The sequence below is a fragment of the Bacteroides sp. MSB163 genome (assembly GCF_036416795.1).
In the GTDB taxonomy this organism is placed as follows: domain Bacteria; phylum Bacteroidota; class Bacteroidia; order Bacteroidales; family Bacteroidaceae; genus Bacteroides; species Bacteroides maternus.
In genome coordinates this window covers 3,044,383-3,102,053 of record NZ_CP143867.1, presented here as the reverse complement: position 1 = coordinate 3,102,053, position 57,671 = coordinate 3,044,383, and the positions used below count along the sequence as shown (strand labels likewise).

The window sequence follows — 57,671 nt, the reverse complement described above, 5'->3', positions numbered from 1 at the left end:
TGCTTACTTTGAAGCTTCCGAAGGAGCTGAAACAGCACCGCAGGTACAGTTCTAAATAAGTATATTCCTACCGTAACAAACGGTTCTATAAAAAACAAGTCCCCCTTCCACCCATCGTAAACTCCGGTCTATTCGAGTTTCCAGGGCGGAAGGGGGACTTGCTTTTTTTAAGCTGACTACTGCAAATCCGTTATTGCCTCTTTCAATTCCTTTATCCCGCTCCATGCTTTGAGGAACAAACGAATTCCTATCAGCACCCCTACAACAAGCCCAGTCCAGGCACCTATCAATATATAACGATCCCCCATTTGGGACATATCCCATATCATACTTACCAGTAAAGGTACGGCACACAACACACTCACAGCTATCCCCACTTTGAAAGACATCCGGAAACGACTCTCCGCCAGACACACTTCACGCACAGTCATCTTCAGGCAATCAATCTTCCTTAACAGCAACATCCATGTGAATTGCCGGGCTACTATCACAGCTACAAACAGAAACAACAGCACCCACGTTGACAGGCTAAAATCACACATCTGATTATGAACAATATACCAGCAAAAGAAAGGTAAACAGATCACTACAATCGTAAATCGACGCAACACACGATCCTGTACCTGCTTTACTTTACTGACCACCTTATTATTCAGTTGCTGGCGATGCTCCATTTCCAGGCGTCCGAGCCTTTCTTCCATTATATTCCAATTTTGTTTTAATTCTTCCAGTTCCATAATCTGTTTTATTTTAGCTATTCGCTTGTTTTGTAAGTTTATCCTTAATTCGTTTCAATTTTGAAGCTACAGTATTGCGCGGCACACCGACAATTTCCGCAATCTCTTCGTAAGAATTTTCATCCAGCCACAGCAAGATGACGGCACGTTCAAACTTGTCCAGTCCGGCAATGAGGCGATACATCTCTTTCAAGCGTTTGGTCGTTTCACTATCTTCTGCTTCCAAACCGTAGAGGGAATCCAAGGAAGTATGTTCGCCCCGGCGTTGCTGCTGGCGGTAGAAGGAGATACAGGTATTCAATCCCACGCGGTAAATCCACGAAGAAGGTTTACCCTTTCCTTCATAACCCTCGAAGCCTTTCCAAAGGTTTATTACTACATCCTGGTAGAGATCTTTAAAATTATCTCCATCCGTTGCATACATGTAGCAGATTTTATAGATCACTCGCTTGTATTCCTCGATGAGGGAAGTGAACTGTTTTTCTTTCGTATTCTGTTCCATCTTAAGATAGTCTTTTATACATAAGACGCCCGGTTAGGGAATTAGTTGCAAGAGGGAAGAAAAAAGTAAGTTAAAGCTGTTTCACGCTCGAAGTACATCTGCCATCTTGCCACCACATTGGCAAAGTTGTGCCACCGCATTGGCAAAAGCTTGCCAGTACGATGGCAAAACATTGGCAATATAATAGCAACAATTACTTCACTTAGAGATCACTGTTCAGTGAGGTTAACTATAAAGATTTATAGTTCATTTTCATCTCACTCTATGCATACTTTTTCAAAAAAACTTGTATCTTTGTTGCGTATTTCTTTCGTTGGAAAAGAGATATATTTTGTGATTTGGAGATATCATTTTATTATTCGTAACTTCTAAAGTCTGGTAAATTTTTGCAAGAGCGAATAATAAGTGGAAGTCTCCACGTTTGGGTCGCATATAACTTTGTTATATACACTCTGGCGTGGGGCTATTGCTTATTGTTTTCTTGACGGGTTTACCAGAGCCTTGGAGTTGAATAATAATGCCAATAGTTCCCACGTCTTTTTTTTACATTAGAGAAGTAGGAACACACGACTAACCCTTTAAAACTTATAACACGATGGATGAACTTCTTACCTGCTCCTGCCAGATGAAAACCGACTTAGAAAACTCAGCCGACGTATTCGCCTTTTTCAAAGAAAACTATCCCTTATCCTGTATTACGAATAAGCTGAATACACTTTCAAAAGAAGAATTGCGTTGCGCTTGTTGCCTGATGGGGGTTGCTTTAATAAAAATGTCTCAAAAGAAAACGATTTGGGAGAGATTGAAAGTAAAACAGTAGAATGCAATCTATGATTTACGAGGATTACTTTCTGTTGAATATCAGATCAAACCCTTGATTTCTGTAGAATTCAAAGCGGGTATCGCTGGAGATGAGCGGTAAATGCTCGGTGATGGCATGGGCAATGATTACATGGTCGGAAGGGTCTTTGTGTCCCTGGGCTTCATTTATTTCCATTTTTGCGTAAGTTTTCATGTGCTCCTTCTTTAGTATCTATAAGGTATCTCATGCTTAAAGCAAAAATTTAGAATCGTTCACGATAAGACTACCCTTAAGTCTTCTTGCAGCTTCAAGCGTCTTGCTCACAGTTCTTCTCCTCTTCTTAGCCACACCTCAGTCGTAGCTTTTTCTTCTATTTGTTTTTCCTTCTTCTCTTCCATAAAGTTTATTATTAGTTTTTATTCTACAAAGATAGCGTATTTCTTTTAATTGACGGAACAATAACAGTTAAAGAATAAGCAGGTATCTGAAGAATAATCACTATCTTTGCGCCATCAATATTGAACAAACTTATTAATCTCATGAGTAACCAAAGATACATGATGCGCGGTGTCAGCGCTTCTAAAGAAGATGTGCACAATGCCATCAAGAACATCGACAAAGGTATTTTCCCGCAGGCTTTCTGCAAAATTATCCCTGACATTTTGGGCGGTGACCCGGAGTATTGCAATATTATGCACGCCGACGGTGCAGGCACGAAGTCCTCATTGGCTTATATGTACTGGAAAGAAACAGGTGATCTTTCTGTTTGGAAAGGCATTGCACAAGATGCACTGATTATGAATATCGACGACCTGCTCTGCGTAGGTGCAGTAGATAATATCCTGGTTTCTTCTACCATCGGACGCAACAAACTCCTTATTCCGGGAGAAGTAATCTCCGCCATCATCAACGGTACGGACGAATTGCTCGCTGAGCTCCGCGAAATGGGTGTAGGCGTATATGCTACAGGCGGTGAAACTGCCGATGTAGGCGATTTGGTACGTACCATCATCGTAGACAGTACCGTAACTTGTCGCATGAAGCGCAGCGATGTGATTGATAATGCCAATATCCGTCCGGGTGATGTAATTGTAGGCTTGGCTTCTTATGGACAGGCTACTTACGAAAAAGAATATAACGGTGGCATGGGCAGCAACGGACTAACCAGCGCCCGTCACGACGTATTCTCCAAATATCTGGCAGAGAAATATCCCGAAAGTTATGACAAGGCAGTGCCCGAAGAACTGGTTTACTCCGGTGGTCTGAAACTGACGGATGCCGTAGAAGACAGCCCGCTGGATGCTGGTAAATTGGTACTCTCCCCTACCCGCACGTATGCACCGGTAGTGAAGAAGTTGCTGGATGCACTCCGTCCTGAAATCCACGGTATGGTACACTGCTCGGGTGGCGCACAGACAAAAGTGCTGCACTTTATAGGTGATTATTGCCGCGTGATTAAGGATAATCTGTTCCCTGTTCCTCCTTTGTTCAAAACGATTAAAGAGCAGAGCAATACGGACTGGGCAGAGATGTACAAGGTATTCAATATGGGACACCGCCTTGAAGTATATCTGTCGCCCGAACATGCCGAGGAAGTAATTGCCATCAGCAAGAGCTTCGGTATCGATGCGCAGATTGTGGGACGCATTGAGGAAAGTGATAAGAAGGAGCTGATTATTAAGAGCGAGTTCGGAGAATTCAAATACTAATTCAATGGCAGACAACAATACCATATTAGAGAAACTCGAAGGGCTTGTTGCCCGCTTCGAAGAAGTATCGACGCTGATTACAGACCCGGCAGTGATTGCCGACCAAAAGCGTTACGTAAAACTCACCAAAGAGTACAAAGAACTGGGTGACCTGATGGATGCCCGCAAAGAATATATTCAGGTGCTGAACGGCATCGAGGAAGCCAAAGAGATCATCACTAACGAAGCCGATCCGGAAATGCGGGATATGGCACGCGAAGAACTGGATGCCTGTCAGGCACGCCAGCCGGAACTGGAAGAACATATCAAACTCCTCCTCGTGCCTGCCGACCCACAGGACAGCAAGAACGCCATCCTCGAAATCCGTGGCGGTACAGGTGGCGACGAAGCCGCAATCTTTGCCGGAGACCTCTTCCGCATGTACACCAAATTCTGCGAAACAAAAGGTTGGAAGATGGAAATATCCAGCGTCAACGAAGGCGCAGCAGGAGGATTCAAGGAAATCATTTGCAGCGTGACGGGCGATAATGTGTACGGAACGTTGAAGTATGAATCGGGTGTACACCGCGTGCAGCGCGTTCCGGCCACTGAAACTCAGGGGCGTGTGCACACTTCCGCCGCCAGCGTGGCAGTGCTTCCCGAAGCCGAAGAATTTGACGTAGTCATTAACGAAGGCGAAATCAAGTGGGATACCTTCCGAAGCGGCGGTGCCGGCGGACAGAATGTAAATAAGGTGGAATCCGGTGTGCGTCTGCGCTATGTCTGGAAGAACCCCAATACGGGTGTTTCTGAGGAAATCCTGATAGAATGTACCGAAACGCGCGACCAACCGAAGAATAAGGAACGCGCCCTCTCACGCCTGCGTACATTTATTTACGACAAAGAACACCAGAAATATCTGGACGATATTGCCTCCAAGCGTAAGACAATGGTATCCACCGGAGACCGTTCCGCTAAAATCCGTACCTACAACTATCCGCAAGGACGTATCACCGATCATCGTATCAACTATACCATTTATAACCTTGCCGCCTTCATGGATGGCGATATCCAGGACTGCATAGACCACCTGATTGTAGCGGAAAATGCAGAACGTCTGAAAGAAAGCGAACTGTAACCCTAAAAGAAAGACGTAGCCCCGGAAACTTCAACGGCAGAACAAGATGAAAGGACAGTTTTTTAATAAAGCATTTCATACTCTGACGGAAGCATTTCAGAATTGCCTGAAACGTTTTCCAACCACAGTATGCTTTGTCCTTGCACTTACCGCCTATCTGACTTATCTAGTATCTACCGAAATGGATAACGAAGAGAAGCTGACACTGGTTTTGGGTTATTACTTCTCTGTCGGTACTCTGCTCTCACTCACTCTCCATCTGTGGAGCGAAGAGATAAAGAACCGGATTAAAGGAATCAGCGTGCATATCGTGATGCATATACTGCTTATTGCCGACGCAGTGTATCTCTACAGCCTCTCTCCAGAGCGGTCGCTCACAGAAATAAGCATAGCTCACGGAGCGGCTATCCTCGCCTTGTGGCTTTCAGTCTTTTTCCTCTCATTCACCAAAGAGAAGAATGACATTCCGAGCTGGAACTTTGCTTCCTACACCGTAGGGGCTTTTGTCACGGCAAACGTGGTGGGACTGATTATGAGTGGCGGAATAAGCCTGCTCGTCTTTTCACTCCATCAACTTTTCGATGTGGATGTAAGCTGGAAATGTTACCTGTATATCCTTGTTGTATGCAGTGTATTGCTTCCGATGCTGCTCTTCCTCGGTATGTTACCCAAAGATGAGCTAAAGCACAACCAAGAACCGCAACCGTCGGAGTTCCTGAACGGAACGATACATTTCCTCTTTCTCCCGCTCATGGCAGGGTATCTGCTTGTACTCTATATCTATGCCACCCGCATCCTTATCAGTTGGGAACTACCTACAGGCTGGGTATCCTGGCTCGTAGTGGCGCTCATGGCGGGATGTATCGCCATTGAATTCGGACTGTATCCGGCACGGGTCAGTGAATCAAAGCGCATAAACGAACGGATTGCACGCTGGCTGCCTGCCCTGGTATTGCCGTTACTGATATTAATGACAGTCGGCATCATCCGCCGCTTCAACGATTATGGTGTCACAATCAACCGGCTTTATCTGATCACACTCAATATCTGGTGTTATATCGTTTGCTTCGGACTGGTCCTCACCCGGGCACGCCGCATCAGTTGGATTCCCATTTCATTTTCCATCATCTTCCTACTGACTTCCGTATTGCCGGTGAACTATGCAAGTATCACCCGGAACGTCATGCGCCGTAGCATAGAGAAGGAACTAGCACGCAGTGGTGAAACAAACTTGCCCCTCTCACGCAACCAGTACGACAACTGGCTGGATTCACTTCCGGCAAAGACCGCATTGCAAGTAAACGACCGACTCCGTTATCTGCACTACTGGTTCGGACGAAAAAGCATAGCCGACCTTGTGGACAAAGACGCATCATTCTATTATGCCCAAAACCGTTTCGGTCAGAACAGTGATGAAACGGCCGACAACGATAAAGCTACTGGCAATAACCGGGCTATATCATACAATGCTCAGGCATCCTCACTGACAAGCATCGAGATTCCTAAGGGATACAGCCGTTTCGTAATCATACCGGAATCAAGCAGGCAACTCAAAATTCCACGCAAGTATAAAGAAACAGGAATATTGCCCGCCTCTCTCGGTACCCGGACAGATAAAATGAACGATACGGTATACATTGACCTCAAAAACATTGAAGCACTTCAACGCTATAAATATGGTGAAATGCCTCCTGCACAATTCAAATGTAACTCCGATAAAAGCCTCTTCATACTGACAGGCTTCTCCTTAGATTATCAAGAGGAAGGAAACGAGGCTCTTTTACTGAATATAAACGGCTATTTATTCAGGAAATAATAAAGCGAATCATAAACAGACTAAATATATCCAATATGAACAAACAACAACTTTTTGAAAATATCAAGCGTAAGAAATCATTCCTCTGCGTAGGTCTGGATACAGACATCAAGAAAATCCCGGAACACTTATTGAAAGAAGAAGATCCGATCTTCGCCTTCAATAAAGCCATCATCGACGCAACGGCTGACCTTTGCATCGCCTACAAACCGAACCTCGCTTTCTATGAGAGCATGGGCGTGAAAGGCTGGATCGCTTTTGAAAAGACTGTGAAATATATCAAGGAAAACTATCCCGATCAATTCATCATTGCCGATGCAAAGCGTGGTGACATTGGAAACACCTCTGCCATGTACGCCCGCACCTTCTTCGACGAACTGGACATCGACTCTGTAACCGTAGCCCCTTACATGGGTGAGGACAGTGTTACTCCATTTCTGACTTACGAAGGCAAATGGGTAATCCTTCTGGCACTGACAAGCAACAAAGGTTCACACGACTTCCAGTTGACGGAAGATCCCAACGGAGAACGCCTTTTCGAAAAAGTACTGCGCAAGTCTCAGGAATGGGCCAACGACGGACAGATGATGTACGTGGTAGGTGCTACACAAGGCCGCGCTTTCGAAGATATCCGCAAGATTGTTCCCAACCACTTCCTGCTTGTACCGGGCATAGGTGCGCAGGGTGGCTCACTGGAAGAAGTTTGTAAGTACGGCATGAACTCCACTTGCGGACTGATTGTAAACTCCAGCCGTGGCATCATCTATGTGGATAAGACTGAAAAATTTGCAGAAGCCGCACGCAACGCCGCAAAGGAAGTGCAACAGCAGATGGCGGAACAGTTGAAGGGAGTGATTAACGCCTAATCACTTATCACTTACCCTTAATCACTAACAACGTGTTCGAACGAAAGATCATTAACGACCCGGTGTTCGGGTTCATCAATATCCCGAAGGGGTTGTTGTACGACATCGTGCGGCATCCCCTTTTGCAGCGTTTAAACCGCATCAAGCAACTGGGTTTGTCGTCTGTGGTTTATCCCGGTGCGCAGCACACTCGCTTTCAACATTCGTTGGGGGCTTTCCATTTGACGAGTGAAGCTGTCCAGCAGCTCGCCAGCAAGGGAAACTTCATTTTCGACAGTGAAGCCGAAGCAGTACAGGCAGCCATTCTGATGCATGACATCGGACACGGTCCTTTCTCTCATGTACTGGAAGACACCATCGTACAGGGCGTATCCCACGAGGATATCTCCCTCATGCTGATGGAACGTATCAACAAAGAAATGAACGGGCAACTCACACTTGCCATCCAGATATTCAAGGACGAATACCCCAAGAAGTTCCTGCACCAACTGGTCAGCGGACAACTCGACATGGACCGTATGGACTACCTTCGCCGCGACAGTTTCTATACCGGCGTAACGGAAGGTAACATCGGCTCGGCACGCATCATCAAGATGCTCGATGTGAAAGAAGACCATCTCGTGATAGAATCCAAAGGCATCTATTCCATTGAGAACTTCCTCACAGCCCGCCGCTTGATGTACTGGCAGGTATATCTGCACAAAACGTCCGTGGCATACGAGAAAATGCTCATCAGCGCCCTACTCCGTGCCAAAGAATTAGCAAGTAAAGGTGTAGAATTATTTGCTTCACCGGCATTGCGTTTTTTCCTTTACAATGACATCAACAAGGAAACTTTCTATAACAATCCGGAGTGTCTGGAGAACTTCATCCAACTGGACGACAATGATATATGGACCGCATTAAAGGTGTGGAGCACCCACAACGACAAGGTTTTGTCCACGCTGAGCCTCGGTATGATCAACCGTAATATCTTTAAAGTGGAAATTTCTACCGAACCAATATGTGAAGAAAGAAAAAAAGAGTTAACTTTGCAAATCAGTCAGCAACTGGACATACCCCTCTCTGAAGCGAGCTATTTCGTCTCTACCCCCAGCATCGAGAAGAATATGTACGACCCGGCAGACGATAGTATTGATATCCTTTATAAAGACGGAAGTATTAAGAATATTGCTGAAGCATCGGACATGCTCAATATTTCCCTATTGTCTAAGAAGGTAAAAAAATACTATCTTTGCTACCAACGTTTGCATAGGTAAGTATAAAATATTCACCCAAGGACAAGGAAATATAAAAAAAAAGTCCGTTATTTGTGATTTGAAACCATCTAACAAGAATAAGACAATGGAGTTCTCTGCTAAACAAATTGCAACATTTATCCAAGGAGAAATCGTTGGAGATGAGAATGCAACTGTACATACTTTTGCCAAGATAGAAGAAGGCATCCCCGGTGCTATATCGTTTCTGTCAAACCCCAAATATACATCTTATATCTACGAGACCCAAGCCAGTATTGTATTGGTAAACAAAGACTTTGTTCCTGAGCAGGAAATAAAAGCTACTTTAATAAAAGTAGATAACGCCTACGAAAGTTTGGCTAAACTGCTCAATCTTTACGAACAGAGTAAGCCCAAGCGCGTGGGTATCGATCCGTTGGCTTTCGTTGCTGAGACCGCAAAAATCGGCAAGGATGTTTACATTGCACCCTTCGCTTGCATTGGTGAATACGCGGAAGTAGGAGACAATACAATGATACATCCGCATGCTACTGTCGGCAGTGGCGCCAAAGTGGGCAGTAATTGTATCCTATATGCCAATACAACCATTTATCATGACTGCCGGATAGGCAATCATTGCATCCTGCATTCCGGCTGTGTGATCGGTGCGGACGGTTTTGGTTTCGCTCCAACTCCCGAAGGTTACGAAAAAATACCTCAAATCGGTATCGTAATATTGGAAGACAATGTAGAGATTGGTGCAAACACTTGCGTAGACCGTGCTACAATGGGCGCAACCATCGTACACAAAGGTGTGAAACTGGACAACCTGATACAAGTAGCCCACAATGACGAAATTGGTGCAAATACCGTTATGGCGGCACAAGTGGGTATTGCAGGATCTACCAAGGTAGGTGAATGGTGCATGTTCGGCGGTCAAGTAGGCATTGCAGGACATATTCATATCGGAAACAAAGTGAACCTCGGAGCACAGTCCGGTGTTCCCAGTAATATTAAGGATGGCAGCCAGTTAATCGGTACTCCTCCCATGGAGCTGAAACAATACTTCAAAGCCTCCGTTGCCCAACGGAACCTGCCGGATATGCTAACAGAACTCCGCCAGCTCCGTAAAGAACTGAATGAATTAAAACAACAAATAAATAAGTAACAAATGTTGAAACAAAAGACTCTGAAAGACAGTTTTTCCCTCAGTGGTAAAGGCCTTCATACGGGACTTGACCTGACCGTTACTTTCAATCCTGCTCCGGACAACCACGGATATAAGATCCAGCGTATCGACGTGGAGGGACAACCTACCATTGATGCGGTTGCGGACAACGTGACTGAAACCACTCGCGGCACCGTTCTTTCCAAGAATGGTGTGAAGGTTAGCACTGTAGAGCACGGCATGGCAGCCCTTTATGCCTTAGGCATAGACAACTGCCTGATACAAGTCAACGGTCCTGAGTTTCCCATTCTGGACGGTAGCGCCCAATATTATGCACAAGAAATAGAGCGCGTAGGTACAGAAGAACAAAATGCCGTTAAAGATTTCTATATCATCAAGTCAAAAATCGAGTTTCGCGATGAAAAGACCGGTTCTTCCATTATCGTGTTGCCCGACGAGAACTTTAGTCTGAATGTACTGGTATCTTACGACTCGACCATCATTCCCAATCAGTTTGCAACGCTGGAGGATATGTCGAAATTCCAAGATGAAGTAGCCGGCAGCCGTACATTCGTATTCGTACGCGAGATCGAACCACTGTTGCAGGCAGGTCTTATCAAAGGAGGCGATTTGGACAATGCCATCGTTATTTACGAACGGGAAATGTCTCAGGAAGACTTCGATAAGTTGGCCGACGTGATGGGAGTTCCCCACATGGATGCCAAGCAACTGGGTTACATCAATCACAAACCTTTGGTATGGGCCAATGAATGTGCCCGTCACAAATTGCTCGATGTAATTGGCGACTTAGCTTTGATAGGCAAGCCTATCAAGGGACGTATCATTGCTACACGTCCGGGACATACCATTAATAATAAGTTTGCCCGCCAGATGCGTAAGGAAATCCGTCTGCACGATATACAGGCTCCGACTTACGACTGCAACCGCGAACCCGTCATGGATGTAAACCGTATCCGCGAACTATTGCCACACCGTTACCCATTCCAATTGGTAGACAAGGTGATTGAAATAGGTGCCAATTATATTGTAGGCGTGAAGAATATCACTGCCAACGAGCCTTTCTTCCAGGGGCACTTCCCACAGGAACCGGTAATGCCGGGTGTGTTGCAGGTTGAAGCTATGGCACAGGTAGGCGGTCTGCTTGTATTGAACTCCGTAGACGAACCCGACCGCTACTCCACCTACTTCATGAAGATAGATGGTGTGAAGTTCCGTCAAAAGGTTGTGCCGGGTGACACCCTTATCTTCCGCGTAGAACTGCTTGCACCTATCCGCCGTGGCATTTCCACGATGAAAGGCTATGCGTTCGTAGGCGAGAAAGTGGTTTGCGAGGCAGAGTTTATGGCACAAATAGTTAAGAACAAGTGAATATAAATATTAGGTATTAAGTATTAATTATTAATTGGCTGCGCACTTATTGTTTAAGCGCTTTCATCCTGATAATTAATAATTAATATTTGATAATTAATAATTAAATAACATGATAAGTCCCTTAGCGTATATTCATCCCGAGGCAAAAATCGGGGAAAACGTAGAGATTGCTCCTTTTGTATTCATCGACAAGAATGTGGTAATCGGCGATAACAACAAGATTATGGCAAATGCCAACATTCTGTACGGTTCACGTATCGGCAATGGAAATACGATTTTTCCGGGAGCTGTTATCGGTGCCATCCCTCAGGACCTGAAATTTCAGGGAGAAGAGAGTACCGCTGAAGTCGGTAATAACAATACCATTCGTGAAAATGTTACCATCAATCGTGGTACGGCTGCCAAAGGTAGAACCATTATCGGTAACAATAACCTGTTGATGGAAGGTGTACACGTAGCTCATGACGCCCTTGTCGGTAATTACTGCATCATTGGTAACTCTACCAAAATGGCAGGTGAGATTGTGATAGACGATTTCTCCATTATCAGTGCCAATGTATTGATGCATCAATTCTGCCGTGTAGGCGGATATGGCATGATACAAGGCGGTTGCCGTTTCAGTAAGGATATTCCGCCATACATCATTGCAGGCCGGGAACCGATTGCTTACAGCGGTATCAACATTATCGGGTTGCGCCGTCGCGGATTCTCCAATGAAACCATTGAGAATATACACAACGCATACCGTATCATTTATCAAAGTGGATTGAACACTTCAGACGCATTAAAGAAAATAGAAGAAGAAATTCCGACGAGCCCGGAAATAGAATACATTGTCAGCTTCATCCGTGACTCCGAACGTGGTATTATTAGGTGATAAAACGATAAAGTAATTAGAATATGATATACAGATTTACACTTATCTCCGATGAAGTGGACGACTTCGTAAGAGAAATACAAATTGACCCGGAAGCTACATTCTACGACTTCCATGAGGCTATAGTGAAGTCAGTAGGCTATACTAACGACCAGATGACTTCTTTCTTCATCTGTGATGATGATTGGGAAAAAGAAAAGGAAATTACACTGGAAGAGATGGATGACAATCCGGAGATGGACAGTTGGGTAATGAAAGACACCACTATCAGCGAACTGATAGAAGATGAAAAGCAGAAGTTACTCTATGTGTTCGACTACATGACAGAACGCTGTTTCTTCATTGAACTCTCCGAGATCATTACCGGAAAAGAAATGAAAGGTGCCAAGTGTACCAAGAAGGAAGGTGATGCTCCGAAACAGACAATTGACTTCGAAGAAATGACAGCCAACAGCGGATCGCTTGATCTGGACGAAAACTTCTATGGAGATCAGGACTTTGATTTGGAAGAATTCGACCAGGAAGGTTTCGACATGGGCGGAGGCGAAGGTGGCGCAGCACCGTTCGAGGAAGAAAAGTTCTAATATTATTTTAAATTTTTCATCCGCAGATAACGCGGATAACACAGATTTGAAAGACTTAAGCCTAGAAGAGATCTGCGTTATCCGCGTTATCTGCGGATGGGAAATGATTCTCTAAATACCATTTCCTTATGAAAACCCTGATAGTGCTTATTGGACCGACCGGAGTCGGAAAGACCGAACTCAGCCTGCGGCTGGCAGAGCATTACCAAACTTGCATCGTTTCCGCAGACTCTCGGCAACTCTATGCCGACTTGAAAATAGGGACGGCAGCCCCTACCCCCGAGCAACTGCAACGTGTGAAACATTACCTTGTAGGAACCTTGCAACTCACCGATTATTACAGTGCCGCCCAATATGAAGCGGAGGTACTGAAACTTCTGGAAACCTTATTTACCGAACAGGATACAGTATTGCTTACCGGTGGCTCTATGATGTATGTGGATGCCGTTTGCAAAGGCATTGACGATATTCCGACCGTAGATGCTGAAACACGCCAGGTGATGCTACATAAGTATGAAACGGAAGGTCTGGAAAGACTGTGCGCAGAGCTAAAGTTGCTCGATCCGGAATACTATAAAATAGTAGACCTGAAGAATCCTAAACGCGTAATCCATGCACTGGAGATATGCTATATGACAGGGAAGACCTACACCTCATTTCGTACACAACAGAAAAAAGAACGCCCCTTCCGCATCATCAAAATAGGATTGACGCGCGACCGGGAAGAACTTTATGACCGCATTAACCGGCGGGTAGAGATTATGATAGAGGATGGCTTGGAAGAAGAAGCCAGAAAGGTATCTCCTTATCGGGCACTTAATTCATTGAATACGGTAGGCTATAAAGAAATGTTCAAATATCTCGACGGAGAATGGACCTTGCCTTTTGCCATAGAGAAAATCCAACAGAACTCCCGCATCTATTCGCGCAAGCAAATGACATGGTTCAAAAGAGATGAAGAAATCCGTTGGTTTCATCCGGAACAAGAAACGGAGATACTGGCATACCTCCGTTCGATTATGTAAATTCTATTCTGATTCCAGTAAACTCTGATAAATCATTCTGATGAATGATTCCAGTTCGTCATACAGCTTTGGTATTGCTTGTGTATCGAGGCTTCCTTTTTTATACCACTCTTCCAACAATGGCTTCGTCGTACGGAAGACTTCATCTTCTACCGCAGTAATCGCTATCATATAACCGTCACCTTTCTCAGGACTATACAATCTTTCCCAATTCAGATAACGTCCGGTACCCATTCCCTGCTTATAGCTGAAAACTCTGTCTGCCAAACGAAGTGACCAATCACTGAGCGGAGCTGCCTCATGTTCTTTGCCGAAACGTACCATTCCGGGAAGAAGTTTACCGGCATCTTTCACCCACAACGGAACAGCTATACCGGTAGGAGGATAACCTAACAGTGTCCACATGGTAGTCAGTTCGGCTTTCTCACCCGGTTTCACACCTTGTACCACTACCGAACACGATGTACTGCTACGCGGAATGAAATCCTGATCTACAAACCAACCCGACGCCTGAGGACGATTATATGCCCCGCTACGCAAATCAATATCCATCATACGGTTACGGAACGAACGCGATAAATCATTGAAAATAAACTGTGGGATAATACTACCCGTAGCCGAAGCTTTCATCAGCACCTGGTCTGCTTCCATATAGCGCACATAACCGGCACCCTCGTTCACCTTACCAGCAAAAGAAAAGTTGGTACGGGCAATATAACCATAAGGAGCGTCCTTCGGGTTATTGGCATCATACATCACATATTTATGATAATCTACCTCAAACATAGCTGCCCCGCCTTGTGCATCGATTACACCAAAATTAGCTTCGATATCGCTGGGCTTGGAAATGGTATCCAGAAAATGACAGAAGTCCTCTACCGTAGCACAAACTTCGAGTGCACGATAAATAACGCGCCCATTGGCTGTCCCCCGTTCTTCATCGCCTTTTACATCCACCAGATTATAGGATTGTGTATTCATCAAGGCAAATCCTGAGGAATTAGTTCCCATCCATGCCTCTTTCAGATATGCATTGGCGCTATTCACTACAGCAATAAAGTTATACATCTCACCTTTCACATAATCAATATGGTTTCGCATAAAGTCCGTATCACGGTTTTTCCAAAGCAGAGGGCGACCGTCGGGTGTTACTTTACCCGATACAACAGCAGAAGTACAGGCTTGCACCGGAGCAGTGAATAAGACGATTGCTACCGCACACAGGATTAATAAGGATATTTGTTTTAACATAAGTCATCAGGTATTTCCCATTCCGTAATCTTTGATCATTCCACTCTTGACAGTCACTTTTATTCATATTCTCCCCTTAGGAAAATCATTGGTTTAATATAAATTTCCAGTATTCCGTCTGCACCGGTCTTTACTTCCATTTGCTCAATACTCGTTTGATACGCAGTACTGGCCGGAACTTCTTTGCCGTCAATATAGTAACGCGCATTCCTCCTGTCCACTCCCTTTGGCTTGAGAAAATCATCTATTTTCTTAATGTTTTTTTCCTCCTTTACCTGTTGTGGAGTTTTCAACTTCAGAATAATGACCCCATTTATTCCACGTGTACCATAAATAGCAGTGGCTGAAGCATCTTTCAAAACTTCAAGACTTTCAATATGCGCGGGGTTCAATGCTGCAAAAATCTCATAGGGAAGTTCCATTCCATTTACAATAAATAAAGGCTCATCAGATGGAATCGGAATACGATCTCTAATAACTAATGTACCGCTTTTCTTCGGGGACTGCGGCACAATCGTGTCATTCTTCAAAGTATCTTTGAAAAGTACAAGCTCCTTTATAGAAAGGGCTTCAGCATGAATAGATATAGCGGCAGACATTACTAATAATAGAAATACTCCCCAAAAGAAGCTATATCCCTGGTGAATTTGTTTTCCTTGTCTCATAGCATTATCTTTTAAGTGATAGAATACTAAACCGTCTCAAACAAAAATACTTAAAAGTAATGATTTAAACAAAGAAATAAGAGACAAAGTTGATTATTCGGCTGATAATTCCTTTAGTCTATCAAGCAAATAGGCCCGTTTACTCTCGCTTGTACCTTCTTCCCAATAGCGGATAATACCTTTTTTATCTACCAACAATGTAGTCGGCGTGACCTGTACTTTAAACAAATTGAAGAAAAATAATTCATCGGCAATATGCGTAAAAAGGAAAGGACGGTTTTCCACAATCTTCTTTATCTGATCCGCCGTAGTCCAGGTAGTAGAGAAATAAGTCACATCCGGACAGATTTTCATCCATTCGTTCAGGTCCGGCATTTCTTTGATACATGGTCTGCAACCAGTATGCCAATAGTTCAGCACAAAAGGTTTTCCAAGAATATCCGCCGTTGTCCATACCCGCCCCGTCGTATCCTTTACCTTAAAGTCCGGGAATGGTTTTCCTACCCATTTATCAAGAGTTACTGTATTAGTCGCTGCAATCGCCATTGGCTTTTGCGCTCCCGAACGGGAAATCCGCAACAATTCCTCTCCTCCGGGTACTTTTTCTACGGGAACCCGATATTTCATTGCATAGTCCGGTAAGGTTTTTCCTTTATTCAGACGTATTTCCAATGCGGTATGTCCTTCCTCATCTGCCAGCATAATCATCTGGGCACCTTCATCAGTCCGAATTCCCGGAGGCATACCATTGAAAAAACATCCGTCAATGAGTACATACTTATCACTACTTGTTTGGGCGGAGCAAAGCCCCACCCAAACAAACATCATAGAGAGAAACAAAAAGAGAGAATTTATTTTCATACTAAAATATACTGATTATTCGTCTTTTAAAGTAACCGTTACCTTCGGTGCAACTTTCACCTTAGTAGCCTTCATATTCACATAAGAAACTACTAACTTGTCCCCCTTTGCAGCAGGTATGACAAAACGCCCATCCACATCGGTAACCGTTCCCATGTTTGTTCCTTCAAGCAGAACGATGGCACCAATAATAGGCTCTCCATCCTTATCCTGGACAATGCCTTCAACCTTCATTTCACCTTTGACAGAAGCTTTTTCACCACCTTTAACGGTAAAATAAACATTCTCCTTGCCTTCACTAGTAACCATAGTGTATTTTTCTTTGTTTTTCTTGGTAGTGATATAAATCGTCCCTTTACTTGCATCTTCTGCAGTTTTCGTAACATTGATACTCTCTATCTCGCTAGGGAATACAACTTCATCCAATGCTTTACCATTCAATTCGATTTTTTCGCCGTCAACAAATACATCCACATCTGCCCAATCCGCCCTTCTATTATTCAGATAAACCGCATTCACCCCGGGCACACTGACTACTGAACTCTTGTTTGATAGAGTAACAGGCTTTTTGTCACTCCCCTTCAAGGTAATCAGGATAACGCCATTCTTTCCTTTATCGCCATACAATTCAGTAGCTGATTTATCTTTTAGAACAGTCATACTCTCTATTTTATTAACATCCAGAGCGGACATTATCGAGGAGGTAACTTCTTTGCCATCTACAATATACAGAGGGGCATTTACACCCTGAACAGAGAAATCAGTTGACATTGAGTTCGCCACTATCGGAGAGTTCACTTTCTTCCCCCCTTCCAGTCTAAACAACACCGGTATTGTATATTTCACTGCTACCGCCTGTCCCTTTTGCATTCCCGGTTTCCACTTCGGCATCGACTTCACCAATCGGACAGCCTCAGCATCCAGTTCTTTATCTACCGGACGAATAACTTTAGGTTCCGTCACATTTCCTCCTTTATCAATAACGAACTGCACCGTAACACGACCTTGCGTACCATTTTTCTTTGCTGATTCAGGATATTGCATATTCTTCTGAATATACTCCAAAGCAGCAGGCATTCCGCCACCAGGGAATTCCGGCATCTGTTCAACCACCTCAAAGACCGGAGAACCTTTCAGTTTGTCACTCACCTCTACAGGTATATACTTCACCTCTACAGGTTTCGCTGTATCTTTCAATACTGTGCTCACCTGCACAGTTTCCCCGATAGTTTTTGCGGCTTTTGCTTCCACAATTGCTATCAAATCATTAACTTTGGCGGCAGAAATGTCATGCAAACGAGAGAAGAGCAAGCTTGCTTGTTCCATTCCGAGTGCATCCGACATTCTTGAAATCTCTTCTGCGGTTTCCGAGATTTCAGGACGGGCAAAAGCAGTTACTGCAATAGCTGCTACCGGAAGTATATATAAATACTTCAACCTTGCCCACGGATTCGATTTTTCTTTTAACATCATAGTGATACGTTTTTTAAGTTTACTGTGATTAAAGCTGTTGGCCATAGAGTAGAGCCTTGTGCCGACAGCTTTTTTAATTAATAATAATTGATATTGTTTCGCGTCAACGCCTTTTTCAATCACCGTCTCATCTGCCTCATATTCATGGATATTCTGCAATTCCTGTTTCAGCAGCCACGAAGCCGGATTAAACCACTGGAAAAAGATACAGATATCTGCTACCAGCAAATCCCACGAATGCCGATTCTGTATATGAGCCAACTCATGAATAAGTATTTCCCGCCCATTCTCATCCAAGTCTTTCTGTGAAATAACGATGTATTTCATCCAACTGAACGGAGCTATATCGCGGTCGTGCACTATCAAAGTTACTTTCTCTCTACCATCTGTATATTTACTCAAGTCTTCTTTTCTGCCTGATCTTAACAAATTGCCCAACTTCAGCAGCGAATACCCATTACGAAAAGCAAAAAGTAAAATACCAGCCAAATACACCAATAATGCAACCTGTATCCAAGTTACCGTCACTTCCTCTATCTGCAATTCCGCCACATTTGTAGTATTCATCATATCCGCCAGCATCAGCCACTGTTCCAGTGTCATCATAGTTTGATGAACCTCTGTCTGCTTCTCCACAGTAACTTCCACCAATGGCAAAAGACAAGATAGCAACAATATGCTCAACAACGCTACCCGGTTGAAACGGTGAAACGTCTCACGGCTCAGTAACAAGCGGTAAAACAGGTAAAATACCGCCAAACAAACCGAAGACTTCAGTATATAGACAAAGAAAATTCCCATATTAACGTACTATTTAATAATTTACAGCTACTATTCCCCAGCCTTCAGTAGTTCTTCTTTCATCACCTCCGCACCGGGAAATCCGGTAACTTTATATGAGAGCTTCCCTTCCCGGTCTATCACAAAATAAGTAGGTATTCCCGGATACTCATATAGTTTACCTAATGCAGAACTCTGCTCATTCGTGATCCGATAGTGTATTCCATGAATATCAGGTATGGTGATTTTCCACTTCCCTTCAGGTGAACTTTCATCTGCTATATAGATATACACTACATCTTTCAATTCTTCTTTCACCGGCTTCAGGCTATTCATAGCCCGCATACAAGGGCCACACCAAGTATTCCACATATCTATCAGAACCACCTTACCACGATAAGGACGGGTGACAACTGCCAATAGACTATCTGCAGTAACTGCCGTATCCAGCAGGCAAACTGTATAGCCGGTCTTATTCTTAACAGCCTCTAACCGAGCTTCAATATCCGCATTCTTCTTCAAAAACAATTGCCGGATTGCAGGTGTATGGATACTGTCCAATGTTAAACGTTCTTTAGGACTTAGCGGTAACTGCCGGCTTAAGTTAGAGGCAGCACGCATGCCCAGCATTATATCTACCCAAAGAGGATCTTGTACAAATCTGTCCCGAAGACTACTCGTTGCTGTTCTTACAAAGTCCGGATAATAATTGTAATATTTCAGCTCAGGTGAATGCAAAACATCCAGTTCCAGAATCTCTTTGAAGTAGGAAGTACTGTCTACAGTCATATCCGCTCGCTTCACCCCTTTTTTACCTGAAATCATCGGAGCATAACTAAGGTTACTTTTATAATTATAGATACAACTAAAAAGACTCATATCCAGATTTACCCCAGCATAAGTACGACTTGCCTGACTCAAATTCTTTTCTCCCTCCAATTGTTTCCTGAGAGTCTTATACTGCTTAAAAATATACTTCTTAAATGCCAATGGTGTCATCCCACAGATATCTGCACTGAAATTATCGTTACTACCAACTCTCATCATTCCTCCAATACGTAACAATTCTGTATTCAGCCCAGCATAATCGCCCTGATACCAAACCTGGGTCTCTTCATCCGTCCTCTGTTTTTCTCCAAACAAATGGCTTCGCGACCAAAAGATAGCGGGAAGATTCATCGTTATATCCAATTCACCACCTGGCACAATAAACAAATAAAACTGACATCCAGCGATCCATAGAGTACAACCACAAGGTAACAATACATCGGTTTCATAATTGAAAGTTCCATCTTCCGCTACTTCTATTTGTTTACCAAAAAAATCAAAAAAGAACCACGCCGAATTGTAGAACAACAGTTTCACACCGTATTCCGGTTTATACCCCAGTAATCTACCTTTTACAATAGCTTTATCGGCCTTCAGTTCAGGTATCGGTAAGGGTAGAGTATAATCCAACTGTTGGTGTAACACTTCTTCGGGCACATCTACCTGAGGTTTCTTACCGTCTAAACGTACACCATAGACATTCCAACCTTCATCGCTGCCCGGCATTTCAATAAAATCAAAGCTTTCCGTCTCTTGTGGAAGTGGAGCAAATTTCAACGTTGCCGCCATTTCACCAGAAGCAGGAAGACGCGTCCACTCTTCCTTCTGCGAAAAGCCCTCACTATTATAAAGAGCGTACTTTTTATCTGCCACACATAATACGGCAGTCGAGTCTATCCTCACCCCTTCGCCTGGCCTATTATAAATCTTCACTTCAAGCCAAGTAGTATCTTTTCCTAATGTCACCTTCTCTATTTCAAGGCTACGCGTATTCGTTGCCATGAAATAAGGAGCTTTCACAACCTTTTCCGCCTGCAAACCTACGCAAACAGCTATCAATACAAAACAAGTTATAGCTATGCTTTTCATAATTCTTGGCATTTTAAAGTTTCTATTTCGTTCCTCTCTCCACTTCTGCAATCAACTGCTTCAGGTCCTCCAACGAAATATCTTCTTCTTTTACCAACGATGATACTGCGCTGAGATATGAATTATTGAAGTACTTACTAATCACTTTCTTCAGCGTTCCCTTACTGAAGTCTTCCTTATTCACCACAGCATAATACTGGTACGTATTACCGTAAGTCTTATGTGCCAGGAAACCTTTATCTTCCAATCCCCTCACAATCGTGGACAGCGTATTGAAATGCGGCTTCGGTTCTTCATAGAAAGCCAGCATCTCCTTCACAAACAACGGACCTTTCTCCCAGAAAAATCCCATGATTTCCTCTTCTTTCGCAGTCAATCCTTTCATAACTCTTCATTTGTTTTTCGCAAAGAACTAAAATATTTAGTTTACAAACTAATTTTTCTCGTTAAATAAGACTAAACACAAAATACCTACATATAGCGATTGCAATTCCCGAGGGAAATCCGTTACTTTGCACACGAATAAATAAAGAAAGAAAGGATAATCTGCAATGAATGAACCGCATAAGTATTGCGCCACAGACAAAATGAGCGACCTTATCTGTGATAACTACTCCTTATTAATGGTTATGAGCCGTTTCGGCCTTTCCTTAGGATTCGGAGACAAGAGTGTAAAGGACGTTTGTGAAGCACAAGGCGTAGACTACCGCACCTTTCTCGCAGTAGCCAATTTCATCAGTGAAGAACAATATGCCTATACCTATAGTGAGGATGAAGACGCTTTTTCCATCCCTGCACTCATGAACTATCTGAAACAGGCACACACCTATTTTCTTGATTTCAAGTTACCGGTCATTCGCCATAAACTCATCGAGTCCATCGACTGCTCTGGCACTGACAACATTGCCTATCTCATTTTAAAATTCTTCGATGAATATGCCAAAGAAGTACGCCGCCATATGGAGTATGAAAACGAGGCAGTGTTTACCTATGTAGAAAAACTCCTGAAAGGCAAACTTGCCGAGAATTACGACATAGCAACCTTTGCCAGTAAACACAATCAGATAGAAACCAAATTGACAGAGCTGAAAAATATCATCATTAAATATTATCCGGAAAAAGAAAATAACAACAAGCTCAACGCCGTTCTTTTCGATATCTTCAACTGCGAACATGACCTTGCTTCACACTGCCAGGTAGAAGACTACATGTTTGTTCCTGCTGTGGCACAATTGGAAAGGAGATTGAAAAATGAACAATAATGCCTCTTCTATAAAAATAGCAGTTGCAGAGACTTCAGTCATCATCCGGAGTGGACTTACAACAGTACTAAAGCGTTTGCCCAACCTGAATGTACATCCAATAGAAATCTCTTCTCCGGAATCTCTACAGAGCTACATCCACTTGAACACACCGGATATCCTCATTGTCAATCCAACCTTCGGCGGTTGGTTTGACATTACAACGTTCAAAACAGAAAATGGGAAGGTAGAAACTAAATATCTGGCACTTGTATGCTCGGTCATCGACAATAATTCATTAAAAGAGTACGACGACCATCTCTCTATCTGCGATGATACAGAAATAATCTCCACTAAAATAAACCAATTGCTTTGCACCGACGAAGAAGAAGAGAAAGAAAACGAGCAGGAAACGCTCAGCCAGCGTGAAAAAGAAATAATAACCTGCGTTGTGAAAGGCATGACCAATAAAGCCATCGCCGACCAACTTTACCTTTCTATCCATACCGTTATCACCCACCGTCGGAACATCGCCCGTAAACTGCAAATACATTCTCCGGCAGGTCTCACCATTTACGCTATTGTGAATAAGCTGGTGGAATTGCAAGACATCAAGGATAATCTATAAAAAGTGCAGAAATTGAAGAAGTACATATTAAAGACCCGGAGTAAATAGCAATGGGAAATACATCATCGGAGCACTGAATAAGACACGAAAGTAGGAATACAACGGTGTAAAACCAGCAACAAAAATAGATATTGATTATCAACATGTTACAAGGAGTCAACTTCCTGTCAACAAGAAGTTAACTCCTTGTCGACAAACTCTTAACTTCTTGTCGACAGGGTATTGATACTTTGATATTACGACTGACTATACAACTTCTATATAGGCTTGTCTGTTTTATAAAATCGTCAATTCAATAGCAGAAAGAAAATATTTCTACCTATTTCGCTAAATTTTCCCCCTTTAATCAAACATTTTTCCGTTTTTTTGCAACATCTAAGTGATATATTCTTATAGCAAAAAACTATTTTTTTTGCTTAAGTGCTCATTGTATTATGAAACAAAATTTTAGAAGACAAGAAATAAACAATGTAAATTCAATAAATATCCTTACCAATGAAAAACAAATTCCTTACATCATGAAGAAACTTATACTCAACACATTAGTCCTTTGGGGACTATTTTTCAGCGCATCGGCAACTGATGTGTCCACGCTGAAATGGTCGCAGGTTTGCTCGGGAGCCATGGGAACCGAATGGTACAGCTCTGCACAGGCACAAGCCATAGCCGACGTATTGCTTGAAGTCCAAAAGACAAACGGCGGTTGGATGAAGAATTATGATTATCACAAACTCTCCTCCTCAGACCTAGCCGGCTTGAAGAATTCACGTCATGATCACTCATGCCTAGACAACGGTTCGACCACTATGGAGATGTGCTTCCTCGCCAAAGTATGGCAAGGCTGTAAAGTAGAGAAATATCGCGAAGCCTTTGATAAAGCCCTCAACATGATATTCGAGGCCGAAAAAAGCTGCGGGGGATGGTCGCAATACTGGCCTCTTGACAACAACGGAGGTTATAGGGACTACATAACCTTCAACGACGACCTAATCACCAACATCATGGAACTGTTGCGTAATATTCATGCTAACAAGGGAGACTTCGCCGACATTGTCGGCGAAGCCGAACGTGAACACTGTCAAACCTCCTTCGATAAAGGCATTGAAGTGATTCTTAATTGCCAAGTTGATGATAACGGAAAAAAAGCTGCATGGTGCGCTCAGCATGATCCGGCTGATCTACTCCCCGCCGTAGGCCGTCCCCACGAACTCCCTTCGATTAGCGGCAGCGAGTCGGCAACCCTCCTATCGTTCCTTATGACTATTGAAAACCCCTCCCCCAAATTACAAGAAGCCATCACGGCTGCTGTGACTTGGCTGGATGAACATAAAATTGAGGGTAAAGCCATTGAAGACTACGTTAATGCTGCCGGAGAACAAGACCGCCGCATTGTGGACAAACCCGGAAGTGCCATTTGGGGACGTTTCATCCAATTGGGTGGGAAAACAGGAAAGCAGGTCTACAACAAATTGTTCAATATGCTGGGAGAGCGTGGCAAGAGCCGCAGTTATACCTATCAAGGCAAGACCTACACCTATACGGAGGAGGAAATTGCAAGGACATCCTATCGCGAAGACAAAGCTTACCAACCCATCTTTGCCATTTATTCGGATGAGGTGGCACACCTCTATTACCGCTTCCTCTATAACTATGATGACACTGATCCCGTGGTTGACAGCAAGGGATGTCCCATCGCTACCTCGCTTACTGCCAGCAACCGCCGCAGCTATCAATACCTCGGCAGCTGGTGCCAAAGGGTGATTAAGGATGAGTATCCCGCATGGAAACAAAAAATTGACGCCGGCAACGAGGCAGGAGACGCCACCTTGCACGAGTTGTCGGGTATCACCTATACCTCGAGTTCCGCCGATGGCCTTACCTACCATTTCCAGAATGGATTTACCATATCCAATGCCAAAGGAAAGCAATATGCCAATGGCCAGTCCAACACTTTGAAGTTCTCACAAGGCGTAGAGTACAATATCAGCATCCCCGAAGACCTGAAAGTAGTCAAGGTAGCTTTTTATGGTTATGACAACTATGACGTGGAAGCCTACCTCCGCAAGCTTAATGGCGTGGAATATTCTCCGACCGACTATGTGTTTCCCGCCAAGATGAACGGAGAAGTAACCTACGTGCAGCACACCATAGACCTTTCGGATAAGCCGGCTCAGCAGAACCTTGACTTCAGTTTCGAAGTAAAACAGTGTTGTGTCATAATTACCCTCTACTGTGTTGAGACCAAAGACCCCACCGGTATTCGAGAAGTCTCCGTTGAAGACTCCGATGTTCCTGTCAAGCAGATCAGAAACGGTCGCATCGTTATAATAAAAAGCGGTAAGATTTACAATACTATAGGACAGCAGATCGACAACTGATTTTTATAAAGGAGATTCAATAAAAGCTTTGCAAGTCTCAAGTGCACGATATCCTACGTTACTAAATGAAAAAATTCCCGTTCTTTCACGATATCACATCGAGGAAGACGGGAACCTTTTTTCCTTAATAAAAGTGGTTACGTAATTATGACTAACTAATTCATTAAATCTGATAATGCAAAAGTAAGGCATTTGCGAAGATGTCACAATCCCTAAAACAAGGTATAATGAAAGGTGGCAATAGTCATAACTAGGTATTAATGCTTGTAAATACCTCTATTTATACTTAAACGCCAATATATAATAGACTATAAGCGCCAATATCATCAAACCAACGACCGCGCTCGTAATCATATTACATAGACCTTGCGGAATACCATATCCCATCTCTACTTTATTAAAAACAAGAGTTAGGAAAAGCAAAGTAAGAAACACATTCAATATACGAGCAATACGGGCTGCCATAAAATATTGTACCGCGACATTGCGTTCTGTGATACGTACGGGAAAACGTATCCAACGAATAGGAAGATAAGCAGAAATACCAACTAAAAAGAGACAGAAAGTGCCTAATCCCGCAGCCATAAAGGAGAAATTAGCTGTAATCTTGTCCTCTATATGGATATACACCCAGATTGCACACACCCAAGCAGCAATTGCCAACAATATGGCAACACCTTCCAATATACGGTCTATTATAGTGGGATATACCCGGATATTAGGAAACTCTTTAGTTGAATATGGACCAAGATTTAACATAAACAATATATGAATTATAATTCAAACTACTAATCACTTATCACTAACAACTTATCACTAAACTACGATTCAGGTTCTTCAGGCGAAGGAGTATTCTTTGTTTTCTTCATCCGCCCGCTTTTCCGCAATGCCTCAGCTATAATCCACTGAAGCTGTCCGTTAGTGCTACGAAACTCATCGGCTGCCCACTTTTCAATGGCATCCATAGTTGCAGCATCTACACGCAGAACAAAGCTTTTGGTTGAAGTTTCTTTTTTAGCCACGATTCTCTTTACTATTTAACAATTTACAATTGAATTTGTATTATAACAGGTTTCCGTTGTGAATAAATGATGCAATATCGTCCATAACATATCCGACTACAGGCGACGCCTGGTTATACTCAAACGGAGTAGCCTTACCACTGCCTTCCTGTAATGCATGGTTGAGTTTAGGATAAGATTTAAAGAAAGCATTTTTATTACGCATCAGCCCGAAGCGCCATAAACCGAAATCCTGCATAGTCACCTGATAATCACGTTCGCCCTGCAATATAAGTATGGGAAGAGTCAGTTTAGATGCCACTTCTACCGGTTTATAGGCATTAGCAAATTCCCAGTAAGAACGAGGAAGATTCAACAACAAAGGAATCTTATCATCATATTCCGGCGTACCCAGTTTCTTTATATTATCCGCTTGTTTTTTTATTTCTGTAATCTGCTTTTTGGCATTAGCGGAAGAGTCAGTCAGAGAAGATATATAAGTCATTTGTTCAACAATCGCATCTTCAAATGGACGGGCTAAAGCAGCAACAAGAATAATTCCTGTCAACCCATCTGCCTGCTCTGCAATGCGAGGAGCAAGTGTGGCCCCTAAACTATGTCCCAGTACATAAACACTGTCCGCATCAACCTCCGGTAATTCCTTCGCCCAAGCAATAATAGCCACAGCATCATCTACACTTTCTGTATCATAATCGATATTCCGACCTTCCGGCACACACGCTGCACCATATACCTTCGTACGTTTATCATAACGAACCGTTGCAATACCACGTTCTGCCAATCCCCAAGCCAAATCACGGAAAGGCTTATTGGGACCGACAGTTTCATCACGATCCTGCGGACCGGAACCATGCACAAGGATTACGACAGGAGCCTTTTTCTTGCCTACAGGCAACGTCAGCGTTCCGGGCAATTTAAAGCCATCCGCTCCCACCGTTATATCTCGTTCCTGCATTTTCTCTTTATTATAAGCTACCGGCTTGGCTGTAGAAGCAGCAGGCACAGGCATCAGACGAATGGTATTCATGCTTCCGTCAGCATCGAAAGACAGCAAAAAACGGAGACTGTAACGTTCAAACTTCAGATCGCGATAATAAAGTGTTATGCCTTCAGCACTCTCTTGCTTCCACTCTCCTTTGGCTTGAAGTTTTCCAAACTGCTTTTCCGATTGCTTAAACATGTCCTTAAAAATTTCCGGTGATAATTTTTCCTGCAGATTTTTATTCAAGAGAGCATGAATACTGTCCCCCTGATCCGCCACAAACAATTCGTACACATGCTTCGCACGGTTCATATTTGTATCCTGAGCAAAAACCGCTACTACATGTCCCAGCAATAAACCAAGCACTAATGCCCACTTATATAAAAAAGAAAAGCTCATATTATCTTGATTAATGATTTAATGTACCTGCGTTAACAATCGGCTGTGCTGCCTCATCGGCACAAAGTACTACCAGCAAATTGCTGACCATAGCCGCCTTTTTTTCTTCGTCCAGTTCAACAATCTCTTCTTCAGAAAGTTTATGCAAAGCCATTTTTACCATGGAAACAGCTCCCTCAACAATCTTTTCACGGGCAGTAATGATAGCCGAAGCCTGTTGACGGCGGAGCATTACCGCAGCTATTTCAGGAGCATAAGCCAGATAGTTGATGCGTGCCTCCACTACTTCCATACCTGCCATGGCAAGACGTTCGTTCAACTTCTGTTCCAACTGTTCATTGATTTCTTCACCACCGGAGCGAAGTGTCAGTTCTTCAGTATCCGCTTCGTTATCATCATAAGCATATTGTCCAGCCACTTGGCGTAAAGCGGCATCACTTTGTATTTTCACAAAATTCTCAAAAGCGTTCATACGGCTGGCAACCGCATTACCTATATTAATCTGGTTGGCATTTCCCCCCGTATGGGCAGATGAAGCCATTGTCTGCGAATCAATCTCAAACATAGCTTTGTAGGTATCTTTAAGTTTCCAGACCAACACCAAACCTATCAGAATAGGATTACCGATCTTATCATTTACCTTGATAGGTTCCACATCCAGGTTACGCGCACGAAGAGAAAGTTTCTTCTTATCCAAAAATGGATTCACCCAAAAGAAACCAGTTTCCTTGAATGTACCTTTGTACTTACCAAAAAACACCATAGCCCGAGCCTCATTCGGTTCCAGTTGCATATAACCGGCAAACATTATCAGCCAGACAATACAGAGAATACCAGCCACAATTGCCGTTGGCACACACGTAATAAAGCCAAAGAAAATTAGTGCAGGCAGCACAATGAGATGAACAAACAATCCTAAAAAGCCATTCATCTTAAACCCTTTGAAATTCAATTCTTTTGTTTCCATAACTGATAGATTAAGTTGATATCATTTTGATATCACAAATATATTATTTCATTTAGTAAAAAAGACATTCACAACATCTATTTTAAAGAAGATTAAGAAATTCGCCATTTTTTTATATCTTTGTGTGTTTTATAAAATAATACCAAATGAAAAATATAGCACAACAGATTTTACGTTTATTGATCTACATGGTACTGTTAATTCCAACCATGCTTCTTGCACAACCAATTTGTCAAATCCAACACTTCTCTATATATAACGGGTTAGTGCAAAGAACCGTTTCAGACATTGTACAAGATTCCAAGGGATTCATCTGGTTCTCCACCTGGAATGGTTTGAACAGATATGACGGTTATACTTTCAAGAATTATAAAGCATATCCCGGAGATGGATGCACACTAACAAGTAACCGTATATTAAGAATTGTGCCTGATCAACAAAATAACATCTGGTGCCAGACTTATGATGCCCGGGTTTATTTATTCGACAGTCATCAGGAAAAATTCGTCGATATTCTCCAACCTTTTGAGCAAAAAAGCGGGGAAACTTATATAGTACGCAAGATCTATGCCCTATCTAAAGGAGTCAGTTGGATCGTATGCGATCACGGAGCTTTTCGGGTAGACGAACGGAAATTAGGAAATGAGGATGAGGACGCCATAACACCTTATACTCCAGAAATCGGCAACCTACCCGGTAGAAAGATTTCCAGAATCGAACAAGATGCTGACGGCGATGAATGGATTTTTACAGATAAAAGCGTTTGTATAGTTGGGCAAAAAACAATATCTGATAAAACCCATTTCACTAGTTTCTGTGAAAACAATGAGAAAATGTATCTGATATCAAGCAAACGTTTAGCAATCTATAATCAACAAAACGGACAAGTTCAATATGAAGAAATACCTCTGGACTATTCGCGACTAAACTGTATACTAAGTTTGGGAAAAGATACTATCGGAATAGGTACCAACAATGGCATCATGCTTTTCTTTGCCAAAAACAAACAATTTAGGAATGTAGAAATGCATTTTAACGTCATGAGAATATTTGAGGACAGCCATAATGAATTATGGATATTCTCAAAAGAACAGCGTGGAATTGTACGGTATAATCCGTTGACTAACGAGCAGCAGCACTATGAAACCCCTACACAAAATATGCCCAAGGCTGAACTTAAAAGCCGTGACGTTATATTCGAAGATAACCAGGGAACTTTATGGGTTGTACCTCACCTAGGTTGTCTAAGCTATTATGACCGGGAAGATAAAGAACTAAAGCCCTATTACACCGATTACAGTAAACCGGAATCTAAATTCACACCTGTTATCCTAAATTTCTATGTGGATAATCAAAAAAACTTCTGGTATGCCAATAATTTCTGGATGGACAAAATTTCATTTTTTCCTAATGCCAGCCAACTGACCACTTTTGATTCCGGACATGAAACCCGCGCAATCATGGTTGATAAGCAACAAAATCTCTGGGTTGCAAACAAAAAAGGAGTCATCCGGATTTTCAATCCGGACAAAACTCTTAAAGGCTACCTGACACCGGAAGGAACTATCAGCTCAAAAGCCATTTCGTTCTCCAGAAACATTTATTGTTTCACAGAAGACGAACAGGGAAACATATGGATGGGTAGTAAATGGGACGGAATCATCCGGTTAAGCCCTGAAAGAGATGGAAGCTTCCAGATAAGAAACTATGTACATAATGAAGAAGACCCCTATAGTTTAAGCAATAATAGTGTTTATTGCATATACCAAGATTCAAAAAAACGAATGTGGATAGCCACTCATGGCGGAGGCATTAACTTACTTCAGGAAACGGCAGATGGAAAAGTCCGCTTCCTGCATAACGGTAATCTACTGAAAGGCTATTCAAAAGACAAATTTAGCAAAGCGCGTGTTATCAAAGAAGTGAATAATACCCTCTTAGTCGGTACAACCGAAGGGTTGATTACCTTCTCCTGCAATTTTGAACGTCCGGAAGACATTAAGTTCTATACCAATGTACGCATACCGGATTTGGCATCCAGTCTTAGCAGCAACGATGTGATTTATATTTATACAGACAGCCATAAAAATTCGTATGCACTTACATTCACCGGCGGCATCAATCAGATTATTTCAGATAATTTGTTAACCGATCAGATCCAATTCAAGACCTACACCAAACGAAATGGTTTAGTGTCGGACCTGGTTCTATCCATGATTGAGGATCAACAGAAAAATCTATGGGTCATATCAGAAAATACACTGGCCAAATTTGATCCGGAAAACGGAACCTTCGAGCATTACAACGAAAAGCATCTGCAAAAAGAAATATATTTCAGTGAAGCCTCCCCCGCTATATTACAGAATCAGTTAATATTAGGTACAGATGCAGGGATTTTAAAGATAAATCCAGCTGCCTTCAGTAAAAGTTCCTATACTCCCCCTATTGTATTCACTAGTTTAAAAATACAGGGAGTTCAGCAACAACTGGATCTTGATGATCTGGAGGAATTAAAATTAGAACCTGACGAGCGAAACGTATCTTTCCAGTTTGCAGCATTAGACTATGTCAATCCGACTTCCATCAACTACGCTTACCGGTTAAAAGGGCTGGAAGAAAAATGGAATGAAGTGGAGAATAGCCGCACGGCCAGTTATATTAATCTTCCTCCGGGAAATTACGAATTACAAATACGCTCAACCAATAGTGACGGTGTATGGACAGATAATGTGCGAAAGCTTTCTGTCACTGTAATTCCCACATTCTGGGAAACATACTGGGCTGTATTACTCTATATTATCTTATTCATCTTATTTACAGCTACTATTGTATATATCATATTATATATCTATAAACTACGTCATCAGATTTATATGGAACAACAACTGTCAAATATAAAGTTACGGTTCTTCACGGATATTTCTCATGAATTACGCACACCGTTGACTCTGATTACCAGCCCTGTAGGTGAAGTTCTTGAGCATGAGCCTCTCACACCCAGTGCTCGCAAACTTCTGACAGTAGTCCACAATAATACAGAGCGCATGTTGCGACTGGTCAATCAGATACTCGATTTCCGTAAAATAGAAAACAAAAAGATGAAGCTATTGCTGGAGAAAACTGATATTGTAGAACTATTGCAAAAAGTGATGGATAATTTCCACCTCATTGCCAAAGAAAAAAATATCAATTTCCGTCTGCAAACAGATAAAGAGTCAATACATTGCTGGATAGATCAGGATAAAGTCGAAAAGATTATCTTTAATTTATTGTCTAATGCATTCAAATACACACCTGCCAATAAATCAATTACAGTGTATGCCCATACGACAAAAGATAAAGTCGTTATTTCCGTTGCCGATGAAGGTATTGGTATTGACCCTAAGAAGCAACAGACACTATTCCAGCGTTTTGAAACATTGGTAAATAACAATATTCTGCAACCATCTTCCGGCATTGGCCTGTCCTTAGTAAAAGAACTGATCGAATTACATCAGGGTAATATTCAAGTGAATACTGAAACAGGAACGGGTAGTGAGTTTATTGTGACATTGCCACTTGACCAGAAGGTTTATGAAGGAAAAGAAAACACGGAATTTATCCTGAGTGATGCTCCGTCCACTCATAATCAGAAACAAGACAAGCATAAAATCATTTCCAAAACATCAGAGAAAAATGTTATTCTACAGGAGAAGATGGAAGAAAAAGACACCGATAATAATACGGACAGGTATCCTATCTCCGTGTTAGTCGTAGAAGATAATGCAGAATTGAGAAACTTCCTGAACGATATCCTTTCCGGAACCTATAAAGTCATTGAGGCGACAAATGGGCAAGAAGGCCTGGAGCAGGCTCTGCAATATGTACCGGATTTTATCATCAGTGACGTGATGATGCCTGTTATGGATGGTCTGGATATGGTGAAAGCTATCAAAGCTCACCGAGATGTTTGTCATATTCCTATTATACTTCTTTCTGCCAAGTCTTCTTTGGATGACCGTATTTCTGGATTGGAACAAGGAATTGACGATTATATCACCAAACCATTCAGTTCTACCTATCTGAAAACACGCATTAAATCACTGTTGCATCAGCGCAAACAATTACAGGAACTTTATCTCGAACAATGGTCGGATCAGAAAAAAGAAAACCCTGTCCCTACTCTCCTTGTAGAAGTAGAACCGGAAAGGCCACAAATTGTTCCGTTTGACGAAGTATTCATGAAGCGGGTAATGGAAATAATGCACAATCAAATGGATAATTCGAAACTGACGATTGATGAATTTGCCCAAGAACTGGGTATGGGCCGTACGGTATTCTACCAAAAACTGAAAAGTATTGTCGGACTTTCACCTATTGATTTCGTCCGCGAGATGCGTATAAAACGTGCCAAGCAATTAATGGAAACAGGAGAATATAACGTCTCTACAATAGCCTATATGACAGGCTTTAATGATCCAAAATACTTTAGTAAGTGTTTCAAGAAAAAATATGGAGTAAGTCCCTCAGAGTTTACTCCTAAAGATAAATAAGAGAATACCAACTTCATTAGTTACTATATACATAAAGGGCGTTCCTCCGAATGGAACGCCCTTCCTGCAAAGAATGTCTAACAAAACCTCACGGCCTCATTAACGACACGTTATTATTATTGTCTCCAACGCGGATCACCAATTCCCAAACGATAGATAGCTGAATTGCGTACCTTATCGGTATTGTTATAATACAGGTTGTTGAGATCAATGCCGCGATGCATCAACTTATCCGGATCATGATGAGGTGGATTCGGATTCTTCATTAACTCTGTAGGAGAAATTCCTTCAGGGTCCTGCTCATCTCCCAAATGAACAGCCAGTTCCTCAGTACCACTAGCATTGAAATTATAACCAGCATTATTCTTCGAAGCATCAAAACCACTGGAAAAAATTGAACCTTTGGTCAGATAAGCATTAGTAGAATAATTATCCTTGAAATCGTAGATAATAACACCATCACCATTTACTGTACGAAGATCAATAGCCTGTGAATTCATTGTACGATTATCAGATGCATCCTTAGCCAAAATGAACAAATTCTTCTGGAAGATAATTTCCGTGCCACTTGGCACATTACGCATGTCAAAGATCTTAGAACCACCACGAGTTTCAAAGTTTATAAACGTATTGTTCTCAATAGTAAACTTATAACGAATGTTGGCTGGCCAATCAAAGTTATCCTTATTATTAGAAATAAAGGCACCATGCGGTGAATCATAAATAGTATTGTTGCGGAAAATAAAGTCATTAAATACATTACATTTTGCTAATGCACCATCACCAAAGAACCAACAATAGCCACCACCTTTGTTATCATAATATCCTGAATTATAGAAAATACAATTTTCGATTTGAATTTTCTCAAACGTCTTACGATTAGAGCCTTGCGTACGGAGGAAACCACGCACCTGTCCTTGGAAAGTACAATTATAAATTTCAAACGACTGGAATGAAACAGCCATACCCATAGAGTACATATTTATAAAGTAGTTACCGGTAGTATTACCATTGTAAAGCCCATAGTGAACAGCTTTCGGACAATCAAAGTCGAGATCTTTGAATATTACCGACTTCACATTGATACCACCCAACTCACCAGTTTGCGGATTACGCCCGAACATGAAGTTCATCGCATTACCACAAGCACCATTGTCATAAGTCCAAGTACCACCCATCAACACTTTAGCATTACCCTTAGAAACAGTTTCGGGATCGGTCTGTAGAGTAAAGCCTTTACAGATAGATACATTCTGAGCAAAATAGTAAGTTTTGCCACCTTCCAAGTAGAAAATCTGACCCTCAGCCAAGCTACCATCTGCAGTAAAGTTATCAATGATAGTATCAAGGCGGGACGCATTATAGTCGTAAGCACCACGAATGGTATCATTCGGGTCAGCAAAGTGCTTGATTAAAATAGGTTCACCCGCTACACCATCCATACGAATCACACAAGTATTATAAATAGCATCCCAATGTACAGCCACATTATCGTTCTGCACGTTTACCAAATATACACAGTTAGTCTCCAAACCATCAATATCTACATAACCACGCTCAAAATCTTCCTGAGTCAATTTGTAGTTCTTCCACTTGTCGGGACAAGCAGCATTAGGATTAGTAGGTGAAGGCTCCACTGTTAGAGTCTGCATTACAAAATTACCATCTGCGACTTCAAAGTAATTCAAGTATTTTTGCTGTTGATCATCACTACCCGAAGTTGCTAACTGTCGGTCTATATTTACCCGGAAAGTTGTTTCAGTCACATCGTTAACCACAATAACCTCCGGAGTGTCATAACGAGGTTCGGTAGTAAAACTACAATACTCAGACCACTGACGACCGCTACCATAGCCATACCACTTAGAGTGGTGCCCCTCACCTTTTTTAGAAAGAGTACGAATGGCAAAGTGATAGGGAGTAGAATATTGGAGATCCTTTACCAAATATTCCAATTCATCAGGCCCAAGAATTACTGAGCCTTCAATATTTTTGGGATTTTCCCAATCCTCGGCCAAACCGGAAGACACGTTACCTTGTAATCCCCATTTCAACTCATATCCGGCACAGCCATCCACACCATACCAACGAAGCTGCACATCGTTAATATTCACCACCTGACAACGATAGGGGTCGGTATCACCCTTATTTGAATTATCGTCTACACGAAACATGGTCATAAGTTCTCTATCAGCATCCAGTTCGCTCTTCCCGGGAATATAGTCATCATCACTACAAGCCACAAACGAGAATGAGCAGAGAGCCATCATGATATATAAGAATTTCTTTTTCATATTGTTGTTTCTTATTTATTGATTACTACTTTGTATAACCGTAATAGTTCTTATAGGCACCGGCAGAACGTTGAATAGCCGCATTCGGATAAGGTAAAATATATCGAACCGGCGGCAAACTGGCATTTGCACTCGGGGCATGAGTACTATATTTGCCATTAGTATTCAGATAAACCAAACCTGATATCTGATCGCAATAAATGTATCCATAAAATGAGTACAAACATTGTGCATTCACTACACCTGCATCAGAAGCCCAGGCGTAAGGATACTGAACTGTCAATGCTCTATATTCATCAGGAACTGTACTCACAACTACATCATCATATGGATTGTAAATATCAATAATACGCAATGATGTATTGGGAAATACACTCGGAGTTTGAGGATTTGCACCAATCATATAATATACGGTTGATGGCAATTTGTCTAAATATTCAGGCATTCCGTCATACTCTTCCACCATCTCTTGGTAAGCAGATTGTCCCGCACCGTTTTCACCGCAAACCAAATAGCGTAAGAAGTTATAATAAGTATTTTCTGCCAAAAGGTTATTACGAACCAAATCTTTCCAACGCATGTTTTCACCAGCAAACTCAAACTTACGTTCGTCAAGCACAGCCTTCAGAAAATCCTCCTTTGACCCACTCATACTTTCGATATACGAATCAATCTTTTCCGGGTTAGTGAATGCACGTTGGCGTACCTGACGAAGAGCGGCCTTAGCTGCATCTGTAGGGCCATCATTCAGTTCGTTGGCTGCCTCAGCATACATCAACAATACATCTGTATAGCGCATATAGGGAAAATTAATACCTGTATTACCTGCACTTTCCGGATTACCACTTGTTGACCACAGTTTGGACCACTTGTTATTGTACACCGTATAAGAAACACTGATTGTAGGTTCGCCATTATAAAGGTATCCCCACAAGCCATTGAGATAATCGCGACGAGCATCTTCTGGATCAAACATAAAGCGATAGAATGCACTCAATGCAGCGCTACTCTTAGCTTCACCCCAAATATTATCGCCACTCGTAGAACCTTCATAGAGTTCGCTTTTCGGTCCATGTACATAACCAACATTACCGGAAGTCTCTTTTGCAAAAGGAATTTCAAAGATAGGATCATCATTACTGTTCACCACATAGTTACATTCATTTACAAACACCCGATAATAAGGCAAAGACAATGTGTGGGTAGCTGAAGAAATTACTGAGTCACAGTATGCTAAAGCCGTTTTATAAAGATCTTTGTAGTTGGCAGGACGTTCCATTTTACCGAAATTAGCTGGATTATCAGTATCCGGACGCAAAGAGTAACCACCCGCATGCATTGCCATACGTGCAATCATAGACCAACAAAACTCCTTAGAGGCACGTTCTACACCATTCGACAAATTAGCAGCAAACTTCATGTAGGGAGCAATACTCTTCAAGTCCTCAATCAAAGTCTTGTAAACTTCATCACGGCTGACAATAGGCATTACATAATTCTCTACCACAGAAGCGGGTTCAAATGTGAAAGGAATATCACCAAAATAAGTCACCAAATCATGAAAGAACATGGCACGTATCACTTTAGCTTCACCCATCATCTGCATGATTTCTGCATCTTCTGTGCTATATAGCGGACTTCTCTCTAAATAATATACAAAATTATTAGCATACTCAACACCTGAATAGGCAGCATTCCAAAACTTCTCTACGTCACTGGCAGTACTGTTTCCATCGAAACGACGAAAACTGTTGTTTGTAGCCACATCACTGGTATTCGTCGTAAACTCCACATCGCTGTTAAAAACAAACTTAGTGAAATAAGCGTCACCGTAAAAATCACCACTCATCAGCTTTGCATATACCCCGTTAAGGGCGCGGTTAATCTCTGTCTTTTCGCCGAAAACCCCTTCACTATCATACTTCGATACAGAGTCAACATCCAAGAAGTCACTGCAAGCTGTGAAACCCAACGAAGCCAAAGCGGCGAAAAATAAATATTTTAATTTCATATTTCTCTAATTTTTAATGTTAGAATGTAATGTTGGTACCAAATACGAAGCTACGGCTACGTGGGTAACGATTGTAGTCCATAGAAGGAGTCAAACCTGATTGTACATCTACTTCGGGGTCGTAACCAGAATAACCAGTCAGGATAAAAAGATTGGAAGCACTGGCATAGAAACGAACCTTCGACATCCCCCACTTCTTAGTCAGGTTACTAGGCAATGTATAACCGATTGTTACGTCTTGCAAACGGAGGAATGAACCGTCTTCTACAAAGTAAGAGTGAGTTACCTTATCTTCCACATCTGCCGGATTCCACAAAGACTTACCGGCATTCATCGTAATATATTCGTTAACCGACCCATCAATGTTAGTATTTTTATACAGGCATTCACCATCCGCACGTACATAAGTCCAGCGATTTTTTTGTGTAAAGTCTGCCAATACGTTGTAGAAATTATTAGTATTACTGATAGATGAAGAAAGCATGTAATTAGTAGCATTATAAACATCAAAGTCAACCATGTAGTTAAAGTTGGCAGTAAAGTCAAAATTCTTCCATTGACCACTCAAACCGAAACCACCTTGGAACTTTGGAGTTGTGTTACCAATCACAGTACGGTCGTTTTCTGTTATCTGACCGTCCCCATCCAAATCTTTGAATTTAATCTTGCCCGGCAATGTTGCTGCACCCGAATTAGAATCCTGATAGATAGTGTTAATAACAGTACCTTCATTCGGAACAGCCAAGAAGTTCTGAGTAGGATCGAAATAGAATTCATCCGGACTATAGAGACCATCATAGACAAAACCGTAAATCAGACCAACTTGATCACCCACTCTCAAGCAATAGTTATCATAATCAGGTTTCCAACGGTCATCCAAAATCCAAAGTATATCATCGGTATCATTCAGTTTATCAATTTTCATTTTGTTCATACCGAATGTAAAGTTAGCGCTCAACACATAATCCTTACCACGAAGAATATCTCCATTAATACTTAATTCAATACCCTTATTCGTCACCTGGCCGATGTTCTGCATCTGCTTAGTGAATCCCATGGTCGACGGTATAACTGACTCATAAAGTAAATCTTTTGTAGTGTTCCAATAGAACTCCGGAGTAATGGTCAAACGATCACCAAAGAGGCTGATATCCAATGCCACGTTGCGAGTTAGGGTTGTTTCCCACTTGATTTTTGTATTGGGAAATTTTTTCCCATCGCTTACACTAAACCATTGTTCGCCATATTGAGTTGCTTCACCAAAGCCTGGACCACCAGTTGCATTTACCGAATACAAGAAACGCCATTGGTCATCGTCAATACGATTATTTCCAGCCAAACCAATAGCAGCACGCAGTTTCAAATTGCTGATTAGCGCATTATTTTCCAAAAAGCCTTCTCTGGAAAGTACCCAAGCGCCTGAAACAGAGGGGAAATACCCCCATTGATTACCCGGAGCAAACTTAGTAGAACCATCGGCACGCATTGTTGCGGCAATCAAGTATTTGTGGTCATAGTTGTAGTTTATCTGACCGAAAAAAGAAGCCGTACGGTTTGGAGTAGAAAGTGAAGAAGTTGATTCCCACGGTGTACCCAAAGCCATATTGTTCAAAGCACGATCAGCTTCAATATTTTGAGGGAAATAACGATTCTTCTGATAGTTCTCTTTGGTCTGAGTATGATGAATTTCCGACCCCAGCAATGCAGACCAGTTGTGAAGTTGTCCTGTTTTAAACGAGTAATTAGCAGTATTAATCCAAGTATAAGACTCTTTACGCTTGTCTTTAATTTCAGCAACCGGCATTTTCGAATTATCCTGACCTGTTTTGGTCAAGCGACCGAAAAAGTTATTTTCATCAGAAAATTGGATAGAATGAGCAGCTTCGGTACGAAGTGTTAAACCTTCGATAGGTTTCCAATCCAAAGAGAACTGATTAGTGTAACTGTAAGCATGCTTCAACTTTACATTCTGACCGATATCGCTCTTCGGATTAGTGTAAGCGAAGATTGCTTCATCGTCCGGATCAACTGTTGCCGGATCCCAGGTTGCAAATTCACGCAAACCATTTGAGGGGCGATAGCGTAATACATCAATAATACCACCGCTACCGACTTTATCGCCACCGGCTCCTGTGTCACGACGATATGTAAAACGAGGATTCATTGTTAATGTCAAGTTCTTGGTTAACTGAGCATTAATTTTAACGTTCAAGTTAGTACGACGAACACCGGACCCCAAAATAATACCTTTATCCTCCGATTGAGTCAAAGAAGTATTGAAACGGAACTTCTCGGAACCACCACCAACTGTTACATTAGTAGAATAGTTCAACGGAGTTTCTCCCATTACCTGATCTTGCCAGTCATGAGTAGGAGCATACTTATATAAATCCAAGTCGTTCGGATTACCAAAGTTAGCGCGAAAATATTTAGCTGGACCACTACGCATACCGCCATTTGAAGCTGCCCAGTCATATTGATACTGTACATAGTCGTAAGCATCCATCAAATCAAGTTTTTTAGAAAGCTTGCTTACTGACATTTGAGCATTCACACCTACAGTTATCTTACCCTGTTGAGCAGATTTCGTAGTCACAATTACAACACCATTACCACCCTTTGCACCGTAAATAGCAGTCAAAGAAGCATCCTTCAACACATCGATGGAAGCAATGTCCGTCGGTGGAATGTCATTAATATTGTCTACCTGAAAACCGTCTACGATATAAAGCGGGTCATTACTTTGCGTCACGGACGTACCTCCACGCACACGGATATTGATATCAGCTCCCGGAGCACCATCGACCGTGGTTACCTGTACACCAGCAATCTTACCTTGCAGAGCTACAGCAGCTGAAGTAACAGGAACAGCAGCCAATTTGGCACCTGAAACAGAACCGACGGAACCCGTCAAATCCTTTCTCGCCTTACTGCCATAGCCAATAACAACCACTTCATCAAGTGCTTGTGAATCATCCTTCAAGACAACTTTTAGTTCTTTACCGGCAACGGCATCCAGTTCCTGGGTTTCCATACCGATATAGGAAATCACCAGTTTTTTACCTTTAGCGACAGTTAACGTAAAGTGACCATCTAAATCAGTGGTAACACCATTGGAAGTATTACCTTTTTCCACTACAGTGGCACCGATAACCGTCTCCCCCTGTGAGTCTGTCACAGTACCTTTCACTGTAATGTTTTGAGCAAACACTCCGACAGGCACCATTAATAACAACGCCAATAATAGGAGTAATCTACTCTTCATCTTTCCATTTTTTTGTTTCATGATAGCATTACTTGGTTAAACAATATAATTAAATTATTCATAAACTCTCATTCAGAAATAAGCTGGTCCATAATCTCGATTATCTTCCGAAAAACGGCAATCATCAATACTTATATATCCGGTAATATTATACGTATAAATAGGTAACTGAATAGTGCAGCTATAATGCTGAGGATCATCTTCCGAATTATAAAGGGTGACATACCTATATGTATAATCTAAATAACACAACATATATCTCATATAAATACATTGCGCTTTACCCTCCCATCTATCGGGACCACCATTCAATATTATTTTAAAACTTAAATAATCAAATTTTTCTTCATTGGCAGGTACACGAATCTTATTAGCAGGATAAACAGGTAATTGTTCTTCAACGATCTGATCTTCGCCCCAATAAATTCCAGTGCCACCAAATTGAATTCTATATTTTCCATCCTTATAATATCTTCGAGTATATTGACCTTCTTCATTTAATGTCGGATATGCACTCACCACTCCTAATAATTCTGAACAATTAAACTTTACCATTGCGATAGACAGAAGTAAATCAGTACCATCTACTAGTTCATAATCACAGACAGGATCGATGATAGAAGAATCTCCTAAAGCCTCATCAACAGAGGTAATACTTCGGGTGGAAGATTCTGCCATTCTCTTCTCAACCAACTCTTCAGAGCATCCCAAAAATGCAAAAAGAACTAAAAATACAACGTAAATACACCCTCTACTTAAATTAAAAAGATTCATGTTCATTAGTATTTTCATTTAAAGTATAACATAATAGTATCTAAATTCATCACAGGTTGTAAAACAGCAACTTTCGGCAGCTACACTGAAGAGATTCAACAGAATATTTATCACCAACAAGACGATGAATATTGCCAACATAAAGAAGATGCATTGATTGAAAGTAACGCCTTTATTTCTGATCTCCTAACTTCAGTTTCAAGAAGGCAGGAAAAAATCATCACTATATTTTTCATTTCCATAGTTATAGTATTTAATTCTAAAAAATATCACTTAGATTTTCTGATACAAAAGTCCGAAAAGGTATTTAGTTAAAGGGGGAAAATTTATCGCAATAGGTGGAAACGAATGTTCACAATGTTTAAAAACAGCTTTCTGGGTAGCCACAAGCCCGATAATATACCTAAGGAAACAAATATTCCACATATGCTATATAATAATTCCACATCCATACTTCCTTTACCGAAGTGCTGAAAATCCACCCACATTTACTATTAGAATACATAGTAGTAAAACAGATAATTTATATCTTTGCAAAGCAGTTACAAATTAGTCAATACTATGAAAAAGTGCATTATATTTCAAGTCCATTATTTAATATTGATTTGTCTTTTTATCCCTTGTGTAGCCATCGCACAACCAATTTGTCAAATTCAACGTTTCTCCGCTTATAACGGATTGGCACAAAGGTCTGTCACCAACATCCTGCAAGATTCCAAAGGATTTATCTGGTTTTCCACTTGGAATGGCTTAAATAAATTCGACGGATACACTTTCAAAAACTATAAAGCATTTCCGGGAGACGGATGTACCTTAACCAGTAACCGCATAGCCAAAATCATACAGACACAAACCTGTGACATCTGGTGTCAGACTTATGACTCGCGAGTCTATCTATTCGATAGCCGCCGAGAGAAATTCATAGACATCTTACGTCCTTACGAAGCCCCCAAACAGCAGACCTACGCTGTGCAGAATGTCTATGCACTACCTAAAGGAGTAAGTTGGATCGTATGTGACCGTGGAGCATTCCGCATCGACGAACAAGCATACAAGGCTCAGGAAGGAAAAGGAATAACCTTATATAATATCGAAGAGAAGAATCTGAAAGGAGATCAAATAATCACCATTTTTCAAGATAGCGATGGTGACGAGTGGATATTAACCAACAAAGGAGTTTCTATCATTGGTAAAAAGAAAATAGAATCCGATATTCCATTCAAGAATATCAAAGAAGATAACGGCAATATATACCTGGTATCTGCCAACAACCAGTTAGTAATATATCTTCCCCAGACACAGCAACTTCAATTTCATGAAATGCCCTTTTCAACCTCCAATACTATCAATTCTATCAATAGACTGGGAAAAGACAGCATAGGACTTTGCACAGACAACGGACTCTATATTTACTTTGCAAAAGATCAAAGATACCGGTTAATAGATCCCCGTACTCCTACTAATCCCTCCATCGAAGTTTTGTCTGTATTCAAAGATAGCTTCGGAGAATTATGGCTATACTCCGATATGCCCGGAGTAGTGCGTTACAATTTAGAAACAGAAGAGAAGCAACATTATATTACTCCGAAAGAAGACCTGCCGAAAGCCGAACGCTTAAGCCGCGACCTGATATTTGAAGATAAGCAAGGAACACTGTGGATGGTCCCACATAGAGGTGGATTCTCTTATTATGACCGAAAAAACAAACAACTGAAATCTTATTATACTGATTATAATAATCCTGATACAAAATTCACCCCCGTTATTCTGAACTCTTTTTTAGATCGACAGGGCAATCTCTGGATATGCAATCACTGGGATGTTACAAAAATCTCATTTTCTACATACGCATGCTCTCTGCAAGCTATGGATACCGGTTTTGAGACACGCGCTTTCCTGATAGACGAAAAAAATGAGCTTTGGACAGCCAGCAAAAAAGGATATGTACGAATTTATCAGCCGGATGGAAGTTTGAAAGGATATCTGACCCCTGAAGGTACCATCAGTTCACAACCCATATCTTTCCAAAAGAACATCTATTGTTTTATGGAAGATGAAAATGGAATCATCTGGATGGGAAGTAAATTGGATGGTCTTTTCCGATTAACAAGAGACAGCAAAGATCATTTTCAGATACGTCAATTTACTCACCAGGAAGACGATCCGTATAGTTTGAGCTATAATAGTATTTACAGTATTTATCAAGATCACCAGAAACGAATCTGGATAGGTTGCTATGGTGGAGGGCTAAATTTATTAGAGGAAACAGCTGAAGGAGAAATTCGTTTCATACATAATGATAATCAGCTGAAGGAATACCCTAAAAACCATTTTACCAAAGTACGTTACATCACCGAAGTTAATAATGCCATTCTTGTCTGCACTACGGAGGGCTTGTTGACTTTCTCCAGTGAATTTAAGCAACCGGAAGATATCTGTTTCTATAGAAATCTACGCCATCCAGATGAAGTATCCAGCCTCAGCAGCAATGATGTTACCTATGTCTACACAGATAACAGGAAAGCAACTTACATTCTTACATTTACCGGAGGAATCAATAAAGTCCTTTCTGAAAATCTATTAAGTGAACACATCGAATTTAAACCTTATACGACAAAAGATGGTTTACCATCTGACCTCGTCCAGTCTATGATAGAAGATAAAGAAGGAAGCCTATGGGTAATTTCGGAAAATGCACTTACCCGTTTCAATCCGGAAAAGGAAACATTCGAATATTATGATAAAAAGTACATGCAACAAGAGCTTTACTTTACAGAGGCAGCTCCTGTGCTGGAAAATAATCAATTGCTATTAGGAACAGATATCGGAATACTCAAAATTAGTCCCGAACATCTTCAGAAAAGTAGTTATGCCCCTCCCATTGTATTCACCGGGTTTAAAATACAAGGAACCTCCCAGAATTTAGATATCAATGATCTGAAAGAACTACGGCTGAAACCATCCGAGCGCAATGTTACTTTCCAATTTGCAGCTTTGGATTATGTAGCGCCGGAATCAATCAGCTATGCTTACCGTCTGAAAGGATTGGAAGAAAAATGGAATGAAGTGGATAACAGCCGTTCAGCCAGCTATATCAACCTGCCTCCGGGAGAATATGAATTACAGATACGTTCCACCAACAGCGACGGAGTATGGATGGAAAAAGCACGTACCCTACCCATAACCGTACTTCCAACCTTTTGGGAGACATACTGGGCATGGATTCTGTATGTCGTATTATTCGTGTTATCCACAGCAACTATCGTCTATATCATTCTCTACATATATCGGTTGCGTCATCAGATAAATCTTGAACAACAACTGGCAAATATAAAATTGCGTTTTTTCACCGATATTTCGCATGAATTACGTACTCCGTTAACGCTCATAGCCAGTCCGGTTACTGAAGTTCTGGAACACGAAACTCTCACAGCCAATGCCCGTAAACATTTAACCTTGGTGCACAAGAATACGGAGCGTATGTTGCATTTAGTAAACCAGATATTGGACTTCCGGAAAATAGAGAATAAAAAAATGAAAGTGCTGCTGGAAAAGACAGACGTCCTCAGCCTATTACAAAAAGTAATGGATAACTTCCGCCTTATTGCCGAAGAAAAGAATATCAATTACCAATTGGAAACAAACCAGGAAGCTATAGAAACCTGGATCGATCAGGATAAGTTTGAAAAAATCATTTTTAATTTGCTATCCAATGCATTCAAGTACACTCCGGCCAATAAGTCTATCACCGTCATTGCCAATGTAGAAAGTAGCAGATTAATTGTTTCTATAAAAGACGAAGGCATTGGTATTGATCTTCAAAAACAGCAAACACTTTTCCAACGCTTTGAAACATTGGTAAAATTCAATATATTGCAGCCCTCGTCAGGCATAGGACTATCACTTGTTAAAGAACTGATAGAACTACATTGTGGCAACATTGAAGTAAAAAGTCAACCCGGTGTAGGTAGCGAGTTTACCGTTATATTACCAATGAATCAAAAAGTTTATGAGGGAAGAGAAAATACAGAATTTATATTGAATGACGGAAATTCAGTCCCCGCTGAAAAGAAAAATGAAATAAGATCCATGGTTGAAATAGCTTCAATGGCTGACATTACTCCTTCAGAGACAGCCAATGAACCGAATCAGATATCGAATGAAGAAGACCCCATATCCATCTTAATTGTCGAAGATAACGTAGAGCTAAGAAACTTCTTATCAGATATCTTGTCAGAAAGTTACCGGGTAATCACCGCCACCAATGGACAAGAAGGATTGGACCAAGCCCGGGAATATATTCCCGATCTGATTATCAGTGACATTATGATGCCTGCTATGGATGGCCTTGATATGGTAAAGAATATTAAGGAGAACAGAGAAATATGTCACATACCTATCATTCTGCTTTCTGCCAAATCATCACTGGATGATCGCATATCAGGACTGGAACAAGGGATAGACGATTATATCACCAAGCCCTTCAGTGCAACGTATCTAAAAATCCGTATCAAGTCTTTGCTTCACCAACGTAAAGAATTGCAGGAAATCTACTGGAAAGCATGGTCGGAAAAATTAAACAATACCCAGGAAACCACTCTGGAAGAGAAACTGACCCCCTCGCAACCTCAGATCATTTCATACGATGAGCAGTTCATGCAGCAAGTGATGCAAGTAATGGAAGAACAAATGGAAAACTCAGAACTTACAGTCGACGAATTTGCCCAGTTACTGAATTTAGGACGTTCTGTCTTCTATCAGAAGCTAAAATCCATTATCGGTCTGTCTCCCGTGGACTTCATACGCGAAATCAGGATTAAACGTGCCGTACAATTAATAGACAGCGGAGAATATAACTTTTCACAAGTGGCTTACATGACAGGCTTCAACGATCCTAAATATTTTGGAAAGTGTTTCAAAAGACAAATGGGAATGACACCTTCGGAATACAAAGAGAATAAAAGAGATGATAGTTGAATATTTCAGCTATCATCTCTCCATAATTTTACCGAATGGTAAATGCCCGTGATAATAAACTCTTCTCACAGGAAGTACCTCCTACCATAACAGTATAATTTCCCGGGCAAACTCTCATTGTATTGCTCTGTTCATCCCACCATTCCAACTGGGTATCATCCAAAGAAAATTTAACCTCAACCGTCTTTCCTGCCGGAATACGCACACGCTTAAAAGCACGCAACGTTTTAACCGGTCCCTCTGTATCATCCATTTTTTTAAGATAGACCTGTACCACTTCATCTCCATCCCGACTTCCTGTATTAGTTATAGGAATCACCACGTTCAGATTTTGACCGGCAGCAATTTTATCATCATTCATTTTTAACTTTCCATATTTGAATGTAGTATAACTAAGTCCATGACCAAATGGGAATAAAGGAGTCTCTTTCATGTACCTGTAGGTTCTTCCGGTCATATTATAATCCTCAAAATCCGGAATTTGCGCCAGATTGCGGTAGAATGTCAATGGCAATTTTCCAGCCGGATTATAATCACCGAACAAAACTTCGGCAATAGCCTGACCACCAGCTTGCCCAGGATACCATGCTTGCAGGATAGCCTCACAATTCTGACTTTCCGGCTCCAAAGCTATAGCTGCACCGGAGAAATTAACAAACACAATCCGTTTTCCAGCAGTTTTCAAAGCCTCAACAACACGTCGCTGTACAGCCGGCAACTCGATTTCGGTGCGATCTCCTCCCCTGAAACCAGCTGCATCAACAGGCATTTCTTCTCCTTCCAGTGCCGGAGAGATACCACCCGCAAAGATAACTACATCTACATCTTTGATACGCTCCAACAATCCTTTCACATCTATCTGAGCATTTACTCCCATATCAAAACTAAGATTTGCCGTTTTGTCAAAATGACGATACTTTAATAAAATATCATAAGACTTTCCTGATTCTGCCTTCAACATATAAATGGAAGTCATTTGTTTCACGGCTCCTTCGTCTTCCTTAACCAGTTTACCATTAATATAAAGTTCATAGGCGCCTCGCATCTGAATACGAAAAACAACGTCTTCTGTTTTTTCGGGATGAAATACAGAACGATATTCAGCAGAAAATCCTCTTAAAATAACTCCCGGTGCAAAAGGAGCAGCCCCATTGGTATTAAATAAGAATGGGGTGGATTGCTGCACTTCCGTAACAGCATCCCCTGTAAAGGTATTATTATTCCAATATGTTGAATGAAAACCGTTTCCTTCCGAAGTAGAACATTTGTTAAATAAGCTAATGAACAAAGTACTATCCGTGTGTCCGCAAACCGGTTCATAAATAAGATTAGAAGTTGGCAGATAACGCTGCATACCTTCAAGCAAAGTAATGGTATGCGAAGGTAGCCCATTATAATTTCCCCACTGCATAACCGAATCATTTGCATTAGGACCTATTAATGCTATTTTTGCCTGTTTACTCAATGGAAGTATATTATTATTATTTTGCAACAATGTCATGGTTTCACGTGCCATCTGCAATGCCAACTGGCGATGTTTGGGGGAGTCCAGAACATCCGAAGAAATCCCTGTCCAGACATTCTCATCCATTTCTCCCAACTCAAAACGAGCTTTCAACAAGCGTTTTACTGAAATATCTATTTGATTCTCAGTGATAAATCCAGCCTTTACTGCATCCGGTAAGGATTTATAGTTATTTCCGCACTCAACATCCGTGCCATTTAAGACAGCATCTGCCGAAGCACTGGCAGCATCAGGATGTGTCTCATGCTTTCTTTTTTGCCAGAAATCCGATACTGCCCCACAATCTGAAACAACGACTCCGTCGAAGCCCCATTCATCACGCAAAATCTGAGTTAGCAAACGATTACTTCCACAACATGGTTCACCTTCAAAACGGTTATAAGCACACATCACTTCTTTCACTTTAGCTTCCTGAACTAAGGTTTTAAAGGCGGGAAGATAAGTTTCCCACAAATCTCGTGGAGAAATATTCTCAGCATTAAAACTATGCCGATTCCACTCCGGTCCCGAGTGTACAGCATAATGTTTTGCACAAGCGTGAAGTTTATTGTATCGTGCTGTATCGGGTCCCTGCAAACCATTGACTACTGCAACTCCCAAACGGCTAGTCAAATAGGGATCTTCTCCATACGTCTCCTGTCCACGTCCCCAACGAGGATCACGAAAAATATTCACATTAGGAGTCCACACTGTAAGTGCCTGATAACGTGTCAGATTTCCTTTACTATCCAATCTCCGGCTCTTTGCTCTTGCTTCATCAGATACTGCCGTAAAGACTTCATACAACAAACTATCATCAAATGATGCTCCCATACCGATAGCCTGTGGAAATACTGTAGCCAATCCTGTACGTGCGAGACCATGAAGTGCTTCATTCCACCAACCATACGCTTTGATCGATAATCGGGGAATAGCCGGAGAACCGTTCATCATCAATGAAGCCTTTTCCTCCAAAGTCAATCTTTTGAGCAAATCATCCGCCCGTTCTTCTGCAGTTAAACTTGTATCCTGATAAGGAAACTTTTCGGATAATTTGTTTTGTGCCTGTACAGTCATACCGGAAGCTACGACCATACCAATCAAAATCCATCGTTTCATAGTCTGTTACTTTTATAGAGTTATAGTTAATCATTTTATGCAAATATACCCAGGAAAATTAGGTATTATGGGGGAAATTCAGGTACTATAAGTGCACTATCTCAAAATTCGAAAAGTTTCTCAGAGCAGATTAAACACAAAAGGAGGTTGTTCATATGAACAACCTCCCTCCATCATTAACAATCTTTCCTATATAGAATCTTACCTATTGTATCCACCATCTCGGGTCACCGGCTTTGCCTTCACCCTCAAATTTCAATTCCGGTTTGTAATGGAAATCCCCATTCATCGGATCTACGAATAATTCCAGAGATGTCATAGACAAAGACTTGGCATTCGTGAACGGTCTAGAGTCTACCTGAAAGTCAGAAGTCAAATAGCAACCAGAGAAATCGAGGAAGCCTGAATAGTCACTATTCCCGGAATTGATCTTGCTGCCACCATTCGTTCCGGTAAAGACAGTGCTTGTCACAGCAATAGACTTCGGTTGCTTATCCAAACGGAATACCTTCGGCATGCCAATTGTATAATTACAGAAGATACATTTATTCATTTTTATTTCATCAATAACAAAACGAACATCCATCAACTGATCACCAATCTCACAAAGCGTAGAGTTTTCAATAACGAGTTTCTTCAGGGATTTAGCTTTACCGAAATTGAACAGACCATAGCCGCTCAATGCTACATTCTTCACAATACAATTACTGATTGTAATACCACTTATTTCTACATCACCATTGTTCAAACGCACAAGGCTACGTGGAATTTCACTGATATGACATCCCTCAAAGGCTATAGTACTGAAGCAATTCGTATTTCCTATTTCAATGAAGAATTGAGATTGTCCGTCACTTATCAAATCGATATTCTGCCATTTCACAGTTCCCAGCGGAGCAGCAAATGTCATTTTGGTAGCCGTCAATTGAGGCAGCTGACCATCAATCACATTACCTGCCATATAAAGGGCCTTCACATTTGTCGGCACAGTGATCTCACCAAACGTATAGCTTTCTCCACCTTTGAAAGCCAGAGTTACCGGTCCTACCGGAGCAGAAGCTAACAAAGCATTAATGTCATCTCCTGATTGTACGTCTATTGTTTCTCCTACAGAAGATCCCAGTGTCAAAAATCTATATTTACCTCTAAGCACATCGCCATTCAGGATATATGCCAGATAATTAGTTCCTGCCTTCAAGTCTTTAATGGAATAAGTTCCTGCCTGTTTTTCAGTTGCAGTTAACTCGTGAGCGGGTTCTACCCATACTGTATCAATCAAAACAGTCTGTTCTTCCCCTTCTCCTTCCACCGTAAATTTCAATTCGGCATGGCGGATATGAGTAGCGGTCTTATCGGCTTTCCACTTCAGGACAGCACCGGAAGTAGAAGGAATAACCTCCGTAAATATCTGCTCATCCGGAGTTTCAAAGAAAAGTCCCACATAACCGGACTCTTTACCTGTTTTTCCATCTATTGCTTTTACACGTACTGAATAACGGCTGGTTCCATCCAAGTCTGTGAACAATGTACGATATTCCGTTTTAACCGCAGTAGTCTCCTGACGATACGGTGTCAAGGTGTCCGCCAGAATTTCTACAGTCTTCACTATATTTGTAAATTCCAGACTATCTCCTTTACTAAATTCAAAGATATACTTTGAAGCATCCGTTATACCTCTGTAACTTAACATTATCGAAGTAGGAGATGTATTATCAGTCACTTTAAATTCTGTAGTACGGAATAACCGGTCATGACCTGGTTCTATCCCCCAGTCATTGGCATCCTCCTGGCAAGCAACGGCAGAAAATGCCAGAACTCCCAATAAGATATAATATATATTTCTAAGTTTCATATATTCATTCTTTAATAAGTTAACTTTTTATTTTTGCTTATCATATCCATAAGAATTCTTCAAATACCCTTTTGACTTATAGATATCATCATAATAGATAGAATGGAAATGACGATAATTACAGATCTCATTACCTATATCTATCAGATTCAACTTAGCCTGAATCAACTCGCCATACTTCAAAGTACCCAGCAATTCCGTATAATCATAAGATTTACGCAGACCAGTGGCACAAGACAATATCTTTACTGAATTATCAACTAAAGAGTTTTCTTTGCCTTCGGCCAAATTCCAATAGGAACGGGGGAACCAATTCGCTTCCGAATAAACTTCCGTATCGGGATTATCAGCCAGGTTACGATAGAAATTGGCTGAAGACAAATCAATGAATTCACCTTCCTTATCATATCTATAGTACACTTTCACCGGGAAATCAGTTGGTTCATACGTTTTGTCGAAGATTTTTATGGTATGAGTACCGTCCAGCAAATAAAGCATCGCCTTTTTCATATCCTCTATTTTAGAATCGAGTAATCCCCAACGAACTAAATCCAATTTACGGATACCTTCACCACCCAGTTCCCAGGCACGTTCGTTAACAATAGCCTCAAAGAAATCAGCATCATATTTATTCACTTCTTCAGAACCGGCACCGAAAGCTCTCGTACGAACTTGTTCCAATGCGTTGCGGGCACTGATATTAGCTATTTCACTATTTGAATCTATTCCTTTACCCAACATATAACGAGCTTCAGCAAACATCAGTAAGACGTCTGAATAACGCATCACAATCCAGTTAATACCGGTCGGAGTACGAGCCGTAGCTGTTTGTGCTATAGAACGATATGCATTAGAAGTCCAGAAGAAGCCCCATTTGCCCAATTTCACGTTCATTATATCAGTCTGCATCACCTCACGATTTCTCTTCGCATCTGAATCTTTCTTATACTGAGGCCAGTAACAAGCATAATCACGACGAGTATCAGTCGGAGAGAATGAATAGAAATAATAAGCATTTGAACATACATAAGAACCACCGAAACCACGGCTGCCATACCCGATTCCACCGTCCATTGTACGTCCCATCAATGTACCGATGTCACCACTATACCCTACTCCATTAGCTACTTCAAAAAGATTCTCATTATATTCGTTATAATTCAAGCCACAAACTGTTTTCCAGATATGTCCATAATCAGGATCCAATTGATGAGGATTCTCCGGAGCACCAATAATTTCAGCACATTGCTGCTCGGCTATTTCATAATAATCACGCCAATTCTTAGGTCTACCAACATAATAACCTCCTACTTCCTCCATACCGGGATTTCCTTCAACATTAGGATAGTGTTCTACATTAGAATCATCAGGAAACTGATTACCGTCACGAACCGACCATCCTCCTGCAAAAAGAGCAATACGAGCCAATAATCCCTTAGCAAATCCTTTATTCACACGTTCGCAATTATAATCAGAATTTTCTCCTACCCAAGGCAAATAGTTAACTGCCTCCTGCATGTCACGAACAATACTTGAATAAATACTATCACGATTAATCTTTCCCATATATACATTGGAAAGATCCGAGTTAGACATACCTTCCTTAAAAGGAATATCTCCCCAACGCCTAACCAATTCAAAATAAGACAATGAACGCAATGTTAAAGCCTCACCCAAATAACGCTTCATCGCCGCATTTCCACTTTTATAAAGCGCTGAAGCACGAATGCCATCCACAGCCGTACTGGCCAATTCTGCCATTTTAAAAATGTATCCCCATTGCAGGGTCTTGTTGTACCAGTCACAATAATAATTGGCCGCCCCTGTATCACTTGTCAGATCTTTGGATGGGTCAGTAGCATAACCACTAGCCAATTCAATATCTGAAACGCCTTGCCAGTTAACCGACATTTTCTGTCCATAAACATACGTACCTGCTAATTCGGAGTAAACTCCCATAATAGCCGAACGCGTCATACCTTCATTCTCAAAAGTAACAGTACTACTTTGTACCGAGGGAGATTCCGTATCAAGAAAATCGCTGCAAGAGGTTAACAGCACACCTCCCACCGTCAATACATATACTATATTCTGTAATTTCATAAGTTTATTAGTTTAGAATGTAACATTTAATCCGAAAATATAGGATCTGGACTTCGGATAAGCCGAACGGTCATAACCAGGAGTCATATTGCTGGAACTTGTATTTACTTCCGGATCCTGACCGCTATATCCTGTCAGACAGAATAAATTATTTCCAGTAGCATAGACACGCAGGCTTTTCACACCGAACTTTTGAGTCCAATATTTCGGGAGAGTATATCCCAGCGTCAGAACACCTAAGCGTAAAAACGAACCGTCTTCTACCAACCAGTCTGTGGTAATCGTATTGTTCATTAACGGATGCCAGATGGAAGCATTGGAATTAATTTCCTGCAAACGTTCAGGGTTGGCATATTCACCATAATAGATATTAAGTCCTGTAACAGGATCTATTGTTGTAAAACGATTTGCCAATCTCATATCATTACTCAGATTCTGATAACGTTTAGAACCTGTATAAGAAGTGTAGTCCACTTTATTGATATTCAGAATATCATTACCATAAGACCAGTTGAACATCGCTGTAACATCGAAACCTTTCCAACCGGCATTAAAACTAAAACCACCGGTGTGTTTCGGCAACGCATGACCGATTACTTTACGGTCATTATCAGCATCAATAACTCCATCACCATTCAAGTCCTTCAATTTCATGTGACCAGGTCCGAAATAACCTCCTGCACGAGAAAGTACACCCGAACAATCTGTAACGATTGGTACACCATTTTCATCTTTAGTCGTCACAATATCCCACTTTTTAGTGGTAGGATTGAAAGTGAAATCATCAAAAGAATACATACCATCAGACACATAACCGTACATCAAACCAACTTCCTGGCCTACAAAAACACGATAGTTATCGCTACCAGTCTCTGTTCCACCACCAGAAAGAATCATCTCGTCGCCATTGGCACCATACAAGGCATCTACCTTATTCTTATTGAAAGCAATATTAAAATTAAAGTCAAGATAGAAATCTTTCGTCTGAACGAGATTTGCATTCAACGACAACTCTACACCGCGATTGGTGGTCTGACCAAGATTTTGGTATTGGCTACTATAACCTGCATTAGAGGGCAACTGCACTTCCATAATCAAGTCCTTAGTAACATCATTATAATAATCAAATGTCAGATTTATACGATTATTGAAGAAACCAAAGTCAAAACCTACGTTCGTTGAGAACTTAGACTCCCAAGTCAGATTTTCATTACGCAGACGTTTGGCAGGTTGCAAGCTACTCTGTCCAATTTCATTCTGATAATAAAGATTCTTAGTAGAAGTTACCGGACTATAAGTCTGACGCCAATAGGAACCGACACGAGCATTACCGGACTTACCGTAACTGGCACGCATCTTCAAAGTGGACAACCAGTCTTTAGACCATTCCATGAAACTTTCGTCCGAAATACGCCATGCAGCAGATGCAGCTGGGAAAATACCCCACTTATTTCCAGGTGCAAAAACGTTAGTACCGTCTGCACGCAACGTAAAAGTCAGATAATAACGATCATTCAGAATGTAATTGGCACGACCGAAATAGGACATGCTACGGTCAGGTTCATTAATGGTCGTATAAGTGGGTTCTGCAGTACCATTGTTCCACATAGCCAGAATGTCATTAGCCAGATAATCACCCGGATAATAATCCGAATTGACTTTCATATCATCCTTCTCAGAATTATTAGCTTCTATACCGCCCATAACGTCAAAACGATGCTTCTTCAACTTGAATTTATAAGTCAGCAAAGTACGGAATGTCCATTTTGAACCATTCCAATATTGGCGATAGGCAACAGGCTGTCCAGCCTTACCATTCGCTTCACCTGTATTCTTCAGATAAATATTATCAGTACGATCAAAAGTAAAGCCATAAGTGCCTTCTGCACGCCACTGTAATCCTTTAATAACGTCCCATATTAAAGCAACATTATAGGTATTATTGAACTTGGACTGCTTCTTATACTCGTTGGTAATATTGTAGAAGGGGTCGTTCAAGTTACTGATATTTTCAGGGATCAATTCATTATCACCAGCCAGATCGTCTTCCGTTAGGTCAGTAAGCGTACCAATAGGGGGATACTTCACGCAGTCACGTAGTTTGGAACCACTGGATACACTGGGGCCGTCAATAACATTATTACTCATTTTAGCATTAAGATCCAATCTCAACTTTTTATTAAAATTCTTGCTTAACTTCAAGTTCAGATTATCACGACGATATTTGGATGTTTGCATAATATAAGTTTCATCATCACGTGTGTAGCTTATACTATAAATCAAAGACTCACTACCACCGTTAATGTTTACGTTGTAGCTCTGCTTCAATCCGGTACGATCAAACAATTTACGTTGCCAGTTGAGCCCTTCTTTACCTTTATAAATATCGACATCTTCCCACTGTCCATAGCGGTCAAAAAAGCCTGCATTCTTAGCCGGGTCCAATTCACGCTGATAGTAAACATATTCATAGGGAGAAAGAACCTCAGTTTCATTATAGAAACGGTTCAAACCCAATGATGCATTGAATGTCACTTCTGTCTTACCGGCACGACCACCTTTTGTAGTAACCAAAATTACACCATTAGCTCCTTTAGCACCATAAATGGCAGTAGAAGAAGCATCCTTCAACACATCAATGCTTTCAATATCCGTCGGAGGAATATCATTAATATTACTCACCTGGAATCCATCTACAATGAACAGCGGCTCATTGCTCTGCGTGATAGAACCACCACCACGTACGCGAATATTAACGGCTGCATCAGGTGAACCTTCAGTTGTAACAACGCTTACACCCGCCAAACGTCCCGTAATGGCACTTGAAGCTGAAGTAGTTGGGATGTTTTTCAATGTTTTCTCACCTACGGAAGAAATAGCGCCAGTCAAATCTTTCTTGCGTGCGTTACCATAACCTACGGCAACTACTACTACTTCGTCCAGTGTTTGCGAATCATCCTTCAAGACAATCTTCAAAGTCTTTCCGGTTACCGCATCCACTTCTTCCGTTTTCATACCTATATAGGTAATAACAATCTTTTTTCCTTTACCTGACACATTCAGAGTAAAATTACCATCTAAGTCAGTGATGACCCCATTCTGGCTTTTACCTTTTTCCATAACAGTGGCACCGATAATAGGTTCTCCTTCCGAATCAGTCACATTACCTTTTACCGTAATGTTTTGAGCAAACACTCCAATAGGCACCATTAAAATGAATGCCAGCAGAAGCAACCTGCTCTTCATCTTTTCGATTTCTTGTTTCATGATAGTATTATTTAGTTAAACAATAAGTACAGTGTTTTTCGTAAAGCTTTTCATTTCTTAACTTAACCTGTGTTATTAATTCTTTTGCAAAATTCAGAATTAGAAGAGTATTCAAAGAGTAAAATCATCCAGAAAGGGAGTAATAATTCAGTTTGAGGCTATAACTGAGTAGTTTTAACAAAAAAATCCCAGACTTTCATAAGCCCGGGATTCCACATGCAAAAAATGTCAATATATTATAGCGCCATTACAATTCATTAACTAAAGGACACTCTCTGTTCCTAATGAACCATAACGATTGACAGCACATACTTTTAAATTTCCTTTTATTTCAGATGACAAATTATAGACCGGCTCTTTTGCAAAACCGACAACATGGTCATTATCAAAAATGACATATCCGGCGGCGGCAGGTACTGCTTTCCAACTAACTTTCAACCCCTTTTTCTTCAACTTTGCGGGAGACGGCAATTTTTCCATCATCACACGGGGATCCCATCCGTCATCTCCTGGAATTATACGTTCGTATACATAGCCATCCGCTTCTTCCTTCGTGATTGTTGCACGACAGGAACCTTTCGGTGGATTATTAGGACCACGTCCGTCATATTCAGTCTTACGTTGACTCAGGTCAAGTATATTACCTTCAGCATCGCGACTGTCATACTCTGCAAATAACCCCGGAATAGCACCCATGTTTGTCCACCCCTCGGGAGCAAGAGGAATGCGCATAGTGGTATGTATATAAACTGCACGAGGAGAATTATGCCACGGACGTCCCAACTTTTGTTTACCATTGGCAGCAGCGGCATTACCATCCACTATACAGTTGCGAAATACATATCCGAACCTCACATTTTTATGAGAGGGAGCAACTATTACAGAACCACTGCGTACATTATATAATGTACAGTTCTCAAGCAAAGCATCTCCACTGCCATAAAAGTAATCTACCGCTCCTTCAATCCAGCAATCCTTCGCATAAAGACGGTGGGAGTCAGTTCTGGAAGTCATCCAGGTATCCTGAAAAGAGCGAAAAATACAATTATTGTATGCCGCACAATCAGCTTGGCTACTCATAGCCAAAGCTTGAGGACCACTTTGGCTATCTACCCCCCAATCATTAAGATAAGAAATATTCTCTGTATAAAAATGGGCTCCCTTCACATAAACAACGCTGCCTTCTAATTTGTAAACTTCAGAGGAAGGATTATGAACAGAATGTTCCCAGAAAGCAGTCTTCTCAGGCGCAGTACCTTCTTCGGGTTTTCCGCCTACATTGAGACGGTGATGGATGATTGTCTTATCTTTATCCTGCCCAATGAGATGAATGTAAGTCTTGGTCTCAGGGATAATTACCTGTTCACGGTACGAACCGTTCTTTACGAAAATGAGCCATGGTTCCTGCCGATTCTCCGGCGCCGCATCTACGGCAGACTGAATAGTTGCATAGTCGCCGCTGCCATCTTGAGCCACTACAGCCTGAAATGGAGAGACTGCTTCCTTCTCCTGTGCACATCCTCCGGATAAGATTCCGACAAGTAGTGCAGTAAAAATAATCTTCTTCATACTTTTATGTTTGATAATTGTTTCTTGG

At 41.4% G+C, this 57,671-nt stretch carries 39 protein-coding genes (1 of these 39 running past the window's edge); 17 read left to right on the top strand and 22 right to left on the bottom strand.

Annotated elements, in window-relative coordinates; genetic code table 11:
- Window positions 1-55, top strand: partial view of a LemA family protein gene (locus VYM24_RS11315; RefSeq protein WP_007212564.1) — the 3' end only. The gene continues 527 nt to the left of window position 1, outside the view; the window shows 55 of its 582 coding nt (coding positions 528-582); its start codon lies beyond the left edge, outside the window; the stop codon is at window positions 53-55.
- A 121-nt stretch (window positions 56-176) separates the two neighbouring features.
- Here VYM24_RS11315 and VYM24_RS11310 read toward each other — a convergent pair whose 3' ends face one another.
- Together VYM24_RS11310 and VYM24_RS11305 are read right to left on the bottom strand one after the other, a co-directional pair.
- The gene (locus VYM24_RS11310) at window positions 177-737 is read right to left on the bottom strand and encodes a hypothetical protein (protein WP_299093672.1); all 561 of its coding nucleotides are present in this window, start codon (window positions 735-737) and stop codon (window positions 177-179) included.
- Between the two features lie 13 nt (window positions 738-750).
- On the bottom strand, window positions 751-1,239 hold the full coding sequence (locus VYM24_RS11305; protein WP_291551812.1) for an RNA polymerase sigma factor: 489 nt from the start codon (window positions 1,237-1,239) through the stop codon (window positions 751-753).
- A 595-nt stretch (window positions 1,240-1,834) separates the two neighbouring features.
- On the opposite strand from VYM24_RS11305, the gene VYM24_RS11300 reads away from it, so the two are divergent.
- Entirely contained in the window at window positions 1,835-2,059 is a 225-nt protein-coding gene (locus VYM24_RS11300; RefSeq protein WP_291551815.1) for a hypothetical protein, read from the top strand.
- A gap of 24 nt (window positions 2,060-2,083) precedes the next feature.
- Here VYM24_RS11300 and VYM24_RS11295 read toward each other — a convergent pair whose 3' ends face one another.
- A complete protein-coding gene (locus tag VYM24_RS11295; protein ID WP_291551817.1) occupies window positions 2,084-2,254 on the bottom strand; it encodes a PIN domain-containing protein in 171 nt (56 codons plus the stop codon).
- Window positions 2,255-2,580: 326 nt separating this feature from the next.
- Here VYM24_RS11295 and VYM24_RS11290 point away from each other — a divergent pair, with 326 nt between their 5' ends.
- The 10 genes from VYM24_RS11290 to miaA all read left to right on the top strand — a co-directional run bounded on the left by VYM24_RS11290 (window position 2,581) and on the right by miaA (window position 13,812).
- Window positions 2,581-3,750 carry an AIR synthase-related protein gene (locus tag VYM24_RS11290; protein ID WP_291551820.1) on the top strand — a complete coding sequence of 390 codons (1,170 nt, stop codon included), beginning with the start codon at window positions 2,581-2,583 and terminating at the stop codon, window positions 3,748-3,750.
- Window positions 3,751-3,754: 4 nt separating this feature from the next.
- The gene (prfA, locus tag VYM24_RS11285; RefSeq protein ID WP_299093676.1) at window positions 3,755-4,867 is read left to right on the top strand and encodes a peptide chain release factor 1; all 1,113 of its coding nucleotides are present in this window, start codon (window positions 3,755-3,757) and stop codon (window positions 4,865-4,867) included.
- Between the two features lie 46 nt (window positions 4,868-4,913).
- Complete coding sequence (locus tag VYM24_RS11280) at window positions 4,914-6,683, top strand: DUF4153 domain-containing protein (RefSeq protein WP_330942155.1); 1,770 nt, start codon at window positions 4,914-4,916, stop codon at window positions 6,681-6,683.
- 35 nt (window positions 6,684-6,718) lie between these two features.
- Entirely contained in the window at window positions 6,719-7,549 is an 831-nt protein-coding gene (pyrF, locus tag VYM24_RS11275) for an orotidine-5'-phosphate decarboxylase (RefSeq protein ID WP_291551830.1), read from the top strand.
- Between the two features lie 32 nt (window positions 7,550-7,581).
- Window positions 7,582-8,808, top strand: coding sequence for an HD domain-containing protein (locus tag VYM24_RS11270; protein ID WP_291551833.1), 1,227 nt, complete (start codon window positions 7,582-7,584; stop codon window positions 8,806-8,808).
- 85 nt (window positions 8,809-8,893) lie between these two features.
- Window positions 8,894-9,934, top strand: a complete 1,041-nt coding sequence (gene lpxD / locus VYM24_RS11265) for a UDP-3-O-(3-hydroxymyristoyl)glucosamine N-acyltransferase (protein WP_291551835.1) — start codon at window positions 8,894-8,896, stop codon at window positions 9,932-9,934.
- Between the two features lie 3 nt (window positions 9,935-9,937).
- Window positions 9,938-11,323, top strand: coding sequence for a bifunctional UDP-3-O-[3-hydroxymyristoyl] N-acetylglucosamine deacetylase/3-hydroxyacyl-ACP dehydratase (locus tag VYM24_RS11260; RefSeq protein WP_291551838.1), 1,386 nt, complete (start codon window positions 9,938-9,940; stop codon window positions 11,321-11,323).
- Window positions 11,324-11,435: 112 nt separating this feature from the next.
- Complete coding sequence (lpxA, locus tag VYM24_RS11255) at window positions 11,436-12,203, top strand: acyl-ACP--UDP-N-acetylglucosamine O-acyltransferase (RefSeq protein WP_217714139.1); 768 nt, start codon at window positions 11,436-11,438, stop codon at window positions 12,201-12,203.
- Between the two features lie 23 nt (window positions 12,204-12,226).
- Window positions 12,227-12,787, top strand: coding sequence for an IS1096 element passenger TnpR family protein (locus tag VYM24_RS11250; protein WP_291551843.1), 561 nt, complete (start codon window positions 12,227-12,229; stop codon window positions 12,785-12,787).
- A gap of 128 nt (window positions 12,788-12,915) precedes the next feature.
- A complete protein-coding gene (gene miaA, locus VYM24_RS11245) occupies window positions 12,916-13,812 on the top strand; it encodes a tRNA (adenosine(37)-N6)-dimethylallyltransferase MiaA (protein WP_330942154.1) in 897 nt (298 codons plus the stop codon).
- A gap of 3 nt (window positions 13,813-13,815) precedes the next feature.
- Here the strand turns inward: miaA and VYM24_RS11240 are convergent, their stop codons facing one another.
- From VYM24_RS11240 to VYM24_RS11215, 6 genes are all read right to left on the bottom strand, one after another.
- Entirely contained in the window at window positions 13,816-15,063 is a 1,248-nt protein-coding gene (locus VYM24_RS11240; RefSeq protein ID WP_330942153.1) for a carcinine hydrolase/isopenicillin-N N-acyltransferase family protein, read from the bottom strand.
- A gap of 59 nt (window positions 15,064-15,122) precedes the next feature.
- Window positions 15,123-15,728, bottom strand: a complete 606-nt coding sequence (locus VYM24_RS11235) for a TonB-dependent receptor plug domain-containing protein (protein WP_291551850.1) — start codon at window positions 15,726-15,728, stop codon at window positions 15,123-15,125.
- Window positions 15,729-15,821: 93 nt separating this feature from the next.
- A complete protein-coding gene (locus tag VYM24_RS11230; protein WP_291551853.1) occupies window positions 15,822-16,589 on the bottom strand; it encodes a TlpA family protein disulfide reductase in 768 nt (255 codons plus the stop codon).
- 15 nt (window positions 16,590-16,604) lie between these two features.
- On the bottom strand, window positions 16,605-18,863 hold the full coding sequence (locus tag VYM24_RS11225) for a TonB family protein (RefSeq protein WP_330942152.1): 2,259 nt from the start codon (window positions 18,861-18,863) through the stop codon (window positions 16,605-16,607).
- Between the two features lie 30 nt (window positions 18,864-18,893).
- Window positions 18,894-20,759 carry a TlpA family protein disulfide reductase gene (locus VYM24_RS11220; RefSeq protein ID WP_330942151.1) on the bottom strand — a complete coding sequence of 622 codons (1,866 nt, stop codon included), beginning with the start codon at window positions 20,757-20,759 and terminating at the stop codon, window positions 18,894-18,896.
- 22 nt (window positions 20,760-20,781) lie between these two features.
- A complete protein-coding gene (locus tag VYM24_RS11215; protein ID WP_007212543.1) occupies window positions 20,782-21,144 on the bottom strand; it encodes a BlaI/MecI/CopY family transcriptional regulator in 363 nt (120 codons plus the stop codon).
- Window positions 21,145-21,310: 166 nt separating this feature from the next.
- On the opposite strand from VYM24_RS11215, the gene VYM24_RS11210 reads away from it, so the two are divergent.
- From VYM24_RS11210 to pelA, 3 genes are all read left to right on the top strand, one after another.
- Window positions 21,311-22,021 (top strand): hemerythrin domain-containing protein, encoded by a 711-nt coding sequence (locus tag VYM24_RS11210; RefSeq protein WP_330942150.1) that lies wholly within the window; start codon window positions 21,311-21,313, stop codon window positions 22,019-22,021.
- Window positions 22,011-22,628 carry a response regulator transcription factor gene (locus VYM24_RS11205; protein ID WP_291551867.1) on the top strand — a complete coding sequence of 206 codons (618 nt, stop codon included), beginning with the start codon at window positions 22,011-22,013 and terminating at the stop codon, window positions 22,626-22,628. Before VYM24_RS11210 ends, VYM24_RS11205 begins: the two co-directional genes overlap by 11 nt.
- Window positions 22,629-23,146: 518 nt before the next feature.
- Entirely contained in the window at window positions 23,147-25,006 is a 1,860-nt protein-coding gene (pelA, locus tag VYM24_RS11200; RefSeq protein ID WP_330942149.1) for a pectate lyase, read from the top strand.
- Between the two features lie 276 nt (window positions 25,007-25,282).
- Here the strand turns inward: pelA and VYM24_RS11195 are convergent, their stop codons facing one another.
- The 4 genes from VYM24_RS11195 to VYM24_RS11180 all read right to left on the bottom strand — a co-directional run bounded on the left by VYM24_RS11195 (window position 25,283) and on the right by VYM24_RS11180 (window position 28,376).
- On the bottom strand, window positions 25,283-25,765 hold the full coding sequence (locus VYM24_RS11195; protein ID WP_299092879.1) for a hypothetical protein: 483 nt from the start codon (window positions 25,763-25,765) through the stop codon (window positions 25,283-25,285).
- A gap of 62 nt (window positions 25,766-25,827) precedes the next feature.
- Entirely contained in the window at window positions 25,828-26,028 is a 201-nt protein-coding gene (locus VYM24_RS11190) for a type II toxin-antitoxin system antitoxin (protein ID WP_291551876.1), read from the bottom strand.
- A gap of 40 nt (window positions 26,029-26,068) precedes the next feature.
- Window positions 26,069-27,409 carry an alpha/beta hydrolase gene (locus VYM24_RS11185; RefSeq protein ID WP_330942148.1) on the bottom strand — a complete coding sequence of 447 codons (1,341 nt, stop codon included), beginning with the start codon at window positions 27,407-27,409 and terminating at the stop codon, window positions 26,069-26,071.
- 10 nt (window positions 27,410-27,419) lie between these two features.
- Window positions 27,420-28,376, bottom strand: coding sequence for an SPFH domain-containing protein (locus VYM24_RS11180; protein ID WP_217714152.1), 957 nt, complete (start codon window positions 28,374-28,376; stop codon window positions 27,420-27,422).
- Between the two features lie 209 nt (window positions 28,377-28,585).
- Between VYM24_RS11180 and VYM24_RS11175 the strand changes: the two genes are divergently transcribed.
- On the top strand, window positions 28,586-32,908 hold the full coding sequence (locus tag VYM24_RS11175) for a two-component regulator propeller domain-containing protein (RefSeq protein ID WP_425286660.1): 4,323 nt from the start codon (window positions 28,586-28,588) through the stop codon (window positions 32,906-32,908).
- A gap of 116 nt (window positions 32,909-33,024) precedes the next feature.
- Here VYM24_RS11175 and VYM24_RS11170 read toward each other — a convergent pair whose 3' ends face one another.
- Genes VYM24_RS11170 through VYM24_RS11155 form a run of 4 tightly spaced genes read right to left on the bottom strand, consistent with a single transcriptional unit; the run spans window position 33,025 to window position 41,258 of the window.
- On the bottom strand, window positions 33,025-35,202 hold the full coding sequence (locus VYM24_RS11170) for a hypothetical protein (RefSeq protein ID WP_330942147.1): 2,178 nt from the start codon (window positions 35,200-35,202) through the stop codon (window positions 33,025-33,027).
- A gap of 25 nt (window positions 35,203-35,227) precedes the next feature.
- Window positions 35,228-37,213 (bottom strand): RagB/SusD family nutrient uptake outer membrane protein, encoded by a 1,986-nt coding sequence (locus tag VYM24_RS11165; RefSeq protein ID WP_299092883.1) that lies wholly within the window; start codon window positions 37,211-37,213, stop codon window positions 35,228-35,230.
- A 19-nt stretch (window positions 37,214-37,232) separates the two neighbouring features.
- Window positions 37,233-40,499, bottom strand: a complete 3,267-nt coding sequence (locus tag VYM24_RS11160; RefSeq protein WP_007215326.1) for a SusC/RagA family TonB-linked outer membrane protein — start codon at window positions 40,497-40,499, stop codon at window positions 37,233-37,235.
- A gap of 51 nt (window positions 40,500-40,550) precedes the next feature.
- Window positions 40,551-41,258: a hypothetical protein gene (locus VYM24_RS11155; RefSeq protein ID WP_330942146.1), complete on the bottom strand. Its 708-nt coding sequence runs from the start codon at window positions 41,256-41,258 to the stop codon at window positions 40,551-40,553.
- Window positions 41,259-41,813: 555 nt separating this feature from the next.
- On the opposite strand from VYM24_RS11155, the gene VYM24_RS11150 reads away from it, so the two are divergent.
- The gene (locus tag VYM24_RS11150; protein ID WP_330942145.1) at window positions 41,814-46,229 is read left to right on the top strand and encodes a hybrid sensor histidine kinase/response regulator transcription factor; all 4,416 of its coding nucleotides are present in this window, start codon (window positions 41,814-41,816) and stop codon (window positions 46,227-46,229) included.
- 28 nt (window positions 46,230-46,257) lie between these two features.
- Here VYM24_RS11150 and xyl3A read toward each other — a convergent pair whose 3' ends face one another.
- The 5 genes from xyl3A to VYM24_RS11125 form a co-directional block, all read right to left on the bottom strand.
- Window positions 46,258-48,852: a xylan 1,4-beta-xylosidase gene (xyl3A, locus tag VYM24_RS11145; protein WP_330942144.1), complete on the bottom strand. Its 2,595-nt coding sequence runs from the start codon at window positions 48,850-48,852 to the stop codon at window positions 46,258-46,260.
- A 205-nt stretch (window positions 48,853-49,057) separates the two neighbouring features.
- Window positions 49,058-50,704: a DUF4957 domain-containing protein gene (locus VYM24_RS11140; protein WP_291601597.1), complete on the bottom strand. Its 1,647-nt coding sequence runs from the start codon at window positions 50,702-50,704 to the stop codon at window positions 49,058-49,060.
- A gap of 27 nt (window positions 50,705-50,731) precedes the next feature.
- Window positions 50,732-52,807 carry a RagB/SusD family nutrient uptake outer membrane protein gene (locus tag VYM24_RS11135; protein ID WP_299092898.1) on the bottom strand — a complete coding sequence of 692 codons (2,076 nt, stop codon included), beginning with the start codon at window positions 52,805-52,807 and terminating at the stop codon, window positions 50,732-50,734.
- Window positions 52,808-52,819: 12 nt separating this feature from the next.
- Entirely contained in the window at window positions 52,820-56,074 is a 3,255-nt protein-coding gene (locus tag VYM24_RS11130) for a SusC/RagA family TonB-linked outer membrane protein (RefSeq protein WP_299092900.1), read from the bottom strand.
- A 261-nt stretch (window positions 56,075-56,335) separates the two neighbouring features.
- The gene (locus VYM24_RS11125) at window positions 56,336-57,643 is read right to left on the bottom strand and encodes a pectinesterase family protein (RefSeq protein ID WP_330942143.1); all 1,308 of its coding nucleotides are present in this window, start codon (window positions 57,641-57,643) and stop codon (window positions 56,336-56,338) included.
- Between the last annotated feature and the right edge of the window lie 28 nt (window positions 57,644-57,671).

What these genes read in the sequence shown, in the direction of transcription:
- VYM24_RS11310 (WP_299093672.1), bottom strand. Translation starts at nt 737, where the DNA reads ATGGAACTGGAAGAATTAAAACAAAATTGGAATATAATGGAAGAAAGG.
- VYM24_RS11305 (WP_291551812.1), bottom strand. Translation starts at nt 1,239, where the DNA reads ATGGAACAGAATACGAAAGAAAAACAGTTCACTTCCCTCATCGAGGAA.
- VYM24_RS11300 (WP_291551815.1), top strand. Translation starts at nt 1,835, where the DNA reads ATGGATGAACTTCTTACCTGCTCCTGCCAGATGAAAACCGACTTAGAA.
- VYM24_RS11295 (WP_291551817.1), bottom strand. Translation starts at nt 2,254, where the DNA reads ATGAAAACTTACGCAAAAATGGAAATAAATGAAGCCCAGGGACACAAA.
- VYM24_RS11290 (WP_291551820.1), top strand. Translation starts at nt 2,581, where the DNA reads ATGAGTAACCAAAGATACATGATGCGCGGTGTCAGCGCTTCTAAAGAA.
- prfA (WP_299093676.1), top strand. Translation starts at nt 3,755, where the DNA reads ATGGCAGACAACAATACCATATTAGAGAAACTCGAAGGGCTTGTTGCC.
- VYM24_RS11280 (WP_330942155.1), top strand. Translation starts at nt 4,914, where the DNA reads ATGAAAGGACAGTTTTTTAATAAAGCATTTCATACTCTGACGGAAGCA.
- pyrF (WP_291551830.1), top strand. Translation starts at nt 6,719, where the DNA reads ATGAACAAACAACAACTTTTTGAAAATATCAAGCGTAAGAAATCATTC.
- lpxD (WP_291551835.1), top strand. Translation starts at nt 8,894, where the DNA reads ATGGAGTTCTCTGCTAAACAAATTGCAACATTTATCCAAGGAGAAATC.
- VYM24_RS11260 (WP_291551838.1), top strand. Translation starts at nt 9,938, where the DNA reads ATGTTGAAACAAAAGACTCTGAAAGACAGTTTTTCCCTCAGTGGTAAA.
- lpxA (WP_217714139.1), top strand. Translation starts at nt 11,436, where the DNA reads ATGATAAGTCCCTTAGCGTATATTCATCCCGAGGCAAAAATCGGGGAA.
- VYM24_RS11250 (WP_291551843.1), top strand. Translation starts at nt 12,227, where the DNA reads ATGATATACAGATTTACACTTATCTCCGATGAAGTGGACGACTTCGTA.
- miaA (WP_330942154.1), top strand. Translation starts at nt 12,916, where the DNA reads ATGAAAACCCTGATAGTGCTTATTGGACCGACCGGAGTCGGAAAGACC.
- VYM24_RS11240 (WP_330942153.1), bottom strand. Translation starts at nt 15,063, where the DNA reads ATGTTAAAACAAATATCCTTATTAATCCTGTGTGCGGTAGCAATCGTC.
- VYM24_RS11235 (WP_291551850.1), bottom strand. Translation starts at nt 15,728, where the DNA reads ATGAGACAAGGAAAACAAATTCACCAGGGATATAGCTTCTTTTGGGGA.
- VYM24_RS11230 (WP_291551853.1), bottom strand. Translation starts at nt 16,589, where the DNA reads ATGAAAATAAATTCTCTCTTTTTGTTTCTCTCTATGATGTTTGTTTGG.
- VYM24_RS11225 (WP_330942152.1), bottom strand. Translation starts at nt 18,863, where the DNA reads ATGGGAATTTTCTTTGTCTATATACTGAAGTCTTCGGTTTGTTTGGCG.
- VYM24_RS11220 (WP_330942151.1), bottom strand. Translation starts at nt 20,759, where the DNA reads ATGAAAAGCATAGCTATAACTTGTTTTGTATTGATAGCTGTTTGCGTA.
- VYM24_RS11215 (WP_007212543.1), bottom strand. Translation starts at nt 21,144, where the DNA reads ATGAAAGGATTGACTGCGAAAGAAGAGGAAATCATGGGATTTTTCTGG.
- VYM24_RS11210 (WP_330942150.1), top strand. Translation starts at nt 21,311, where the DNA reads ATGAATGAACCGCATAAGTATTGCGCCACAGACAAAATGAGCGACCTT.
- VYM24_RS11205 (WP_291551867.1), top strand. Translation starts at nt 22,011, where the DNA reads ATGAACAATAATGCCTCTTCTATAAAAATAGCAGTTGCAGAGACTTCA.
- pelA (WP_330942149.1), top strand. Translation starts at nt 23,147, where the DNA reads ATGAAGAAACTTATACTCAACACATTAGTCCTTTGGGGACTATTTTTC.
- VYM24_RS11195 (WP_299092879.1), bottom strand. Translation starts at nt 25,765, where the DNA reads ATGTTAAATCTTGGTCCATATTCAACTAAAGAGTTTCCTAATATCCGG.
- VYM24_RS11185 (WP_330942148.1), bottom strand. Translation starts at nt 27,409, where the DNA reads ATGAGCTTTTCTTTTTTATATAAGTGGGCATTAGTGCTTGGTTTATTG.
- VYM24_RS11180 (WP_217714152.1), bottom strand. Translation starts at nt 28,376, where the DNA reads ATGGAAACAAAAGAATTGAATTTCAAAGGGTTTAAGATGAATGGCTTT.
- VYM24_RS11175 (WP_425286660.1), top strand. Translation starts at nt 28,586, where the DNA reads ATGCTTCTTGCACAACCAATTTGTCAAATCCAACACTTCTCTATATAT.
- VYM24_RS11170 (WP_330942147.1), bottom strand. Translation starts at nt 35,202, where the DNA reads ATGAAAAAGAAATTCTTATATATCATGATGGCTCTCTGCTCATTCTCG.
- VYM24_RS11165 (WP_299092883.1), bottom strand. Translation starts at nt 37,213, where the DNA reads ATGAAATTAAAATATTTATTTTTCGCCGCTTTGGCTTCGTTGGGTTTC.
- VYM24_RS11160 (WP_007215326.1), bottom strand. Translation starts at nt 40,499, where the DNA reads ATGAAACAAAAAAATGGAAAGATGAAGAGTAGATTACTCCTATTATTG.
- VYM24_RS11155 (WP_330942146.1), bottom strand. Translation starts at nt 41,258, where the DNA reads ATGAACATGAATCTTTTTAATTTAAGTAGAGGGTGTATTTACGTTGTA.
- VYM24_RS11150 (WP_330942145.1), top strand. Translation starts at nt 41,814, where the DNA reads ATGAAAAAGTGCATTATATTTCAAGTCCATTATTTAATATTGATTTGT.
- xyl3A (WP_330942144.1), bottom strand. Translation starts at nt 48,852, where the DNA reads ATGAAACGATGGATTTTGATTGGTATGGTCGTAGCTTCCGGTATGACT.
- VYM24_RS11140 (WP_291601597.1), bottom strand. Translation starts at nt 50,704, where the DNA reads ATGAAACTTAGAAATATATATTATATCTTATTGGGAGTTCTGGCATTT.
- VYM24_RS11135 (WP_299092898.1), bottom strand. Translation starts at nt 52,807, where the DNA reads ATGAAATTACAGAATATAGTATATGTATTGACGGTGGGAGGTGTGCTG.
- VYM24_RS11130 (WP_299092900.1), bottom strand. Translation starts at nt 56,074, where the DNA reads ATGAAACAAGAAATCGAAAAGATGAAGAGCAGGTTGCTTCTGCTGGCA.
- VYM24_RS11125 (WP_330942143.1), bottom strand. Translation starts at nt 57,643, where the DNA reads ATGAAGAAGATTATTTTTACTGCACTACTTGTCGGAATCTTATCCGGA.